The sequence below is a fragment of the Pseudomonas sp. BB438 genome (assembly GCF_057180225.1).
Genome location: NZ_CM170001.1, coordinates 6,118,625 through 6,175,319, shown reverse-complemented (window position 1 = coordinate 6,175,319; position 56,695 = coordinate 6,118,625). Strand labels below are relative to the sequence as shown.

The following is a 56,695-nucleotide window of genomic DNA, read 5'->3' as shown; positions in this document are numbered from 1 at the left end:
TCCCGGAGTGGCTGGAGTGCCCGGGAACCTTCGGCTACCATGCCCGCTTTGTTGCCCGAGGTCGCCCATGGAGTTCGTGCTCTACCTGGTGCTTGGCGCCTGTGCTGGCGTGCTCGCCGGCCTGTTCGGCGTCGGCGGCGGGTTGATCATTGTCCCGGCCCTGGTGTTCAGTTTCGGTGCCCATGGTTTCTCGCCGGACGTGCTGACCCAGATGGCGGTCGGCACCTCGTTGGCGACCATCGTCTTCACTTCGATCAATTCGATCCTCGAGCACCATCGTCGCGGCGCGGTGCGCTGGCCGGTATTCGCCTGGATGACCGTCGGCATCCTGGTTGGCAGCGCGCTGGGCGCGATCACCGCCTCCAAGATCCAGGGCCCGGTGTTGCAGAAAATCATCGGCACCTTCGCCATCCTGGTGTCGATCCAGATGCTGCTGGGCCTGCAGCCCAGGGGCGCGCGCAACCTGCCGGGGCGCTTCGGCCTGGGCGTGGCGGGCGGGGTGGTGGGCTGGGCTTCCGCCATTTTCGGCATCGGCGGCGGCTCGCTGACCGTGCCTTTCCTGACCTGGCGTGGCGTCTCCATGCAACAGGCGGTTGCGACTTCCTCGGCGTGCGGCCTGCCGATCGCCATTGCCGGCGCGATATCCTTCATGGTCGTCGGCTGGCACAACGACAAGCTGCCGGAGATGAGCCTGGGCTTCGTCTACCTGCCGGCGCTGGTGGGCATTGCCGTCACCAGCATGTTCTTTGCCCGCATCGGGGCGCGGCTCGCGCATCGCCTGCCACCCCTGGTGCTCAAGCGTTTGTTCGCCCTGCTGCTGTTCTGCGTGGGCTTGAGTTTCCTGATCTGAGTTCCTGCTAGGAGAAGCGGATGCTGCCTTATCCACAGATCGACCCGGTTGCCGTATCGCTCGGGCCGCTGAAAATCCACTGGTACGGCCTGATGTACCTGATCGGCATCGGCGGCGCCTGGCTGCTGGCGTCGCGCAAGCTGAAGGATTTCGATCCGACCTGGACCAAGGAGAAACTCTCCGACCTGGTCTTCTGGGTGGCGTGTGGCGTGGTCCTGGGCGGACGCCTGGGCTACGTGCTGTTCTACAACCTGGACGAGTACATCGCCAACCCGACGCTGATCTTCGAAGTCTGGAAGGGCGGCATGTCGTTCCATGGCGGTCTGATCGGCGTGATGCTGGCCACCTGGTGGTTCGGCAAGCGCAACAACAAGAGCTTCTTCCAGCTGATGGACCTGATCGCGCCACTGGTGCCGATCGGACTGGGCGCCGGGCGTATCGGCAACTTCATCAACGGCGAGCTGTGGGGCAAGGTGACCGACGTGCCCTGGGCGATGATCTTCCCCACCGGTGGCCCGGAACCGCGTCACCCGTCGCAGCTGTATCAGTTCGCGCTGGAAGGCGTGGCGCTGTTCGTCGTGCTCTGGCTGTTCACCCGCAAGCCGCGTCCGACCGCCTCGGTGTCCGGCCTGTTCGTGCTGTGTTATGGCATCTTCCGCTTCATCGTCGAGTTCGTCCGCGTGCCGGATGCCCAGTTGGGCTACCTGGCCTGGGGCTGGCTGACCATGGGCCAGGTGCTGTGTGTGCCGATGGTCCTGGGCGGCATTGCGCTGATGGTCTGGGCCTACCGCCGTGCCCCGGCGCAGCCGGCCGCAAGCTGAGTTTCGCCTGAATGAAAAAGCCCGCCGATTGGCGGGCTTTTTCATTGGGGTTACTGGCCTATGCACCTTGTAGGAGCGGGCCATGCCCGCGATCGCGCGCAAGGCACAGGAGCCGTCGCGCCGGCCCTTCAGTGGTCAGATGGGTTCCACCAGCAGCAGGACTCCGTCCTGACCGGTCACACGCACCTGCGTGCCGACGGGCAGGTCCGGCCCGCCGACCAGCCACACGCTGTCGCCGACACGGATCTTGCCGCGCCCGCCGACGATGGCGTCATGCAGGGCGAACTGCCGGCCGACCAGTTCGCTGCCGCGACGGTTGAGGCTGGACGGCTGTGCTTCGCGCTTGTTCAGGCGCTGGTGGTTCCACCAGTACAGCGCGGTGAGGATCGCCAGGACGCCGAAGGCCAGGCACTGCCAGGTCCAGTCCAGTCCTGGCAGCAGGAACGCCAGCACGCCGGTCAGCGCGGCGGCGATGCCGATCCACAGCAGGTAGCCGCCGGCGCCGAAAATTTCCAGGATCAGCAGGACGATGCCCAGCGCCAGCCAGTCCCAGAAGCCCAGGTGCTCCAGGAAGCCCATCATCAGCGATGGCCCTTGGTGTCGCCGAATGTCGCTTTGACGATCTCGCCGATGCCGCCGACCGCGCCGATCACCTGGCTGGCCTCCAGCGGCATCATCACGATCTTGCTGTTGTTCGAGCTGGCCAGTTGGCCGAGGGCGTCGACGTACTTCTGCGCGACGAAGTAGTTGATCGCCTGCACGTTGCCGCTGGCGATGGCCTCGGAGACTACCTGGGTCGCCTTGGCTTCGGCTTCGGCCTGGCGCTCGCGGGCTTCGGATTCGAGGAACGCCGATTGGCGCAGGCCTTCGGCCTCGAGGATCTGTGCCTGCTTCTTGCCTTCGGCGGTAAGGATTTCCGCAGCGCGGCGGCCCTCGGCCTCGAGGATCTGCGCGCGCTTGAGGCGCTCTGCCTTCATCTGGCTGGCCATGGCTTCCACCAGGTCGGCCGGCGGGCTGATGTCCTTGATCTCGATGCGGGTGACCTTCAGGCCCCAGGGGGCGGTGGCTTCGTCGACGGTACGCAGCAGGCGCTCGTTGATCGCGTCGCGCTGGCTGAGCATGTGGTCCAGCTCCATGGAGCCGAGCACAGTGCGGATGTTGGTCATCACCAGGTTGCGCACGGCGTTTTCCAGCCCGCTCACTTCATAGGCGGCGCGCGCCGCGTCGACCACCTGGAAGAAGCACACGGCGTCGATCTGCACGATGGCATTGTCGGCGCTGATCGCCTCCTGCGGCGGCACGTCGAGCACGCGTTCCATCATGTTGATCTTCTGGCCGACGCGGTCCACCACCGGGATGATGATGCTCAGGCCCGGCTTGAGCGTGACGGTGTAGCGACCGAAGCGCTCGATGGTCCATTCGTAGCCCTGGGGCACGACCTTGAACCCCATGAGGACGATGACGATGGCGAGGATGACGAACAGCAGGGCAACACTGCCGATTTCCATGCGAGGGACTCCTTGTCTGCTTGGATAAAAGATCTGGCGTAGATCGTGAGGAATCGAGTGTAACCGGCACGCCAGGCAGGCATGCAGGAAAGTGCAGCAGGCGCCAGGGGAGTTTTCCTCAGACGCCTGACGGGCGGCTTACTTCTGTTCGCTCTGCGGGGTGACCCGCATGACTTCCTCGATGGTCGTCAGGCCGCCGGCGACCTTCTGTGCGCCGGACAGGCGCAGGCTGCGCATGCCTTCCTTGAAGGCCTGGCGGCGCAGCGGGATGAGGTCGGTGTCGGCGGTGATCAGCTCCTTCAGCGATTCGCTCAGCAGCATGATCTCGTAGACCCCGGCGCGCCCGCGGTAGCCGGTGTCGCGGCACTCCAGGCAACCGACGGCCTGGTGCGCACCGGTGGGCAGCGGGGCATTCCACGGACGGGTGACTTCCTGCCAGTCTTCCTCGTGCAGTTCCATCGGTGCCTTGCAGTGCGGGCACAGGGTCCGCACCAGGCGCTGGGCCATGACGCCGAGCACGGTGGCACGAATCAGGTAGTAGGGCACGCCCAGTTCGAGCAGGCGGGTGATCGCGGTGGGCGAGTCGTTGGTGTGCAGGGTGGATAGCACCAGGTGCCCGGTCAGCGCCGCCTGGATCGCCATCTCGGCGGTCTCCAGGTCGCGGATCTCGCCGACCATGATGATGTCCGGGTCCTGACGCAGCAGGGCGCGCACGCCGCTGGCGAAGGTCAGGTCGATGTTGTGCTGCACCTGCATCTGGTTGAATGAGGGTTCGATCATCTCGATCGGGTCCTCGATGGTGCAGAGGTTCACCTCGTCGGTCGCCAGTTGCTTGAGCGTGGTATAGAGCGTGGTGGTCTTGCCCGAGCCGGTGGGGCCGGTGACCAGGATGATGCCGTTGGGCTGGCTGGTCATGCTTTCCCAGCGGCGCAGGTCGTCGGGGGAGAAGCCCAACTGGTCGAAGCTCTTGAGCAGCACCTCGGGGTCGAAGATCCGCATCACCATCTTCTCGCCGAACGCCGTGGGCAGCGTCGACAGGCGCAACTCCACCTCGGCACCGTCCGGGGTCTTGGTCTTCACCCGGCCGTCCTGTGGCTTGCGTTTCTCGGCGACGTTCATCCGGCCCAGGGTCTTCAGGCGGCTGACCACGGCCATGCTGACCTGTGGCGGGAACTGGTAGACGTTGTGCAGCACGCCGTCGATGCGGAAGCGCACGGTGCCCTGTTCGCGGCGCGGCTCGATGTGGATATCGCTGGCACGCTGCTGAAAGGCGTACTGGAACAGCCAGTCGACGATGGTAACGATGTGGGCGTCATTGGCATCGGGCTCCTGGTCGGTGGCGCCCAGGTTGAGCAATTGCTCGAAGTTGCCAATACCGCTGATCTTCTGGTCCTGTGAGCTGGCGCCAGTCACTGACTTGGCCAGGCGGTAGAACTCCACGGTGAAGCGCTGGATATCCGCGGGGTTGGCCACCACGCGCTTGATCGGGCGTTTGAGGACGTGGGTGAGGTTGCTCTCCCAGCCATGCACGAAGGGTTGCGCGCTGGCGATGGTGACTTCGTCCGGCGCCACGGCGACCGCGAGGATCTGGTGGCGCTGGGCGAAGGCATAGGACATCAGCGGCGTGACCGAGGCGACATCGATCTTCAGCGGGTCGATGCGCAGGTAGGGCTGCCCGGAGTAATCGGCCAGCCATTTCACCAGCGTGTCCAGGTCCAGCTTGCGCCCCGGCCGCTGGCGATCCTCGACCTGCTGCGCGGCGAGGAACTCCAGCGGGTGCTGCTGGTTCTTCACGGCGCTGCGGCGAATCGCCAGGCACTGCTCGGCGTCATCCTGGGCGACGCGGCCCTGGGTGACCAGCTCGCGCAGGATGTCGCCCAGGTCGAGTGGACGATCCTGGGCGGATGGGGCAAAGACGGACATGCGGACTCCCTACTTCCAGTGGCGGGTCACAGGCCCGCAGCAATGCCGGGCCAGCTTATTTCAAAAGCGCCTTCCACGGCTTGAGGGTCAGCACAGTATGGGCCTGGGCCGCGAGGGCATCCAGGCGCCCCTCGGCGCCGGGAGTGACGAGCAGCTCCTGCAGCTTGGCCAGTTCGCCGTACAGGCGATCGGTCTCCGGCAGCTCCAGCACGCTGCGCGCCAGGCGCAGCCAGACCAGCATGCGCTGCAGGCGTGGCAGTTGGTCGGCGAGTACCTCGGGCAGTTGCTGGGCGCGTTGCAGCGGCATGGCCTGGGCTTCCTCGGCCAGGCTGCGCTGCAGCCACTTGCCGACGGCGGAGCCGCCCAGGCGATTGGCGCGTTCGTTGCGCTCCAGGGTCCAGGCCTTGCCCAGCAGCCAGCGTGAGGTGCTCAGGGAGAACTGACCCCAGCGAACGTTGGCCAGTTCCTCGCGGAAGGTGGACGGCATCTGCTGGCGAACGCTCTCGTCATCGCGGCCCTGTTCGATACGCGGCAGCCAGTCGGCGAGCAGTGCGTCGAGGGCGGCGCGCAGCTCGCGGGTGGTGGCACGCGGGACGGCCTGGCCGAGGCTGCCGAGCAGCGCGCGCAGGTCGACCAACTGCTGCAGCCAGCTTTCCAGCAGGCTCCAGTGGCCGTTGAAGCGGTATTGCTCGGCCAGGCGCTGGCTGCTGCCCAGCAGTGCCCAGGACAGGGCGGCGAAGGCACCGTCCAGCGGGGTTTCATGCAGCAGTTTCTGGGTGTCGGGCTGGATGCTGTAGCTGGCCGGGTCGAACAGACGATAGCCGCGCTCGGCCTTGCTGATGTCGCAGGGCATCAGCGCCAGGTCCGCGGCCAGTTCGATGGCCAGGTCCAGCAGCGCGTCGGGCTCGCCCTGGCGCAGTTCCAGTTCCAGCTCGCAGATTTCCTCTTCCTGCTTGCCGGCGACGACCTTGCCCAGGTCCAGGGCGGCCTCGATCACCACCTTGGCCTTGCCGCGGCCCCAGGCGATCTCGGCGCGCTGGCGGGTGAAGTCGGTGCTGAAGATCGGCTTCAGGCTCTTCTTGTCCAGATCGGCGAGGGCGGCCGGCCAGCACTGGTCGTCGAGCTTCTTCAGGTCGAGCTTGTTCTTCTCAAGGTACCAGTCCCACTCATTGCGCTCGGACAGGCCCGCCACGCTCTGGCCGCGGGTCTTCAGGGTCTGGATGAATTGCTCGCCGTCCTTGCGCATGCGCAGCGCCACACGGGCGCGGGCCAGGTCGCGGGCCGGGGTGTCGTAGTACTGGTTGAACAGCTCGCGGGGCTCCCAGCCGGATTTGTTGCGCTTCTTCAGCGCGGGATGCTCGCGCAGGGCTTCGAGGGTCTCGCGGCTGGCGCGCAGTTTGATTTCGGTTTCTTTCTGCATGGCGGGGGTCCGGTTCAGAGCGGCCGCGCCGGGATTTCCGACCTGTTGCAGGAGGGACGGAACGACGGGCGCGAAAAAGACTTCAAAGTCATGCAGTTTACAGGACTTCGGCGTTCCTGCCGGGCGCCGCGAGGTTTTACCGCATCGCCGCATGGTCCATAGTGGAGTCCATCTTCTGGAGAACGCCATGCCGTTGCCGCCGCTGAAACAACGCTTCGCCGAGCTGATCGCGATCCCGTCGGTCAGTTGCACCCAGCCCGCGCTGGACCAGTCCAACCGCCCGGTGGTCGAGTTGCTGGGCAACTGGCTGGTGGACCTGGGCTTTGCCTGCGAGATGCAACCGGTGTCGCCGGGCAAGTTCAACCTGGTCGCCACCCTGGGCGCTGGCCCCGGCGGCCTGGTGCTGGCCGGGCACACCGACACCGTGCCCTTCGACGAGGCCTTGTGGAAAAGCGACCCGCTGGGGCTGACCGAGCGCGACGGGCGCTGGTTCGGCCTGGGCTCCTGCGACATGAAGGGGTTCTTCGCGCTCGCCATCGAAGCCCTTTTGCCCCTGCTGGAGCAGCCCTTCAAGCAGCCGCTGATCATCCTCGCCACCTGCGACGAGGAAAGCTCCATGGCCGGCGCCCGCGCCCTGGCTGAGGCAGGGCGACCGCTGGGCCGTGCAGCAGTGATCGGCGAGCCGACCAACCTCAAGCCGATCCGCCTGCACAAGGGCGTGATGATGGAGCGCATCGACATCCTTGGGCAGAGCGGCCATTCCTCCGATCCGAGCCTGGGGCGCAGCGCGCTGGAGGCGATGCAGGCGGTGATGGGGGAATTGCAGGGACTGCGCAGCCAGTGGCAGACGGCGTTCAGCAATCCGCAGTTCAGCGTGCCGCAGCCGACGCTCAACCTTGGCTGCATCCATGGCGGTGACAACCCCAACCGCATCTGCGGCCAGTGTGCCCTGGAATTCGACCTGCGCCCGTTGCCGGGCATGGCGCCGGAGGCTCTGCGCCAGGCCATCCGCGAGCGGCTCAAGCCTGTCGCCGAACGTCACGGGGTGAAGATCGACTACGCACCGCTGTTCCCGGCCGTGCCGCCCTTCGAGGAGCCGGCGCAGAGCGAGCTGGTGCGACTGGCCGAAAGTCTGACCGGGCATGCGGCGGAAGCGGTAGCCTTTGGCACCGAAGCACCGTATCTTCAGCAGCTCGGCTGCCAGACGCTGGTGCTGGGCCCCGGCGACATTGCCTGCGCCCACCAGCCGGACGAACACCTCGAGCTCGACCGCATCGAGCCCACCGTGGAACTGCTGCGCGGACTGATCCGTCATTACTGTCTATGAAAGGCAGTTGATGACGAGCAGCCCGTACGCCGGCCCGCAACACTGTTGATGAAGAGTTGCCTGTAGAGCGCCCCTGTAGCGGGCCTGACCTACCCAAGAGGAGAAACCTGTCGATGTTCCTGCGACGACGATAACCGCGCCGCCCCTGGCCGTGCTCCGGCCGCATCCGACAGATTTCCGCCCACTCGAACGACAGGCTTTTCAAGCAATGCACGACTACGTCAACTGGCTGCGCCACGCTTCGCCCTACATCAACTCCCACCGGGACTGCACCTTCGTGGTGATGCTTCCCGGCGAGGGCGTCGAAGACCCCAATTTCGGCAATATCGTTCACGACCTGGTGCTGCTGCACAGCCTGGGCGTGCGCCTGGTGCTGGTGCACGGTTCGCGCCCGCAGATCGAGGCGCGCCTGGCGTCCCATGGGCTGGCGCCGCGCTTCCACCGCGGCCTGCGCGTCACCGACGCACCGACTCTGGACTGCGTGATCGATGCTGTCGGCAGCCTGCGCATTTCCATCGAAGCACGCCTGTCCATGGACATGGCCGCCTCGCCCATGCAGGGCTCGCGCCTGCGCGTGACCGCCGGCAACTTCGTCACCGCGCGGCCGATCGGCGTGGTCGACGGCATCGACTACCACCATACCGGCGAAGTGCGGCGGATCGACCGCAAGGGCATCAATCGTCAGCTCGACGAGCGCAGCATCGTGCTGCTCTCGCCGCTGGGCTATTCGCCCACCGGGGAGATCTTCAACCTCGCCTGCGAGGACGTTGCCATGCGCGCGGCCATCGACCTGGGCGCGGACAAGCTGATCCTCTACGGCGCCGAGCGCGGCCTGATGGATGATGCCGGCAAGCTGGTGCGCGAGCTGCGGCCGCAGCAGGTTCCGGCGCATCTGGAACGCCTCGGGTCGAGTTACCAGGGCGAGCTGCTGGATGCTGCCGCCCAGGCCTGCCGGGCGGGCGTGCGGCGCAGCCACATCGTCAGCTACACCGAGGACGGCTCGCTGCTCAGCGAGCTGTTCACCCGCACCGGCAACGGCACCCTGGTGGCCCAGGAGCAATTCGAGCAACTGCGCGAAGCGGGGATCGAGGATGTCGGTGGACTGCTGGAACTGATCCGTCCGCTGGAAGAGCAGGGCATCCTGGTGCGCCGCTCCCGTGAAGTGCTGGAGCGCGAGATCGAGCAGTTCAGCATCGTCGAGCGCGAGGGGCTGATCATCGCCTGCGCGGCGCTGTATCCCATCGCCGATTCCGATTCCGGCGAGCTGGCGTGCCTGGCGGTGAACCCGGAGTACCGCCACGGCGGACGCGGCGACGACCTGCTGGAGCGCATTGAACAGCGCGCGCGCAACCTGGGTCTGAAGACCCTTTATGTCCTCACTACGCGGACTGCCCACTGGTTCCGCGAGCGCGGCTTCCAGCCCAGCAGCGTGGAGCGCCTGCCGGCGGCGCGGGCGTCGCTGTACAACTACCAGCGAAACTCCCAGGTCTTCGAGAAGACCCTCTGAATGACACCGCGGCGACCGAGGTCGCCGCGGTGCTGTCTCAGACGCTGATCAGGCCGAGGATGCTCGCCTGGTAAGCGGCGACGAAGGTGTCGAAATCGCCCTCGGGCTGCTTCTCCAGCTCCGCCTGTTCGGCCAGGGATTGGCTGGCCATGCCTTCGAAACGTGCCTGCTCTTCAGCGGACAGCGGCTCGCTCTGCAGCATTTCGGCATGCTGGCGGCTGTGGCGCAGGGCGAAGGCTTCGAAGCTCTCGCCGCGTTCGCGCATTTCCGCCAGGACTTTTGCCGACGGCGTCAGGTCGGCATCGGCGACCTTGGCGCGCTGCTCGGCCAGGCTCTGGGCGTGCAGGTTACTGCCGTTGGCACGGTCGAGCAGGTCGATGATCGGCGCGATGGCGTCGAGCAGGGCGTCGGCCCAGCCCTTCATTTCGATCTGCTGGCCGCCGCGTTCCAGTTTCAGGCCGGGACGGCGACCTTCCTTGACCACTTTCAGGAAGTTGCTGGTGGCCGAGCCGCACTCGCAACCGCCCAGCGGCGGGCTGTCGGACAGCGCGCAGTAGAGCAGGAAGGCGTCGAGGAAGCGTGCTTCGGTGACGTCGATGCCCAGCGGCAGGAACGGGTTGATGTCCAGGCAGCGCGCCTCGACGTACTGCACGCCGCGGGCCATCAGCGCCTGGATCGGGCGCTCGCCGGTGTAGGTGACGCGTTTCGGGCGGATGCTCGAGTAGTACTCGTTCTCGATCTGCAGGATGTTGGTGTTGAGCTGCACCCACTCGCCGTCGACCTTGGTGCCGATCTTCTCGTACGGCGCATACGGCGTACTGACGGCGCGGCGCAGGCTGTCGATGTAGCTGTCCAGATCGTTGTAGCAGGGCGTCAGGCCGGCCTGGGCGTTGTTCTGGTAGCCCAGGTCGCTCATCCGCAGGCTGGTGGCGTAGGGCAGGTAGAGGGTGTGCTCGTCGAAGGCGTCCAGACCGTGCGGGCGACCGCGCAGGAAGCCGGCGTCCAGCGCCGGCGAGGCGCCGAACAGGTACATCAGCAGCCAGCTGTAGCGGCGGAAGTTGCGGATCATCGCGATGTAGCGGTGCGACTGGAAGTCCCGCGCGCTCTTCTCGCTGCCTTCTTCCTGGCGCAGCAGCTCCCAGATGCCTTCGGGCAGGGAGAAGTTGTAGTGGATGCCGGCGATGCACTGCATGGTCTTGCCGTAGCGCAGGGCCAGGCCCTTGCGGTAGACGTACTTCAGGCGGCCGATGTGCGAACTCCCGTAGCGGGCGATCGGGATGGTCTCTTCATCCGGCAGCTCGCAGGGCATGGACGGGCTCCACAGGTATTCGCCGTCGAGCTTGCCGCTGGCGAAACGGTGGATTTCGCCCAGTTCGTGCAGGGTCTCTTCGACACTGGTGGAGGTCGGGGTGATGAACTCCAGCAGCGACTCGGAGTAGTCCGTGGTGATCTGCGGGTTGGTCAGCGCCGAGCCCAGCGCGCGCGGGTGCGGGGTCAGGGCGAGCTTGCCGCGTTCATCGACGCGCAGGCATTCGCGCTCGATACCGTGCAGGCACTGGGTGAGCAGGGACAGGTTGGCGGCATCGCCAAGCAGGGCCAGGCGGCGGGAGAGTTGGTCGCTCAAGTTGGAGGTCCTTCACACGGCAATCGCCCCACTATGGGGGTGGACTGGACGGTCTACAAGGGGAGAACAACCGGCGTGGTCGCCTGGCTTTGTCGAGGCGCTGTGCCGGCGCCCGCAAATCCGGGGCTCCGGCGTACAGCATAGGTCAGTTGTCGCGGCGCCAATTACAGCTGGGCGAAGGTGCCTTGTCCCTTGGCGACCAGCTTGTCGCCCTGGTGGATGTCGGCCTCGACCACCAGCGAGCGGCGCCCGGCGTGCAGGACTTTTGCCACACAGCGCACCTCGCCCTCGGCGACGGCGCGGATGTAGTTGATCTTGCATTCCAGGGTGACACTCTGCCGGTCGAAACCATGGGCGCTGGAGCAGGCCAGGCCCATGGTCATGTCCATCAGCGTGAAGAGCGCGCCACCGTGCATGACGTTGCCGCGATTGCGCAGGTGCTCGGCCATTGGCAGCAGCACCTCGGCTTCGCCATCAGCGACACGGATCGGCTGTACGCCGATGGTTTCGCTGAAGCGGCTGATCATCAGCTCGCGGGCGGGCATTTCACTCATGGACCTTCCTTACTTCTTCTTCAGTTGCTTGGCGTTGGCGAACAGCGAGGCCATGGCGTTGTTCGCCGGAGCCTGCTCCTGCTGGCGCGGAGCGGCGCTGCGCTCACCACGCGGCGCACCGTTGCCGGGACGACCGCCGCCGCGCGGGCCGTCGACTTTCTCGCCGGGGGTGTCGCTCATGCGCATGGACAGGCCGACGCGGTTGCGCGGGATGTCCACTTCCATGACCTTCACCTTGACGATGTCACCGGCCTTGACCACCTCGTACGGGTCCTTGACGAACTTCTCCGACAGCGCGGAGATGTGCACCAGGCCGTCCTGGTGGACGCCGATGTCGACGAAGGCGCCGAAGTTGGTGACGTTGGTCACCACGCCCTCCAGGACCATGCCGGGCTTGAGGTCCTTCAGGCTCTCGACGCCTTCCTGGAACTCGGCGGTCTTGAACTCCGGGCGCGGGTCGCGGCCGGGCTTGTCCAGTTCCTTGAGGATGTCGGTGACGGTGGGCAGGCCGAACTGCTCGTCGGTGAATTTCTTCGGGTCCAGGCGCTTGAGGAAGCCCGAGTCGCCAATCAGCGAGCGCACATCGCGGCCGGTGTCGGCGGCGATGCGCTGCACCAGCGGGTAGGTTTCCGGGTGCACCGCGGAGGCGTCCAGCGGGTTGTCGCCGTTCATCACGCGGAGGAAGCCGGCGGCCTGCTCGAAGGTCTTGTCGCCCAGGCGGCTGACCTTGCGCAGGTCGTCACGGGTGCGGAAGGCGCCGTTGGCGTCACGGTGCGCGACGATGTTCTGCGCCAGGGTGCTATTGAGGCCGGAGATGCGCGCCAGCAGTGCGGCGGAGGCGGTGTTCACGTCCACGCCGACGGCGTTCACGCAGTCTTCCACTACCGCGTCCAGGCTGCGCGCGAGCTGCAGCTGGGACACGTCGTGCTGGTACTGGCCGACGCCGATGGATTTCGGCTCGATCTTCACCAACTCGGCCAGCGGGTCCTGCAGGCGACGAGCGATGGAAACGGCGCCGCGCAGCGACACGTCCAGCTCCGGGAATTCCCTGGCGGCCAGCTCCGAGGCCGAATACACCGAGGCCCCGGCCTCGCTGACCATGATCTTGGTGCACTTGAGCGCCGGGTATTTCTTGATCAGCTCGGCGGCCAGCTTGTCGGTCTCGCGGCTGGCGGTGCCGTTGCCGATGGCGATCAGCTCCACCTGGTGCTTGGCGCACAGTGCAGCGAGCACGGCGATGGTCTGGTCCCACTGGTTCTTCGGCACGTGCGGGTAGACGGTGGCGGTGTCCAGCAGCTTGCCGGTGGCATCGACCACGGCGACTTTCACGCCGGTGCGCAGGCCCGGGTCCAGGCCCAGGGTAGCGCGCGGGCCGGCGGGGGCGGCCAGCAGCAGGTCGTGCAGGTTGCGCGCGAAGACGTTGATCGCCTCGGCATCGGCGCCGTCGCGCAGCTCGCCCAGCAGGTCGGTTTCCAGGTGGGTGTAAAGCTTGACCTTCCAGGTCCAGCGCACCACTTCGGACAGCCACTTGTCGGCGGCACGGCCCTGGTTGGAGATGCCGAAGCGCTCGCCGATCATGACTTCGCACGGGTGCGAGGTGCCCGGCAGCTCTTCGCCGACCTTCAGAGCAACGCTCAGCACGCCTTCGTTGCGGCCACGGAAGATCGCCAGCGCGCGGTGCGACGGGGTGCTCTTCAGCGGCTCGTCGTGTTCGAAGTAGTCGCTGAACTTGGCGCCGTCGGTTTCCTTGCCCGGCACCAGGCGCGCGGTGAGGGTGGCGTTGTCCTTGAGGAAGCCGCGCAGGCGATCCAGCAGGGTGGCGTCCTCGGCGAAGCGCTCCATCAGGATGTACTTGGCGCCTTCGAGTACGGCGCGGGTGTCGGCGAAACCTTTCTCGGCATCGACGAAGCGCGCGGCCTCGGTTTCCGGCGTCAGGCTCGGGTCGTTGAACAATGCGTCGGCCAGCTCGCCGAGGCCGGCTTCCAGGGCGATCTGGCCCTTGGTGCGGCGCTTCTGCTTGTACGGCAGGTAGAGGTCTTCGAGGCGGGTCTTGGCGTCGGCGAGCTTGATCTCGCGGGCCAGTTCCGGGGTCAGCTTGCCCTGCTCCTCGATGCTGGCGAGGATCGCGCCACGGCGGTCTTCCAGTTCACGCAGGTAGCGCAGGCGCTCTTCGAGCATGCGCAGCTGGGTGTCGTCCAGGCTGCCGGTGACTTCTTTTCGGTAACGGGCGATGAAGGGGACGGTGGAGCCTTCATCGAGCAGGGCGACGGCAGCGGCGACTTGCTGCGGTTGAACGCGGCCGGAGGGCAGTGCGGAAAGCTCTTCGGCGATACGGGTGTTGATGCTGTCCATGAATCCACCTGACAAAACAATCGAATTACGGGGCGCATGATCTGCTGCGCGTCGGCATCACTGCGTTGAGGGCAGCTCTAGCTCGCGAGATCATGAAGCAGGCTCATAACAGAGCGTCCGGACCGAAGACCCCAGCCTTCGGACAGGCTCTGTGACAACGCCCCGCCGCAAAAGCGCCGCATTATACCCGCGACAATTTCACCCGGTGGGCGACTGGTCGGGGAAAAATCTGCTAACAATGGACAGGCCGTGATGCGCGGCTGCTGGGCGATAATGCCCGCCGAATCAGATTCTGGGAGTTTCCATGAGCAACGCTGCCACCCTGCCGGAAGGCGAAAAGATCCTCGTGGTCGATGACGACGCACGTCTGCGCCGTCTGCTGGAACGCTTCCTCGACGAGCAGGGTTACCGTGTCCGCGCCGTCGAAAATACCGAGCAGATGGATCGCCTGCTGGCCCGCGAGCTGTTCCAGCTGGTGGTGCTGGACCTGATGATGCCCGGCGAGGATGGCCTGTCCGCGTGCAAGCGCCTGCGCGAGTCGAACAACCAGATCCCGATCATCATGCTCACCGCCAAGGGCGACGAGTCCAGCCGCATTTCCGGCCTGGAACAGGGCGCCGATGATTACCTGGCCAAACCCTTCAATCCGCGCGAGCTGCTGGCACGCATCAAGGCCGTGCTGCGCCGCCAGGCGCCGCTGGTGCCGGGCGCGCCGGCAGGCGAGGACGAGATCGTCACCTTCGGCGACTACGAGCTGCACCTGGCCACCCGCGAGCTGAAGAAGGGCGACGAAGTGCACATGCTCACCACCGGTGAGTTCGCCGTGCTAAAGGCTTTGGTGCAGCACGCCCGCGAGCCGCTGACCCGCGACAAGCTGATGAACCTGGCCCGCGGTCGCGAGTGGGATGCCCTGGAACGCTCCATCGACGTGCAGATTTCCCGCCTGCGCCGGCTGATCGAGCCCGATCCGTCGAAACCGCGTTACATCCAGACCGTCTGGGGCGTGGGCTATGTGTTCGTGCCGGATGGCGCGGCGCGCAAGTGATTCAGCTTTTCGGGGCGATGGATGCGGCGTAACGCCGGTTCCCTCTCCCCCGCCCTCTTCCTGAAGGGAGAGGGAGCTATCCGTGCCGGCTGACGCATCAATTTCAGCCGGTGCCGATCCAGTCCCCTCTCCCTTCAGGGAGAGGGTTAGGGAGAGGGGCTCTGCCGGCTCGCTTGGTGTTCATGAGGCGGACACCTCTCCTGCTACGGTCAGTGCTTCCTGGTAACGCTCTCTTGAAAACACCCCTCTGGTTCCCGCAAAGCTTCTTCGCCCGCACCCTCTGGCTGGTGCTCATCGTCGTGCTGTTCTCCAAGGCGCTGACCCTGGTGTACCTGCTGATGAACGAAGACATGCTGGTGGACCGCCAGTACAGCCACGGTGCCGCGCTGACCGTACGCGCCTACTGGGCGGCGGACGAAAAATCGCGCGAGGCCATCGCCCAGTCCGCCGGGCTGAAGTGGGCGCCCCACGAGCAGGGGCAGCCGGAGGAAGTGCACTGGCCGTACACGGAAATCTTCCAGCGGCAGATGCGTATGGAGCTGGGCATCGATACCGAGACGCGCCTGCGCATCCACCATCCATCGATGCTCTGGGTGCGTGCGCCGACCCTGGGTGACGGCTGGATCGGCGTACCGCTTTACCCGCACCCGCTGCGCGGCCAGCAGATCTGGAGCGTGCTGGGCTGGTTCCTCGGCATCGGCCTGCTGTCCACCGCGGCAGCCTGGATCTTCGTGCGGCAACTCAGCCAGCCGCTCAAGCGCCTGGTCTTCGCCTCCCGCGAGTTCGGCAAGGGGCGCAGTGTGCGCCTGCCGCTGGGGCAGGAGACCCCCAGCGAGATGGCCGAGGTGTACCGCGCCTTCAACCAGATGGCCGACGACGTCGAGCAGGCCGGGCGCGAGCGTGAGCTGATGCTGGCCGGTGTCTCCCACGACCTGCGCACGCCGTTGACCCGCCTGCGCCTGTCCCTCGAGCTGATGCCCGACAGCGACCGCGAAATGGTCGAGGACATGGTCCGTGACATCGAGGACATGGACGCCATCCTCGACCAGTTCCTCGCCTTCATCCGCGATGGTCGCGACGAGCCGGTGGAGGAAGGCGATCTCGCCGACCTGATCCGTGAAGTGGCTGACGCCTTCAATCAGACTGGCAACCGCGTGCGTCTGTGCCTGGAAACGCTACCGCTGTTCCGCTTCCGTCGGGTGTCGATCAAGCGCCTGCTCGGCAACCTGATCGAGAACGGCCTGAACCACGGCGGCGGCAAGGTCGAAGTGGCGGCCCATGTCGCCGGCGGCGGCGGGGCGCCCTATGTGGTGCTCAGCGTGCTGGACCGTGGTGCGGGCGTCGATCCGCAGGAGCTGGAGAACATCTTCAACCCCTTCTTCCGCGGTGACAAAGCGCGGGGCGGCAAGGGGACCGGCCTGGGCCTGGCCATCGTCAAGCGCATCGCCGAGCAGCACGGCGGCAGCATCGAGCTGCGCAATCGTGAGGGGGGAGGCGTGGAAGCACGCGTCTGCCTGCCGTTGGGGCTGCTGCTTCCGCGCGACGCTCATTAAGAGCCTGCTTGCGGCCTGCTGCGCGTCGGCATAATCGCGGTGAGGCCAGCCCCGGGAAGGGCTCATTGACTGCAGTCAACTCCGCTTTCTCAGCTGTCCCCCGCCTTGTTCTGCTCTAGCTCGCGAGATCGTGAACAAACGCTAATCCCAGCGCAGGGATTTACCTGCCAGCGCTGCCCGCCGCCCATAAGGCCAGGCGCGGTTGTGCGCGCCGTGACCGCTGGGCAGGCCGTGGTAGAGCGGCACGCCCAGTGGCGCGGCGTACTCGGCGAAGATTTCTTCCAGGCTGTGGGCCACGCCCTTGCGCGGGCAGTCTGTGAAGGTGCCGAGGCAGATGGCGCCCAGGCGCGCGCCGTTCAGACTGTTCAGCAGTTGCCAGAGGCTGCGCTCCAGGCGGTAGTAAGGTTCGCCGACATCCTCGAGGATCAGGATCGCGCCGTCCGGCACATACAGCGCACCTGAGGTGCCGGCCATGCAGGCCAGTGCGGTGAGGTTGCCGCCGATCAACTCGCCTTCTACAGCCGTCTTCAGCCCGGCCAGATGCTGCACTGTGAGCTTGCCGGGGCCGCCGGCCAGCACGTGGCTGATCGAGGCCAGCGACGCCAGGCGCTCACGCTGCTCGCTGGGGGCGCTCAGCGGTTGCAGGCCCAGCCCGGTGGCGACCATGCCGTGGATCGCCGGCAGGCCGTGGCGGTGGAAGGCGCTGAGCAGGATGGAGATATCCGAGAAGCCGATCAGCGGGCGCGGCGAGGCGGCCTTGAGGCGCTGCCAGTCCAGCTGCGCAATGAGTTGCCCACAGCCGTAGCCGCCACGCAGGCACCAGACGGCGCTGACGTCGTCCAGCTCGAAGGCGGCGTGGAAGTCCTCCAGGCGTTGCTCCGGCGTGCCGGCCAGGTAGCGGTAGCGCGCGCCGGCGTGCTCGCCCAGGTGGTAATCGATGCCCTGGACTTCCAGTTGGCGCAGGGTGGCCTCCAGCACCTCGTCGGCAATCGCCGAGGCCGGAGCGACCAGCGCAATGCGGCCTTCCATGGGCGACCAGGTGAGTTCGGCGTGGGGGCGTGAGGCGGGCATGAGTGCATCCGATAGCGGTGGGAGGAGCCTGTAGGAGCGAGCTTGCTCGCGAAGGGTTCAGCCTGGCAACGCAGACAGGAGGCTCGCTCCCGTAGGGCGAATAAAGCGGGACGCTTTATCCGCCGTTTGGAGTGGGGCGATTCGTGAGCAAGCTCGCTCCTATGGATAGCAAGAGCTTGGTTCACCCCTTGCCTTTGGTCCGCGCCAGGTGCGGCCCGCCATTCTTCTCCAGGTACTCGATGATCACACCGGCGATGTCCTTGCCGGTGGTGGTCTCGATGCCCTCCAGGCCCGGCGAGGAGTTCACCTCCATGACCAGCGGCCCATGGTTGGAGCGCAGGATATCCACGCCGGCGACGTGCAGGCCCATCACCTTGGCGGCGCGGATAGCAGTCATGCGTTCCTCCGGGGTGATCTTGATCAGGCTGGCGCTGCCGCCGCGGTGCAGGTTGGAGCGGAACTCGCCGGCCGCGGCCTGGCGCTTCATCGAGGCGATGACCTTGTCGCCGACCACGAAGCAGCGGATGTCAGCGCCGCCAGCTTCCTTGATGTACTCCTGCACCATGATGTTGTGCTTGAGCCCCATGAAGGCCTCCAGCACGGACTCGGCGGCCTTCTCCGTCTCGCAGAGGACTACGCCGATGCCCTGGGTGCCTTCCAGCAGCTTGATCACCAGTGGCGCGCCGCCGACCATTTCGATCAGGTCCGGCACGTCGTCGGGGGAGTGGGCGAAGCCGGTCACCGGCAGGCCGATACCCTTGCGCGAGAGCAGTTGCAGCGAACGCAGCTTGTCGCGGGAGCGGGCGATGGCTACCGATTCGTTGAGCGGGAACACCCCCATCATCTCGAACTGGCGCAGCACGGCGCAGCCATAGAAGGTCACCGAGGCGCCGATGCGCGGGATCACCGCGTCGAAATCTTCCAGCGGCTTGCCGCGGTAATGGATCTGCGGCTTGTGGCTGGCGATGTTCATGTAGGCGCGGAGGGTGTCGATCACCACCATTTCGTGGCCGCGTTGCTGCCCGGCCTCCACCAGCCGACGGGTGGAATACAGGCGCGGATTGCGCGACAGCACAGCAATTTTCATTGATCACCTGGAAGGGTGGCGGGAACCATGATGAGGGGTTTGTCTTGCACGTAGGTGAGGCCCGGGTTGACCACCAGCTGACCCTGCACCAGGGCCTTGGAGCCAAGCAGCACGCGGTAGCGCATGGTCTTGCGGCAGGCCAGGGTAAATTCCACCGACCAGGCGCGGTCGCCCAGGGCCAGCAGGGTGCGGATCACATAGCGGGTCTGGGCCTGGCCGTTGGAGCTCTTGATGGTTTTCATCGTCACCACCGGCGCCTCGCAGCGATGACGGCGCTGCACCTGGGTACCCAGGTGGGCGACGAAGCGTACCCAGTCCTGACCGCCGCGCTGGAACGGCACGATGTCGCTGGCATGCAGGCTGGACGTGCTGGCGCCGGTGTCGATCTTCGCGCGCAGGCCGACCATGCCCAGCTCAGGCAAGGCGATCCATTCGCGCAAACCAATGACCGACAGGTGGTCGAATGTCTTCAAATCAAGTGCCCCCGGCGTTTGCCGGCATTCTAGTCAGGCCGGTTGTGCCCCGCCAGCGGGGCGCGGGGTACACTCTCAGACCCGCATGACGAGGTTGTGAAGTGAGCGAAAAAGACGACGACAGGATCCGCCTGGACAAGTGGCTGTGGGCGGCGCGCTTCTACAAGACCCGTTCCCTGGCCAAGGAAGCCATCGACGGCGGCAAGGTGCATTGCCGGGGTGAGCGCTGCAAGCCGGGCAAGGAGCCGAAGGTGGGTGAGGAATACGTGATCCGCACCGGCTTCGACGAACGCACCGTGGTGGTGAAGGCGTTGTCCATGGTGCGCCGCGGCGCGCCCGAGGCGCAGCTGCTGTATGAGGAAACGACTGACAGTGTGGAACGCCGCGAGCAGGCCTCGGCAATGCGCAAGGCCGGCGCGCTGGGCGTGCAGACCGACGGCCGGCCGACCAAGAAGCAGCGCCGCCAGCTGTTCAGCTTCCGCGACCAGGAGTGATCGAACGGCGAGGGCGACGGGCGCCTCGCCGTGATCGGGCGGAGGTCAGGCCGCGATGACGCTCAGGCGGTTGACCAGCGGGACTTTCGCAGCCACGCGGAACAGCGGGTCGGTCCAGCGCACCAGGGCAGCGCTGCCGACGGCGGCGAAGGGGGTGAAGCAGCTCCAGGCCAGGGCCACCAGCGCCATCTGCACGCCGCCGATGTAGTCGTCCTGGCCCCAGTGCGCGCCGGCGACCAGGCGCGGCAGCATGAACAGCAGCGCCAGGCCCCAGATCACCACCCATTGCAGGGCGGTGCGAGCGAACAGGGTCAGGAACAGCGCCCAGATCAGCAGCACCGAGGCGTGGTCGCCAGGGAAGCTGCGGGCCGACTCGTCCTTCACCTCGAAGGCCGTGTTCTGCCACTGCGGGAAGTAGTTTTCCAGGCGCACGGCATCCGGCGCTACGGCAGAGATGCTCGCATGCTGCCAACCCAGCTTGTGGGCGATCTTGGCGTAGAGGATGCGCACCACCACGAGGACGATGGCCGCGCATAGAAAGCCGAAGGTCGCCGCGCGGGCCTGGGTCGCCTTGAAGATCCAGTCGCCGCGGATCAGCAGGAGCAGCAGGATGACGCCGACCAACAGGTCGAACGGCCGGGTGCTCGCCACTGCCCAGGACAGGCGCCAGGCTTCATTGCTCGCCAGCGGCTGGTTGAGCAGGCTGAAGAGGCTGAAATCGAACAGGTTCATCGCGCTGCGTGTCGGCTCCCAGAGCCATAGCAGAAGCAGGGCTAGCGCCATCAGGTGGCAGGCGATGAAGGGCTTCCAGGACCAGGTGGCTTGGAACGGCGTGGTTTTGTCCATAAAATCGTTACCCCCTTACGGAACCACTCGAGTATGGGTGGGTGCTGCAAAGCGCGCTTTATAGGCCTTTGCCATCAACTTGTCATTTATTTGTGCCTATCGCAGCGTTGTGCAAAGCATGTCCCAGATCGATCAAAGTCAGCGTTTCCTGTTCGACAACACTGATGTCCGCGGTGAGCTGGTGGAGCTCGACCGCAGCTACGCCGAAGTGCTGGCCAAGCACCCCTATCCGCAGCCGGTCGCCCAGTTGCTCGGAGAAATGCTAGCCGCCGCCGCACTCCTGTGCGGTACCTTGAAGTTCGACGGCCTGCTGGTGTTGCAGGCGCGTTCCAGTGGCGCGGTGCCATTGCTGATGGTGGAGTGCTCCAGCGATCGCGAAGTGCGCGGCCTGGCCCGTTACGACGCGGCGGCCATCGGCGATGCGGCAGGTCTGCCCGAGCTGATGCCTGACGGTGTGCTGACCCTCACCGTCGATCCGAAGAACGGCAAGCGCTACCAGGGCATCGTGCCACTGGAAGGCGCGAGCCTGGCCGACTGCCTGTCGACCTACTTCGCCACGTCCGAGCAGCTGCCGACCCGCTTCTGGCTCAACGCCGACAGCCGCCGTGCCCGTGGCCTGCTGCTGCAGCAACTGCCGGCCGACCGTCAGCGCGACGCTGAGTCGCGGGAAGCCAGCTGGCAGCATGTCACCACCCTGGCCGACACGCTCACCGCCGAGGAACTGCTGGGGCTGGACAACGCCACCGTGCTGCACCGCCTGTACCACGAAGACGATGTACGCCTGTTCGAGCCGCAGCCGCTGGTGTTCCACTGCAGTTGCTCGCGGGAACGCTCGGCCAATGCACTGGTCAGTCTTGGGCAGGAAGACGCCGAGCGCCTGCTGGCCGAGGAAAATGGCGAGATCGTCATCGACTGCCAGTTCTGCAACGAGCGCTACCGTTTCGACGGTTCCGATGTCGCCCAGTTGTTCTCGGGCGGTGGCAGTCATACACCGTCAGAAACCCGCCATTGACCGTTTCTATCTGTCCGATAGCCGAACCAATGGCGCTCTCGCCAGATCAGAGGCTGCACGAGAACAGTTCTTTTCTGGCATAATCCCGCGACTTTTTTCCGCGGTAGTGGGAATCAGAAGTCACTACGCAATGTTTGGAGGACTCGGCTTCGGCCGACGGGGACCCACATGACGCAAGCCAATAAAGCCGTTTACACCGATATCAGCGTTGCCCAACTGGTTGAAGAAGCCATTCGCCGCGGCGAAGGCGAACTCGCCGACAACGGCTCGCTGGTGGTGAAAACCGGCCACCGCACCGGCCGCTCGCCTGCCGACCGTTTCATCGTCGAAGAGCCGGGCAGCAAGGATTCCATCGCTTGGGGCGCCATCAACCGTCCGTTCCCGGCCGACAAGTTCGATGCCCTGTGGGACCGTGTCCAGGCCTTCAATAACGCCCAGGACCATTTCGTTTCCCACGTCCATGTAGGTTCGGCCCACGACCACTACCTGGCCGTGAAGATGACCACTGCCACTGCCTGGCAGAACCTGTTCGGCCGCGCGCTGTTCATCGAGCCCGAGCAGTACAACCCGGCCGGCCGCGAAGAGTGGCAGGTCCTCAACGTCGCCAACTTCGAGTGCGTGCCCGAGCGTGACGGCACCAACTCCGATGGCTGCGTGATCCTCAACTTCGCCCAGAAGAAGGTGCTGATCGCCGGCATGCGCTACGCCGGTGAAATGAAGAAGGCCATGTTCGGCGTGCAGAACTACCTGCTGCCGGAAAAAGACGTCCTGCCGATGCATTGCGCCGCCAACATCGGCGAAGCGGGCGACGTCACCCTGTTCTTCGGTTTGTCGGGCACCGGCAAGACCACCCTGTCCGCCGACGAAAGCCGTTACCTGATCGGCGATGACGAGCACGGCTGGGGCGAAGGCGTTGTCTTCAACATCGAAGGCGGCTGCTACGCCAAGTGCATCGATCTGTCCGAGAAGAACGAGCCGGTCATCTGGAAAGCCATCAAGTTCGGCGCCGTGCTGGAAAACGTCGTCCTCGACGAAAACCGTACCCCCAACTATGCCGATGACAGCCTGACCCAGAACTCCCGCGCGGCCTACCCGCTGGAGAACGTCGAGAAGCGTTCCGAGCACAACCTCGGCGGCGAGCCGAACGCTGTTATCTTCCTGACCTGCGACCTGACCGGCGTTCTGCCGCCGGTATCGATCCTGAACAACGAGCAGGCGGCCTATCACTTCCTGTCCGGCTACACCGCACTGGTTGGTTCCACCGAAATGGGTTCGGGCGGCGGCATCAAGTCGACCTTCTCCACCTGCTTCGGCGCACCGTTCTTCCCGCGTCCGGCCGGCGTCTACGCCGAGTTGCTGATCAAGCGCATCAAGGCCTTCGGCTCGAAAGTCTACCTGGTCAACACCGGCTGGACCGGTGGTGGCTACGGCGTCGGCAAGCGCTTCAACATCCCGACCACCCGTGGCGTGATCGCCGCCATCCAGAGCGGTGCTCTGATCGGCGCCGAGACCGAGCACCTGGACATCATCAACCTGGATGTGCCCAAGGCCGTTCCGGGCGTCGAGACTGTCCTGCTCAACCCGCGCAACACCTGGGAAGACAAGGCTGCCTACGACGAAGCGGCCAAGGGCCTGGCGACCAAGTTCATCGACAACTTCAAGAAGTTCGACGTGAGCGACGCCATCAAGAACGCCGGCCCGCAGCTGTAAGCGAGCCCGTTCTGGAAAGAGCCGCCTTCGGGCGGCTTTTTCATTTGCGCTGTCCGTTCACTGTAGGAGCGCGCCGTGCGCGTGATCGCGGCATGGCCCGCTCCTACAAGGGTGGCGTACCTGTTGTGCCCCGAACGGCCCGAATCGCCGCTCGGGCAAGCGCGCTCCTACACAAGCGCTTCGTAGGCTGGGTAGACGCCCATGAAAGGAGTTATCCTCATGCACGACACCCTTGAACGCGTCTTCGGCTTCCGCCAGTTTCGTCCCGGTCAGGAAGCGGCGGTCAGCGCAGTGCTGGCCGGGCGCTCGGCGGCCGCGATCTTTCCTACCGGCTCGGGCAAGTCGCTGTGCTACCAGTTGCCAGCGTTGCTGCTGCCGCACCTGACTCTGGTGGTCTCGCCGCTGCTGGCGCTGATGCAGGACCAGCTCGCCTTTCTTTCCCGCCACGGCATCCCCGCCGCCAGCATCGATTCGGCGCAGAGCCGTGAGCAGACCGCTCAGACCATGGCCCGCGCGCGCAGTGGCGAGCTGAAGGTGCTGATGATCTCGGTGGAGCGCCTGAAGAACGAGCGCTTCCGCCACTTCATCAGCGAGGTGCCTATTTCCCTGCTGGTGGTGGACGAGGCGCACTGCATTTCCGAATGGGGCCACAATTTCCGCCCCGACTACCTGAAGCTGCCGGACTACCAGAAGCAGTTCCGCATTCCCCAGGTGCTGCTGCTCACCGCTACGGCGACACCGGCGGTGATCGCCGACATGCGCGCCAAGTTCGCCATCGCCGAATCCGACGTGGTCACCACCGGCTTCTACCGCGCCAACCTCGACCTGCAGGTGGAGCCGGTGGCCAGCGCTGCCCGCCGCGCGCGGCTGGTGCAATGGCTGGGCGAGCGCGCCGGGCAGCCGGCCATCGTCTACGTCACCCAGCAGAAGACCGCCGAGGAGGTCGCCGCGCATCTGGCCGAGCGCGGCATTCCCGCCTGCGCTTACCACGCGGGGATGGAGCACCCGGAGCGCGAGGGCATTCAGCGCCGCTTCATGGACGGCACGCTCAATTGCGTCGTTGCCACCATCGCCTTCGGCATGGGCATCGACAAGAGCAACATCCGTCAGGTGGTGCACTACGACTTGCCCAAGTCGCTGGAGAACTACAGCCAGGAAATCGGCCGCGCCGGGCGCGACGGCCAGCGCTCGGAATGCCTGGTGCTGGCCAACCGCGACAGCCTCAACGTGCTGGAGAACTTCGTCTACGGCGACACCCCCGAGCGCGACGGCATCCGCACTGTCCTGGAGGAAATCCGGCAAGCACCGAATGGCCAGTGGGAAACCCTGCTGGTGCCGCTGTCGGACCAGTCCAACATCCGCCAGCTGCCGCTGAAAACGCTGCTGGTGCAGCTGGAACTGCGCGGCATCATCGCGCCGCGTTTCGCCTACTTCGCCGAATATCGTTACAAACTGAATATCGATTCCGCCGAGCTGCTCAATCATTTCGAAGGCGAGCGGCGGCAGTTCGTCGAGGCCATCCTCACTTCCTCGGCACGGGCACGGACCTGGGCGACCCTGGACTTCGACACCCTCTACAGCCGCCACGGCGCCGAGCGCGCGCGGGTAGTGAAGGCGCTGGACTATTTCCAGGAGCGCGGCTGGATGGAGCTGGAGAGCAAGCAGATGACCGAGGTTTACTCGGTGCGCGACGCGTCCTTCGATGCAGTGGAGTTGAGCGAGGAACTGCACCGCTACTTCAAGCGCCACGAGGGCAGCGAGATCGCCCGCATCGGCGCCATGCTCGAACTGCTGGGCAGCACGGAGTGCCTGAGCTGGCGTCTGGCCCAATATTTCGGCGATCAGCAGGCGCCGCGCCAGTGCGGGCACTGCTCGGTCTGCGCCGGCCACGTCGCCCGGTTGCCGGAACCTCCCGCGCTGCCGCCGCTGGATGGCCAGTCGCTGCACAATCGCTGCGCCGCCTTCCTGGAGAAGTACCGCAGCGCCCGCGGCCTGGAACCCAGCGCCGACTGCGTGACGCGTTTCCTCTGCGGCATCAGCGTGCCGGCCTTCACCCGCTTGCGTGCGCGCACCCTGCCGGGCTATGCGTCGCTGGAGGATTATCCCTACGCCCAGGTCCGTGACTGGGTGCAGGCGCAGCTGTGATCGCGTCGGCGCCACGCACGACTAAAGGTCGGCGTGACCCCGACTGGGCTCCTTGTAGGGTGACGGGACGCATTCCCGCCTAGACTCTCAGGGAGCGGTAACAAGGAGCCCATCGCATGTCCACCGAGCATCTGGATGTTCTGATCATCGGCGCCGGCCTGTCCGGCATCGGCGCCGCCTGCCACTTGCAGAAGCAGTGCCCCGGCAAGTCCTACGCCATCCTCGAAGGCCGCGAGGCCATGGGCGGCACCTGGGACCTGTTCCGCTACCCGGGCATCCGCTCCGACTCGGACATGTACACCCTGGGCTACAACTTCAAGCCCTGGACCGACCCCAAGGCCATCGCAGACGGCCCGTCGATCCTCAACTACATCCGTGAGACCGCCCGCGAGTACCGCGTCGAGGACAAGGTCCGCTACCGCCATCGCGTGCTCAAGGCCGACTGGGACAGCGCCAGCGCGCGCTGGAACCTCCTCGTGCAGCGCGGCGACGAGGCTGAACCGGTGCGCATGAGCGCGCAGTTCCTCTTCATGTGCACCGGCTATTACCGCTACGAGGCCGGCTATACCCCGGACTTCGCCGGGCGCGAGAGCTTCACCGGGGAGGTCATCCACCCGCAGCGGTGGCCGGAAAACTTCGACTACAGCGGCAAGCGCATCGTCGTGATCGGCAGCGGCGCCACCGCCGTCACGCTGATTCCCTCGCTGACCGACAGGGCCGCCCACGTCACCATGCTGCAGCGCTCGCCGTCGTATGTGATCACCCTGCCGGCGAAGGACCCGATTTCCAACTTCCTGCGCCATTTCCTGCCCGAGAAGTGGGTGTATCGCCAGGCACGGGCGCGCAATGTGACCATGCAGATGATCTTCTTCATGGCTTCCAAGGCGTTCCCCGGCGCGGTGCGCAAGCTCATGCTCAAGCTGGCCAACCTGCAGCTGGGCAAGGATTTCGACATGCGCCACTTCAGCCCGCGCTACAAGCCGTGGGACGAGCGCGTCTGCTGCGTGCCCGACGGGGACCTGTTCAAGGCACTGCGCCAGGGCCGCGCCTCGGTGGTCACCGACCACATCGAGCGCTTCACCGAGAAGGGCATCCTGCTCACGTCCGGGCAGCTGCTGGAAGCGGACGTGATCGTCACCGCCACCGGGCTGGACCTGGTGATGTTCGGCGGTGCCGAGCTGGCCATCGACGGCAAGCCCTTCGACGTCACCCAGAGCATGGGCTACCGCGGCATCATGCTGCGCGACCTGCCCAACCTTGCCGCCATCGTCGGCTACACCAACGCCAGCTGGACGCTCAAGGCCGACCTCTCCAGCGAGTACTTCTGCCGCCTGATCAACCACCTCGACGCCATCAGCATGCGCCAGTGCACGCCGCGCCAGACCGATGGGTCGGTGAAGGAAGAACCCTTCCTCAACCTCAACTCCGGCTACATCCAGCGCGCCGCCGACCGCATGCCCAAGCAGGGCGACCGCACCCCGTGGAAGCTCTACCAGAACTACGCGCTGGACCTTGCACTGCTGCGCTTCGGCAAGGTCGAGGACGGCTACCTGAGCTTCACTTCGCCCAAGCAGCGCCAGGCCACGGCGGCACCGGTGGAAGCGCTGGAGAGCTGATCGCCGCGACGGCGCCCGAGGTGGCGGGCGCCGTTCCATCGACGGTCTGGATAGACATTATCGATACGCCGCTCTGCAACGGGGCGGTCTCTGGGATTACCATGCGCGCCATTCCCGCCCATGCCAGCCAGAGGATTTTCCATGCTGATCGAAGACGCCATCCGCAGCCGCCGTTCCATTCGGGGTTTCGACACTTCCTATGTGATGAGCCGCGAGGAGAAGGACGACCTGCTGCAACAGGCGCTGCTTGCTCCCACCTCCTTCAACCTGCAGCACGTGCGCCTGGTGGAAGTCAGCGATCCGCAACTGCGCGCGCAGATCCGCGAAGCCGGCTGGAACCAGGTGCAGATGACCGAGGCCTCGATGCTGGTGATCGTCTGCGCGCAGGTCGACAGCTGGGAGAAGAACGCCGAGCGCGTGTGGGACGGCGCCCCGGTCGAGGTGAAGAACTACATGGTTGGCGCCATCGACGGCTACTACCGTGACAAGCCGCAGACCCAGCGCGACGAGGCCATGCGCAGCAGCGGCCTGGTGGCCCAGACCCTGATGCTCGCCGCCCGTGGCCGCGGCCTGGACAGTGTGCCGATGGTAGGCTTCGACTTCGATGCCGTGGGCAAGCTGATCAACCTGCCGGCCAACCATGTGATCGGCCTGATGATCGCCGTGGGCAAGCAGGCGGTGGAAGCCAAGCCGCGCATCGGCCGCCTGCCGCTGGACGAGACGATCATTCGCGATCGCTTCTGAGCCCGATGAAACGCGCCTCCGGGCGCGTTTTTCTTTCCTGCTCCTCGTCGGATGGGTATCGCTTCGCTCCACGCCATCCTACGTAGTGCTTCCTGTTAGTCAGGCGCCGCCTCCACGATCCGCCCCACCAGCCACTGCAATGCCGCATCCCGCTCGCGCTGGGCGAGATAGACCAGCTCCAGATGGAACTGTCCCACGTCGAATGGCAGCTCCAGCACCTGCAACGGCAGCAGCTGCGCGAAATACGCGGCCAGTCGCGTCGGCAGCACCGTCAGCAAATCTGTCGTCGCCACCAGATGCGCCGCCTGCAGGTAGTTGGGCGTTGTGTAGGCAATCTGCCGTTTCAGTCCCTGGCTGGCGAGCCACTGGTCGACCATGCCCTTGGTCTGCCCTCCGGACACCCACAGGTGCCGCTGGCCGAGGAAGGTCTCGAGATCGATCCCACCATCCACCTGCGGATGCCCGCGCCGGGCCAGAAGGCGCAGCGTTTCACTCGCCCAGGGCCGACGCTGGAAGCGCGTCGGCAACTCTTCGAAGCGGCCCAGCACCAGGTCGAGATTGCCCTTGTCCAGCGCCTCGGCCGGCAGCGTCGGCGTCAGGTGCTGGATGGTCAGGCCCATGCCCGGCGCCGCGCTCCCCAGACTTTCGAGCAGGTGCGGCATGCACAGCGCTTCCACATAGTCGGTCAGCGCCAGGGTGAAACGCTGGCGGCTGCGCGCCGGGTCGAAGATGTCGCCGCCGGCCAGGCTCTGGCCGATGCGCTGCAGGGCGTCGCGGATCGGCGCTTCCAGCTCCAGCGCCCGTGGCGTCGGTTGCATCGCCCGGCCCACGCGCACCAGCAGCGGATCATCGAGCAGCTCGCGCAGGCGGTTCAGCGCGTTGCTCACCGCTGGCTGGCTCAACGACAGGCGCTCCGCCGCGCGCGAGACGTTGCGCTCGCGTAGCAGGGCGTCCAGTACACGCAGCAGGTTGAGGTCGAAGGTGGTCATATTCACTGGCTGAATTCCACTTATCACAACTCAAAATTTCAAAAATAGTACCGCCTTCCCTAAGGTGAGTGGTCTTCAAACGAGCGTTTCAGGCTGACAAGAGGAACAACATGAGCCAGAACATCCGCATCGCCAGCGCTGCCGTCATTGGCGCCGGCACCATGGGCCGGGGCATTGCCATGTGCCTGGCGAACGCCGGCGTGCAGGTCCTGTGGCTGGACAACAACCCGCAGATGCTCACCCAGGCCCTGGGCGCCGTGGCCGACACCTACGCCCACAACGTGCGCCAGGGCCGCATCGACGAGGGCGAAGCCGCCCGTCGTCGTGCGCGCATCTCCCAGGCGGCGAACTACACGGCGATCCGCGAGGTGGACCTGGTGATCGAGGCGGTGTACGAGAACCTGGAGCTCAAGCAGTCGATCTTCCGCGAGCTGGATGCGGCGCTGAAACCCTCGGCGATCCTGGCGTCCAATACCTCCTACCTGGACGTCGACGCCATCGCCGCGGTGACCTCGCGGCCGTCGCGGGTGCTCGGCCTGCATTTCTTCAGCCCGGCGCACATCATGAAGCTGCTGGAGATCGTGCGCGGGGCGAAGACGGCTCCCGCCGTGCTCGACGCGGCGCTGGAGCTGGGCGAGCGCATGGGCAAGGTCAGCGTAGTGGCCGGCAACTGCCATGGCTTCATCGGCAACCGCATGCTGGAGAAGTACGTCCAGGAATCGCGCCGGCTGATCCTCGAAGGTTCGTTGCCGCACCAGGTGGACGCGGCGATCCAGGGCTTCGGTTTCGCCATGGGGCCGTTCCGCATGTTCGACGTGGTCGGTATCGACCTCGAATGGCGCGCCCGCGAGCTGGCCGGCAAGGGCCAGGACGCACCGACCGTGCAGGTGGACAACCGCCTGTGCGAAATGGGCCGCTTCGGCCAGAAGTCCGGCAACGGCTTCTATCACTACGAGCCGGGCAGCCGCCAGGCCGAGCACGACCCGGAAGTCGACGCCCTGGTGCTGCGCGAGTCCGAGCGCCTGGGCTACGCCCGCCGCGACATCGGCGCCGAGGAAATCCTCGAGCGCTGCCTGCTGGCGCTGGTCAACGAAGGCGCGAAGATCCTCGACGAAGGCATCGCTTCCACCAGTGCCGACATCGACACCGTTTACCTCAATGGTTATGGCTTCCCGAAGGACAAGTCCGGCCCAATGGCCTGGGCCGACGCCCAGGGCCTGCAAAGTGTGCTGGCACGCCTGCGTGACCTGGCCGGCGAGCACGGCGCGCACTGGCAGCCGGCCGCGCTGATCGAGCGCCTGGCCGCCGCCAATGGCCGCTTCGCCGACGTGAAACAGGAGCCCTTCGCATGAGTTACCAGGCACCCCTGCGCGACATGCGCTTCGTCCTCCACGAGCTGTTCGACGTCAGCGCCCATTGCGAGCTGCTGGGTAACGGTCTGGATCGCGAGCTGATCGACGGCGTGCTGGAAGAAGGCGCGCGCTACACCGGCGAAGTGGTCGCGCCGCTGAACCGCAACAGCGACGAGCAGGGCGCAACCCTGCTCAATGGCGACGTCACCACGCCGGACGGCTTCCGCGAGGCCTACCGGCAGTACTGCGACAACGGCTGGGCGAGCATGACCGGGCCGACCGAGTTCGGCGGCCAGGGTTTCCCGCAGATGGTCTCGGCCAGTTTCCACGAAATGCTGATGGCCGCTTCGCTGTCCTTCCGCGTCTACTCCGGCCTTACCGAAGGGGCGGTGCTGGCGTTGTACAAGCATGGCGCACCGGAGCTGCAGCGCGACTACCTGGCGAAGATGGTCAGCGGTGTGTGGACCGGCACCATGTGCCTCACCGAGCCGCAGGCCGGCACCGACCTCGCGCTGCTGCGCACCCGCGCCGAACCGCAGGCGGACGGCAGCTACCGTGTCAGCGGCAGCAAGATCTTCATCAGCGGCGGCGAGCAGGACCTCTCCGAGAACATCGTCCATCTGGTGCTCGCGCGCCTGCCCGACGCGCCGGCCGGGGTGAAGGGCATCAGCCTGTTCCTGGTGCCCAAGTTCATCGCCAACGCCGACGGCACGCCAGGCGCGCGCAACGCGCTGAGCTGCGGTGCCATCGAGCACAAGATGGGCATCAAGGGCGCGTCCACCTGCGTGATGAACTTCGACGGCGCCACCGGCTGGCTGATCGGCCAGGCCAACCAGGGCCTGGCCTGCATGTTCACCATGATGAACGACGCGCGCTTCCAGGTCGGCCTGCAGGGCCTGGGCATCGCCGAGCGTTCCTGCCAGGGCGCGCTGGCCTATGCCCGCGAGCGCCTGCAATCGCGTGCGCTGACCGGTGCTGCGGAGCCGACCAAGGCTGCCGACCCGATCATCGTCCACCCGGACGTGCGGCGCATGCTGCTGACCCAGAAGACCCTCACCGAGGGCTGTCGGATGGTGTCGGCGCTCTGCGCCCGCGAGCTGGACCTGGAGCACGGCCATCCCGAGGCCGAGGCTCGCAAGGCGGCGAGCAAGCGCGCGGCGCTGCTGATTCCCATCGTGAAGTCGTTCTTCACCGACGTCGGCCAGGAGGTCTCCAGCCTCGGCGTACAGGTCTACGGCGGCCACGGCTACATTCGTGAGTGGGGCATGGAACAGCTGATGCGCGACAGCCGCATCACCCAGATCTACGAAGGCACCAACGGCATCCAGGCGCTCGACCTGATCCGCCGCAAGCTGCTGGGCGATGGCGGTGCGGAGCTGAACACGCTGATCGGCGAACTGGCGGCGGTCTGCGAAAGCGTCGGCGCGCGCACTGAACTGGCTGATCTCGCGGAGACCGTCCGGCAACGCCTGCTGGAATGGCGCAGCCTCACCAGCGAAGTGATCGCCGCCTGCCAGCGCGACCCGCAGGAAATCGGCGCCACCTCGGTGGACTTCCTGCAGTACTGCTCCTACGTGCTGCTGGGCGGTCTCTGGCTCCAAGCCGCTGGCGTGGCCCAGGCGAAGCTGGCGGCCGGCGAGGGCGACGCGGACTTCTACCGCGCCAAGCTCGCCAGCGCCGAGTTCTACGTCAAGCGCATCCTGCCGCGTGCCAGCATGCACCGCGAGGCCCTGCTGGGCGGCGCGGACTGCCTGATGGCGCTGGACGCGGAGCACTTTGCGTTCTGACGTGCCGGTAAGCAAAAACGCCGCGCCGGGTGACCGGGGCGGCGTTTTTCGTTGCGCAGCTCGGGACTCAAGCCCGCTCCCATACCTCGAACGCATAGGCCGGCGTTTCGCCTTCCGCGCCATGCTCGATGCTCGACGCCAGGTGCCACTGGCTTTCGTTCACTTCCGGGAAGTGTGCGTCGCCCGCCGGGCTAAGGCCCACACGGGTCAGGTAAAGGCGGTCGGCGCGGCCCAGGGCTTCGCTGTAGAGCTGCGCCCCACCGATCAGCATCAGCTCGTCGGCTTCCTCTTCCTGGGCCCACTGCTCGGCGCGCTCCAGGGCGGCGTCGAGGCTGGTGAAGACTTCCGCACCGTCGAGCGTGAGGCCCGCCTGGCGGGTGACCACGATGTTCAGCCGGCCCGGCAACGGGCGGCCCAGCGAATCCCAGGTCTTGCGGCCCATGATCACCGGTTTGCCCAGGGTCATGGCCTTGAAGTGCTTGAGGTCCTGCGGCAGGTGCCAGGGCAGGCGGTTGTCGACGCCGATCACGCGGTTCTCGGCAAGGGCGGCGATCATCGCCAGGGGCAGTTGGGCCATCTCGACTCCAGTGGTGAACATCAGCGGGGACTCCCGTTGCCAGAGGATACCAGCCGCTCGCCGTCGGCGGGGCCGGCGGGTGGCGGAACGCGCATGAAGAAGGTGCCGTCTTCGTTGACCTGGGTGATGCCGGTAGCCAGCACCTTGCGATAGTCCTTGAGGTTGAAGGCCAGGGTCTGGTCCGGGCGCTCGGCCTTGAGCAGCACCTGGGAATAGGTGATGAGGATTTCGAAGATCTTCAGGTCGCCCGATTGCAGCCAGATGTAGGACTGCCCGGCCTGGCGCGGGGGATCGAAGGCCAGCGCGGCGGCGCCTTCGGTCGGCGCGAACTTCAGGTGCAGGCCCTTGGCGTCCAGCCAGGTGGACTCGACGTGGCCGTCGATGCCCACCAGCGGGAAGACCTGGTGGTAGTTCAGGTGCATCACGTTGTCCTGCAGCACCGCGCCGGGGCGTTCCAGGGTCACCAGTGAGTCCAGGCGCAGGCCGACCAGACTCATGGCGCCGTAGCTGGGCACGCCGAGCACCTTCACGCTGTCGGGCTGGTAGTCGAGGTTGTCGCCGTCGAGTTTCACCGTGCCGGAGAGTCGCAGCGGCAGCCAAGGCCCGACACCCAGCGGCTGCACTTCGCCGGAGACCTGCAGGCGGTCGCCTTCGATGCCCAGCGTGAAGTCGCGCAGCATGGTCTCCGGGTAGGCGAGGATGTGCTGGTTGAACAGGTTGGCGAGCTGCTCGGGGCTGAGGATCACCTCGCCCTCGGAGACATTGATGCGCATATCCTGCGGGCGGTCGAAGTCGATCGGTTCGCCGGCCTTGAGCGGCACCAGCCAGCCCTTGAGCTGCGGGCTGTGGAAGCCGATGTCGCCCTGGAAGTACATGTCCACGTTGTTCAGCAGGATGCCCACGCCGTCCTGGCCGGAGTCACGCAGCCCGCCCGGCCGGCTGGCCTTGAAATCCGGCGCCGGCGGCGTCTGCTGGAACCAGCCCTGGCGCAGCACGCCCAGTTCGCGCTGCTGCTTGTCGATGGCGCTCTCGGCCGCGGCCTGGCCGGCCAGCGCGAGGCAGAGCAGGGAAGCGAGGAGGGTTTTCATAGGGCTTTCTCCTCCGGAGCGGGTGCTTTAACCGGCGAGACGGCGATGTGCACCATGCCGTCTTCGCGCAGGCGGATTTCGCCGTACTGCAGCTGGCGGCGGTAGTCGTAGAGGTTGAACAGCAGCGGCGCGTCGGGGCTCAGGCTGGTGAACAGCGCGTAGGCTTTCACCAGGATGGTCCGCGCCATCTTGATGTCGCCGCCCTCAATGAACATGTAGCTCTGCGGTGCCTTGAGCGGCGGCCACTTCAGCTCGGCCAGGTCGCTGCCCAGCAACAGGTCCATGCCGCCGTCGGCGAGCTTCAGGCTGCTCACGCTGAAGTCCAGGCGCGGCGGCGGGAACAGGCCGTCGAGGTCGACCAGGATGCGGTTGCCGATCAGCTGCATGTGCGCGGTGTGCAATTGCAGCACCTCGGACATCTCGATGGAGGCGGCAGTTAGCGACGGCGTGACGTCCACGTTGTCGACGAAGATTCGCTGCGGTACCAGCGCCACCTTCAGCGGCCCGGCCTGCTCGATCCCGGTGACCATCCGCAGCGGCCGCCAGCGGCCCTTGCGCAGCAGCTCGCCGTGGACTTCCTGGCCGTTGGCGCGGGTACTGAGTTTCAGATTGCGCACTGGCGCATTGGCGTTGCGCAGCTCCTCGTTGAGCAGGCTGGCGAGGGTCGCGTCAGCGACGAAGATGTCCCCGGCCTGGATGCGCGCGACCATGGACTTCGGGTCATCCAGCATCAGCGGCGTGCTGGCTCCGGCGACCGGGCTCATCTGGATCAGCATCTTGCGGATGAAGAAACCGATGTCGTCGTGCAGGCGGAAGTCGGTGTGGCTGATCCACAGTTGCGAGGTGTTGCTGTCGGACTGCCGGGCGCTGACGTTGGCATCCAGTACGCGCGGTGGCACCGCCTGCATCAGCGGGGTGTCCGGGCCCCAGTCGGAGGGGCGCACCGGCGGTGTTTCCACGGCAACCGCGGTGGCGGCGGCCAGCAGCAGGGGCAAGGCACTGAGCATCGAGCGCAGCATGGCGAGGCCTCATTCTTGTTGTTTTTTCCGAGTGTGAGGCTGGGCGGGCACGCCGAGAGCCCCCCCTTGGTTTGGTTGACGCCACCGGGTGTTACCGGCGGTGCCGGGACGCGGCGGCGAGCAGCGGTTATCCTTGGTGCCGAGTACCGACTGTCGGAGACCCCGTGAGCGAAACCCCCGCTTCCGCCCTCGAATCCCTGTGGCTGTGCGAGGCCGTGCGCCTGCGCGAGGAACAGGTCGGCCCCCTGGAAGACAGCGAAGCCAACCGGCGCGCCATCGTCAGCGGCGGCGATCTCGCCCGGCGCCTGCAACGCCGCGCGCTACTGCTCGCCGAGCGTGACGGCCAGCGCGCCGCCCTGCGCACCTGGGTGCAGGGCTCGCGCCTGGCGCTCTACCTGCTGCTGGCGCTGGCAGTGTTCAGCGGCGGCGGCCTGGCCTTCGCCGCCCTCGGCGATGGCGTGCGCCCGGTCAACGTGTTCTGGGCCCTCGCCAGCCTGCTCGGCCTGCACCTGATCACCCTGACGGGCTGGGGCCTGACCTTCTTCGCTGGCGGCGAGGCCGCCGGTGCGCTTGGCCGCCTGTGGTTGTGGCTGAGCGGCAAGTTCGCCCGTGACGCCCACGCTGCGCAATTGGCGCCCGCGCTGCTGGTGCTGCTGGACCGCCAGAAACTCACACGCTGGGCACTCGGCCTGCTGGTCCATGGCCTCTGGCTCGTTGCCCTGACCAGCGCGCTGGGCGTGATGCTGGCGCTGCTGGCGACGCGGCGCTACGGCTTCGTCTGGGAGACCACCATCCTCGGCGGCGACACCTTCATCGCCCTGACCCACGGCCTTGGCGCGTTGCCGTCGCTGCTCGGCTTCCCCCAGCCGGACTCGGAGCTGGTGCGCGCCAGCGGCGATGCCCTGGTGGCCAGCGAGAATGCGCGCCACGCCTGGGCCGGCTGGCTGGTGGGCATCCTGCTGGTGTATGGCGTGCTGCTGCGCGGCGCGCTCTGGCTGCTCTGCCTGTGGCGCTGGACGCGCGGGCGTGCGCAGTTGGCGCTGGATGTCTCGCTGCCCGGCTACGCCCTGCTGCGCGAGCGCCTGATGCCGGCCAGCGAGCGCCTGGGCGTCAGCGATGCCGCGCCCGATGAACTGATCGAGCCGCAGGCGCAGGCCCCGGCGACCACTGCCGACGGTGCCGTGCTGGTGTCCATCGAACTGCTCGACCGGCCCAACTGGCCGCCGAAACTGGCGCAAGGTATCGCCAATGCCGGCGACCTCGACGACGGCGCCCAGCGCCGCCGCCTGCTGGAACAACTCACCCGCTACCCGCCGGCGCGCCTGGTGATCGCCTGCGACCCGCGTCGCTCGCCGGATCGTGGCACCCTGGCGCTGATCGCCGAGCTCTCGCGCTGTGCCGCCGCTACCCGCGTCTGGCTGCTGCAGGCGCCGGCCGGCGAAGCGCTGGACGCCGAGCGCCTGGGCGACTGGCACGCGGGTATCGAGCGCCTGCAATTGCCGCACACCTCGGCATCGCCCCTGGGCTGGTTGGAGACCGGGCATGACTGATGCGCTGAAATTCGCCGTGGTTGGCCACACCAACGTCGGCAAGACCTCCTTGCTGCGCACCCTGACCCGCGATGTGGGTTTCGGTGAAGTGTCCCATCGCCCCAGCACTACGCGGCATGTGGAAGGCGCGCGGCTGTCGGTGGACGGCGAGCCGCTGCTGGAGTTGTATGACACGCCCGGCCTGGAGGATGCCATTGCCCTGCGCGACTTTCTCGATGGGCTGGAGCGCCCGGGTGAGCGCCTGGACGGCCCGGAGAAGCTGCGGCGCTTCCTCGACGGCAGCGAAGCCCGTGGCCGCTTCGAGCAGGAAGCCAAGGTGCTGCGCCAGTTGCTGGCTTCCGACGCCGGCCTCTACGTGATCGACGCGCGCGAACCGGTGCTGGCCAAGTACCGTGACGAACTGGCCGTGCTCGCCGCCTGCGCGCGGCCGTTGTTGCCGGTACTCAACTTCGTCGCCAGCCCGCAGCACCGCGAAGAGCAGTGGCGCGAGGCGCTGTCCCGTCTCGGCCTGCACGCGCTGGTGCGTTTCGACAGCGTGGCGCCGCCGCTGGATGGCGAGCGCCGTCTCTACGAAAGCCTGGCGCTGCTGCTGGAGCGTGCGCGCCCGCAGCTGGACCGCCTGGTCGCCGATCACGAAGCTCAGGCCATCGCCCGCCGCGAAGCCGGGGCACGACTGATTGCCGAACTGCTGGTGGACGTCGCCGCCTGCCGCCAGTTGGTGCCCGCTGGCGACAGTGCCGTTCGAGCGGCCACCGAGACGCTGCGCAACCAGGTGCGCAAGCGCGAAGACACCTGCGTAAAGGCGCTGCTCAGCCTCTATGCGTTCCGCAAGGACGACGCCCGTGCTGCCGACCTGCCGCTGTTGGATGGCCGCTGGGGCGATGACCTGTTCAACCCGGAGACCCTGCGGCAACTGGGCATTCGCCTGGGCGGCGGTGTCGCGGCCGGCGCAGCGGCGGGGGCGGGGATCGACCTGCTGGTCGGTGGCCTGACCCTGGGCGCGGCCACCGCGCTGGGCGCCATCGCCGGTGGAGCCTGGCAGACCGTCGGCCACTACGGCCAGCGCCTGTTGGGCAAGCTCAAGGGCAGCCGCGAGCTGTCGGTGGACGACAGCGTGCTGCGCTTGCTGGCGCTGCGCCAACGGCAGCTGCTGGCGGCGCTGCAGACCCGCGGGCACGCGGCCGTCGAGGTGATCCAGGTGCAGTCGCCCGAAGACAAGCAGTGGCGCGAAGGCAAGTTGCCCGAGGCGCTACGCAAGGCGCGGGCGCACCCGGAGTGGTCGAGCCTCAATGGCAAGCGGCGCGGCGAAAAGACCGAGCGGCAGGAAGCGGTGGCGCAGTTGGCGATCCAGTTGCTCGAACCGTAGGCACCGGCGACGGGGGCGCTCAGACGAGCGAAACCATCTCCACCCGTGGTCGCCCGTCGATGATCTCCATAATCGCCAGCGCAATCGGCAACTTGAACCGCCGCGGCCCGGCGCTGCCCGGATTCAGGTAGAGCACCCCGTCGCGCACCTCGTGCAGCGGCTTGTGCGAATGCCCGGTCAGCACGACGTCGATACCTTCGGCGACGGGATCGATGGCCAACTGCTTGAGGTCGTGGATCAGGTAGAGCCGCAGCCCGCCCAGTTCCAGCAGCAGTGTTTCCGGCAGCGCAGCGGCCCAGTCGTCGGTGTCGTTGTTGCCGCGCACAACGTCCAGCGGCGCCAGTTCGCGTAGCAGATCGAGCAGTGAGGCGGGGCCGATGTCGCCCAGGTGCAGGATGCGCTGGCAGCCTTGCAGCGCCGCCAGCGCCTCGGGGCGCAGCAGGCCATGGGTGTCGGCGATGACGCCGATGCGCAGGGAAGTGTTCATGCCAGGGAGCATAAACGACGACGCCACCCGGAGGTGGCGTCGTGACGGATCAGCCGTTGTGCGAGGCCTTGGCGACGTCGGACTCGGGCAGGAACCAGTTCAGCAGCAGGGCGCAGATGCCGCCGGTGGCCACGCCGGACTCCAGCACGTTGCGGATCGCGTGGGGCATGTGTGCGAGGAACTCCGGCACCTGGGAAATGCCCAGGCCCAGCGCCAGGCTGACGGCGATGATCAGCAGCGCGCGGCGGTCCAGGTGGGTGCCGGCGAGAATATTGATGCCCGAGGCGGCGACCGCGCCGAACATCACCATCACTGCCCCACCGAGCACCGGCTCGGGCACGGCCTGGATCACCCCGGCGACGCTGGGGAACAGGCCCAGCACGATGAGCATCGCGGCGATCCACAGGCCGACGTGGCGGCTGGCGACGCCGGTCAGCTGGATCACGCCGTTGTTCTGCGCGAACACAGAGCTCGGGAAGGTGTTGAACAGGCCGGCCAGCAGCGAGTTCGCGCCGTTCACCAGTACGCCGCCCTTGATCCGTTGCATCCACAGCGGGCCTTCGACCGGCTGCTGGGAAATCTTGCTGGTGGCGGTGACGTCACCGATGGCTTCCAGCGAGGTCACCAGGTAGATCACCAGCATCGGGATGAACAGGCTCCAGGAGAAGCCCAGGCCGAAGTGCAGCGGCACCGGCACCTGGAAGGCCGGCGCTTCGTGCATGCCGGTGAAGTCCAGGCGGCCCAGGTAGCCGGCCAGTGCGTAGCCCACGGCCAGGGCGATGACGATGGCGCCGCTGCGCATCCACACCACCGGGATGCGGTTGAGGATGACGATGATCGCCAGCACCAGGCCCGACAGCATCAGGTTCTCGCCGTTGGCGAAGGTGCCGTTGGCCATGGCCGAGAAGCCGCCGCCCATGCTGATCAGGCCGACCTTGATCAGGGTGAGGCCGATCATCAGCACCACGATGCCGGTGACCAGCGGGGTGATCAGGCGCTTCACGAACGGCAGGATGCGCGACACGCCCATCTCCACGAAGGAACCGGCCATGACCACGCCGAAGATGGCCGCCATCACCGCTTCCACCGGGGTGCCGTTCTTCACCATCAGCGCACCGCCAGCGATCAGCGGGCCGACGAAGTTGAAGCTGGTGCCCTGGACGATCAGCAGGCCTGCGCCGAATGGCCCGAAGCGCTTGCACTGGACGAAGGTGGCGATGCCGGAGATCACCAGCGACATCGACACGATCAGGTTGGTGTCGCGCGGCGACACGCCCAGCGCCTGACAGATCAGCAGGCCGGGGGTGACGATGGGCACGATGATCGCCAGCAGATGCTGCAGCGCAGCCAGCAGGGCGATGGGCAGAGCGGGGCGGTCTTCCAGGCCGTAGACCAGATCGGGCTGGTCCTTGGCGGCGGACGGATTCTCGAGGGAGCTCATGGGCGGCGGTCCGGGAAAAAAGAGCGCGATTTTACTGGCCTGTGGCGGGATCGCACAGTGCCATGAGGCAAGTCGGGATGAATGGGGAAGCCCAAGTTCCTACGACACTTCTGTACGGCGGCACCCCGGAGGCTTTCGGTCTGGGAAAAAACGGCCGAATTTTCAACAGGATGCGCGGATGCGTCTGAATGTGCGCGCCCGCTGGCGCGGCTTCACTGGGAGGCATCCGGGGCCATTCGGGCTTCCGGCTCTATCCAGAGGGATACGAAGATGGGCAAACAACAAGGCTTCACCCTGATCGAGTTGATGATCGTCGTGGCAATCATCGGGATTCTGGCTTCGGTGTCGTTGCCGATGTATTCGGACTACTCCTCGCGCTCGAAGGCGGCAGCGGCGATGGCAGAGATATCCAGCGTCAAGACGGCAGTCAGCCTGTGCATTGCGGAGATTGGGATGACGAGTGGGTGTGACGCCGGTGCTTACGGGATTCCCGCGGATTTCGATGAGACCAACAACATCAAGGGCGGCTATTCGGTGAAGGACGGCCTCATCAAGGTTACGACCAAGGCAACTGACAGCAACGGCATTGAGCTCGATCTGGAAATGCAGCCCAAGGATGGCGCCAAGGCGAATCTGATCTGGGAAGTGTCGGGCACCATCTGTGATGTGGAGCGCGGTATAAAACCGGGGACTGGGGGGTGCGCCTGACTCTGATGCGGTTTGAATAAAAAAGCCCGGCATTCGCCGGGCTTTTTCATGGTTCTACCAGACTCAGCCGTCCAGCAGCGCCTTGTTGCGCACCGCACCCTTGTCGGCGCTGGTGGCCAGCAGGGCGTAGGCCTTCAGCGCGGTGCTCACCTTGCGCGCGCGGGGTTGAGCCGGCTTCCAGCCCTTCTTGTCCTGCTCGGCGCGGCGGGTGGCCAGTTCTTCATCGCTGACCAGCAGGTTGATGCTGCGGTTGGGGATATCGATCAGTACCTTGTCGCCGTCCTGCACCAGGCCGATGGCGCCGCCAGCGGCGGCTTCCGGCGAGGCGTGGCCGATGGACAGGCCCGAGGTGCCGCCGGAGAAGCGGCCGTCGGTGAGCAGGGCGCAGGCCTTGCCCAGTCCCTTGGATTTCAGGTAGCTGGTCGGGTACAGCATTTCCTGCATGCCCGGGCCGCCTTTCGGGCCTTCGTAGCGGATGATCACGATATCGCCCGGCTTCACTTCGTCGGCGAGGATGCCCTTCACGGCGCCGTCCTGGCTTTCGAAGATCTTCGCGCGGCCTTCGAACACGTGGATGGATTCGTCCACGCCAGCGGTCTTCACCACGCAGCCGTCGAGGGCGATGTTGCCGTACAGCACGGCCAGACCACCTTCCTGGGAGTAGGCGTGCTCGACGCTGCGGATGCAGCCTTCGGCGCGGTCAGCGTCAAGGGTGTCCCAGCGGGTGCTCTGGCTGAACGCCACTTGCGTGGGGATGCCGGCGGGGCCTGCCTTGAAGAAGGTGTGGACCTTCTCGTCCTGGGTCTGGGTGATGTCCCACTCGGCGATGGCGTCGGCCATGCTCGGGCTGTGCACGGTCGGCACGTCGGTGTGCAGCAGGCCGCCACGGGCCAGCTCGCCGAGGATGGAAAAGATGCCACCGGCGCGGTGCACGTCTTCCATGTGGTACTTCTGGATGTTCGGTGCAACCTTGCACAGCTGCGGCACCTTGCGCGACAGGCGATCGATGTCGCGCAGGTCGAAGGCGATCTCCGCCTCCTGGGCGGCGGCCAGCAGGTGCAGGATGGTGTTGGTCGAACCGCCCATGGCGATGTCCAGGGTCATGGCGTTCTCGAACGCCTTGAAGCTGGCGACATTGCGCGGCAGCACGGACTCGTCGCCTTCGCCGTAGTAGCGCTGGCACAGCTCGACGGCCAGGCGGCCGGCGCGCAGGAACAGCTGCTCGCGGTCGGCGTGGGTGGCCAGGGTCGAACCGTTACCCGGCAGGGACAGGCCCAGGGCTTCGGTCAGGCAGTTCATCGAGTTGGCGGTGAACATGCCGGAGCAGGAACCGCAGGTCGGGCAGGCGCTGCGCTCGTACTCGGCGACTTTCTCGTCGGAGCAGGAGTCGTCAGCGGCAACGACCATGGCGTCGACCAGGTCCAGGCCGTGGCTGGCCAGCTTGGTCTTGCCGGCTTCCATCGGGCCACCGGAAACGAACACCACCGGGATGTTCAGGCGCAGGGCGGCCATCAGCATGCCGGGGGTGATCTTGTCGCAGTTGGAGATGCAGACGATGGCGTCGGCGCAGTGGGCGTTGACCATGTACTCCACGGAGTCGGCGATGATCTCGCGCGACGGCAGGGAATAGAGCATGCCGTCGTGGCCCATGGCGATGCCGTCGTCCACGGCGATGGTGTTGAATTCCTTGGCGACGCCGCCGTGTTTCTCGATCTCGCGGGCGACCAGCTGGCCCAGGTCCTTCAGGTGCACGTGGCCGGGCACGAACTGGGTGAAGGAGTTGGCGATGGCGATGATCGGCTTCTTGAAGTCTTCGTCCTTCATCCCGGTGGCGCGCCACAGGGCGCGGGCGCCGGCCATATTGCGGCCGTGGGTGGAGGTTTTCGAGCGGTAATCGGGCATGACGGTATCCTGCGCATCAGGTCGCGGTGGGAGTCGATCCGGGTCTTCTGTGCGGCGGCGTACAGCGGGTAGCGCTGGCCGGCGAGACCTTGAGCAAACTCTAAGTCGTATCGTGAGCGCGGTACGCACCGGATGCAAACAGCAGATGGCCTTGCATGGGCGAGGTCGGCGCGGGGCGCGGCGGGGTCACCGCCTGCTCGGCCGGGGCTCACAGGCCCGCCGGGGGATAAATGGCAGGAATGCCCGGATTCTACGCCGGCCCTTGCTGCCAGGGAAAGGCTGGTGGTCGGTACAGGTCATAGACTTTCGCCGCCCAGGCGTGGTCAGAATGGCCTCAGTCGCTTTTCGGTCCCGTTCGTTGAAGGAGCAACTCCATGAAAGTCACTCGCATCGTCCTGCTCGCCGCACTCTTCGCCGGTAGCGCGCAGGCCTCGTCCGATGAGGCCTGGCAGGCGCAGGACAAGCTGCAGCGCGAGACCTGCCTGGCGCTGAGCCACCTGCAGAACAAGAAAGTGCTGGGCTCGCCGGTGCTGTTCGATGACAGCGTGGGCTACACGGCGCTGATGATCGGGGGTACCTATGCTCAGAAGCATATGAAGGGCAAACCGGGTCGGGAGCTTTGCCTGTTCGAGCGCAAGACCGGGAATGCGGCGCTCAGCGAGGCGGATTCGCTGATGCCGATGAAATGAAAAACGGGGCGCTTCCCGTCCGAAGGCGCCCCGATGTCTAACGCTGTCTGGCGTTTCAGCCGTTGGGCAGCAGGCGGACGGTCAGGCTCTTGATGTAGCGGGTTTCCGGGATTGCCAGGTGAACCGGGTGGTCCGGGCCCTGGCCACCGCGTTCGAGCAGCTGGATGTTGCGGTCCAGGTGGCGGGCGCTGCCCAGCAGGATGTTCTGCAGGTCGTCCTCGGGCAGGTGCATGGAGCAGGAGGCGCTGACCAGGATGCCGTCCTTGGACAGCAGGCGCATGGCCTGTTCGTTGAGGCGACGGTAGGCGGCCTCGCCGTTCTTCAGATCCTTCTTGCGCTTGATGAAGGCCGGCGGGTCGGCAACGATCACGTCGAAGCGCTCGTCGGAAGCCTTCAGCTCGCGCAGGGCTTCGAACACATCACCTTCGACACAGGCGACCTTCTCGGCCACGCCGTTCAGGGCGGCGTTGCGCTCCACGCCGTCGAGGGCGAAGCCGGAGGCGTCCACGCACATCACGTCGCTGGCACCGAAGGCCGCGGCCTGGATGCCCCAGCCGCCGATGTAGCTGAACAGGTCGAGCACGCGCTTGCCCTGCACGAAGGGCTGCAGGCGGGCGCGGTTCATGCGGTGGTCATAGAACCAGCCGGTCTTCTGGCCGGCCAGCACCGGGGCTTCGAACTTCACCCCGTTCTCTTCCAGGGCGACCCATTCCGGGACTTCGCCGTAGGCGTTGGCGACGTAGCGCTCCAAGCCTTCGGCGTCACGGGCGCTGGAGTCGTTCTTCCACAGCACGGCGGCGGGCTTGAGTACCTGGAGCAGGGCGGCGAGCACGTCGTCGCGGTGCTTCTCCATGGTCGCCGAGGCGAGCTGGACCACCAGCACGTCGCCGAAACGGTCCACGACCAGGCCTGGCAGCAGGTCGGAATCGCCGTAGACCAGGCGGTAGAAGGGTTTGTCGAACAGGCGGTCGCGCAGGCTAAGAGCCACGTTCAGGCGGTGAACCAGCAGCGACTTGTCGAGAACGTGCTTGGTATCGCGGGAAATCAGGCGGGCGCAGATGAGGTTGTTCGGGCTCATCGCGACAATGCCCAGCGGCTTGCCGTTGGCCATTTCGAGGATGGCCTGCTCGCCGGCGCCGAATCCGTTCAGCGGGGTGGCGGCGACGTCCACCTCGTTGCTGTAGACCCACAGGTGGCCGGCGCGCAGGCGGCGCTCGGCGTTGGCTTTCAGACGCAGGCTGGGCAGGGTCATGGGGAAGGGCTCCGGCAAAAGAGCGGGATTATAGCGCAGCGACGTGCGCCGCCGGAGCAGGGCGCGTGCGCTTTTGGTCGCCTCGGGGAGAGCTCGAGCGCCATAAAGGTTCCGCGGGCGCTGCCGATGAAGGATCCATCGAAAGATGCAGTTCCAGACGCCTCGGCTCTAGGTAAACTGTGCACCCCGTCAACTTTCCCAGCGCGCCCCATGTCCCAAGAACTTTCCGCCGAACAGATCCGTCAGGCCCTGCAGGGCATCAGCGTGCCGCCGCAGCCGCAGATCATGGTTGACCTGCAGATGGAGCAGTTCATGCCCAACCCGGACCTGAAGGCGATCGCCAAGCTGATCAGCCAGGACCCGGGCTTGTCCGGCGCGCTGCTGAAGCTGGTGAATTCGCCGTTCTTCGGCCTGGCCAACCGCATCACCTCGATCCAGCGTGCGGTGAACCTGCTCGGCAGTCGCTCGGTGATCAACCTGATCAACGCCCAGTCGATCAAGGGGGAGATGAGCGACGCCACCATCGTCACCCTCAACCGTTTCTGGGACACCGCGCAGGACGTGGCCATGAGCTGCCTGACCCTGGCCAAGCGCATCGGCTACGAGTCAGTGGACGAGGCCTACGCGCTGGGCCTGTTCCACAACTGCGGTATCCCGCTGATGCTCAAGCGCTTCCCGCACTACATGTCGGTGCTGGAGGAGGCCTACGCCAGCGCGAGCGACGAACGCCGCGTGGTGGACACCGAGAACCGCGTGCTGAATACCAACCATGCAGTGGTCGGCTACTTCACCGCGCGCTCCTGGCGTTTGCCCGAGCACGTCTGCGAGGCCATTGCGAACCATCACAACGCGCTGTCGATCTTCAGTGACGACAACTCCCGCGATACCCAGCTGAAGAACCTGCTGGCGATCCTGAAGATGGCCGAGCACATCTGCGGTTCCTACCGCGTGCTGGGCAACCAGGACGAAGACCACGAGTGGGAGAGCGTGCGTGCGGTGGTGCTGGATTACGTCGGGCTGACCGAGTACGACTTCGAGAACCTGAAGAGCAGCATTCTCGAGCTGGGCGTGGGGCAGGGGACCTACTGACCGCCGCGTTGGCTCTTCGCAGGAGCGAGCGTGCCAGGCACGCAGTGAATGGTTGGAGCGGAAAAAAGCCGGGCAGATGCCCGGCTTTTTCATCCAGCGTCGATGATCAGTCGATCATGTCGCTGAAGCGAGCGTCCTTCTTGTAGGCAATGGTCTGGCTGAAGCCGGGAACCTGGATGCCCTGGTCGCTGATCTCGATGGCCTGCTCGTCGATCATGTCGTTGCCGAAGTTGTAGATGATGTCGAAGCGGCCCTGGGTGGCGGCTTCGTCATACTGCCGGGCAGCCGCGCGGGTGGTTTCGCGGCGGGCCTGGTAGTCGGCGAAGGCGGCGTCGCCATGACGCTTGCGCAGCATCTTCTCGGTGATGGCCGGGGACAACAGCACGCCGGTGGCGTTGTTGCCGCCGAAACCCTTGGAGTTGATGAAGCAAACTTCGAGGTCGTCGCGGCGCACATCGCTGTTGGACAGCGCAATGTGGTCCTTGAAGACGTCGTCGGCGAACGTGTCCACGGTCTTGATGCCAGGGATGACGCCGTAGCGGAAGGTGCCGAGGGCGGAGATCAACTGGTCGGCGCTGGCGGTGGCCAGCGAGTGGCCGACGAAGGCCTTCACGGCGGCGATTGGCCAGCCGTCGATGCCAAAGGCGGTGGCGACGCGGTCGAGGATTTCCGATTCGGTGACGCGGTTGGCCGGGGTGCTGGAGCCGTGCGCGTGGACGAAGCTGTGCTGGCGCACGCTCTTCTCGCCGACGATCTGCGCGGCGGCGGCCACGGCCTTGGCCATGGTCAGGTAGTTGCCCGGACCGGGTGCGGAGATGGATTTCTTGAAGCCGTCGGCGTTGATGAACACGTCCGGTACCGAGCCGTGGATATCGGCGCCCAGCTCCAGGGCCAGGGCGTCGTCCATCAGCACCACGTACTGTGCGGACTCGGCCAGGGAGAAGCCGCAGTTGTCGCCGAACGGACGGCTGGCGCGGCGGAAATCGACGTCGTCACGACCTTCGATGTGACGCAGTCCTTCTTCGGTGGCCAGCGCGCCCATGGCGGCATAGCCCTCGATGATTTCCGAGGTGATGGGTGCTTCGGCGTTGCCGACAATCGCCACGCGGGCCTGGCCGGTGGTGATGACGTCGATGCCTTTCTGCAGGTTGTACAGGAAGGTGGCACAGGCGCCGGTGACGCTGCCGGTCATGCCGACGCTGCCCAGCACGTAGGCGTTGATGAAGTCGGTGGGCATGCTGTTGAAGCCTAGCGGCAACTGCTTGGCCGACACGCGGTGGCCGCGCAGGCGCGATTGCAGCAGACCGCCGAAGCCGTTCTCGTCCAACTGGCTCATGATGCTGCTGGAGAACACGGCGATTTCGTCAGGCTGTACGGCGTTGCAGATGGTCTGCCAGTCGAGACCGGTGGAACGCACCGCGTCGGTCGCCGCGACCACGGACATCTGCAGGCCGCGCGGGTGGAAGCGCGAGTTGTACAACTCGCTCGGCTCGAAGCCGGTGGGCAGTTGGCCGGCGGATTTGACCGGCAGTGCGCGGTAGCTGTCGACCTTGAACTCGCAGCTGTCATGCAGGGTGACGCGGACTTCGCCGCCTTCAAGCTCTTCCACCGACCAGTTGGCCGGAAGCGGCTCGGGCAGTTGCTTGCGCAGGGTGGTGAAGGTCACCGGGCTGCCGGCGGCGCTGATGGTCAGGCTCTTGTGGCAGTGCGCGGCGTCGACGTCGAGGTACTGCAGCTCGATGCGGCGAATCAGGGTGGACTGGCGAATCTGCTGCTCGAAGCGCTGCTCGATGGCCGCCAGATCGAGGCTGTTGCCGTCGGCGTCCTGGTACCGGCCTTCAACGACCTTGACCAGTTTCATCATCACCGCGAGGCCGGCGAGGGTTTCCTGGCGGGCGGTGGGCTCCATGGATTCGAGGACGGTACGGCGGAACCCATGGTGGAAGGAACTGCGGCCAGCCGCGTTATATCCACCAAAACCAACGATGACCGGTAGTCGAGACATCTCTCGGAAACTCCTTCAGCAAGTGCGTCTTGCGCGCCGGACGAGGTCTGCCCATGCAGGGGCGGCCCGGTGGCACAAAGCCAGGCGGTGGCTTCTAGTGATTCGGAATGCTTTAGCTGACGAGGATGATGACCGCCGAGTCACGCTCGCGCCAGGATTTGTCGGAAGAAGGCGACGAGTTTCCGGGCAGATCGTGCAGGGGCTCTGAACGAAAACGGGAGCCCTGAAGGGCTCCCGTTTCGATATTGCCTCTGCTGAGAACAGGGCTCAGCGGTACTCGATGCCAGCTTTTTTGGTGCTGACACGGGTGCCGGACTTGCCCTGGGTGATGGCGACGATGTTTTCCAAGGAGCCGATCACCGCGTCCTTGCCGGTGTTGCGGGCGAACTCCATGGCAGCCTGGACTTTCGGGCCCATGGAGCCGGCGGCGAAGCCAAGGCGTTCCAGTTCGTCCGGATGGGCCTGGGCGATGGCCTTCTGGGTCGGTTTGCCCCAGTCGATGTAGGCCGCGTCCACGTCCGTGGCGATGATCAGGATGTCGGCCGACAGTTCCTGGGCCAGCAGGGAGGAGCAGAGATCCTTGTCGATCACCGCTTCGACGCCGGAGAGTTTCTTGCCCGATTCGTCGTACATGGTCGGGATACCGCCGCCGCCCGCGCAGATGACGATGGTGCCTTTCTCCAGCAGCCACTTGACCGGGCGGATCTCGAAGATGCGCTTCGGACGCGGGCTGGCCACGACGCGGCGGAACTTGTCACCGTCCGGGGCGATGCTCCAGCCTTTCTCCTTGGCGAGGGCTTCTGCCTCTTCCTTGGAGTAGACCGGGCCGATGGGCTTGGTGGGGTTCTTGAAGGCTGGGTCCTTGGAATCGACCTCGACCTGGGTCAGCAGGGTGGCGAACGGTACTTCGAACGGCAGCAGGTTACCCATCTCCTGTTCGATCATGTAGCCGATCATGCCTTCGGTCTCGGCGCCGAGAACGTCCAGCGGATAGGGGCTGACCTTCTCGTAGGCCGCGCCCTGCAGGGCCAGCAGGCCGACCTGCGGGCCGTTGCCGTGGGCGATCACCAGCTCGTTGCCCGGGGCAACCTTGGCAATCTGTTCGGCAGCGATCCGTACGTTGGTGCGCTGGTTGTCGGCAGTCATGGGCTCGCCACGACGCAGCAGGGCATTGCCGCCCAATGCGACGACGATACGCATATTCATTTCCTCCGAAAGAGTGGAAACGCGCCCGGGACCAGCGCTTGAGCGCGGCCCCGGGGCGGCCCGGCATTACATGTCGGCGAGGGTCGAAACGAGGATTGCCTTGATGGTGTGCATGCGGTTTTCCGCTTGCTCGAAGGCAATGTTGTACGGGGATTCGAAGACGTCTTCGGTCACTTCGATGCCGTTCTTCAGGTTCGGGTACTTGGCGGCGATTTCCTTGCCGACCTTGGTCTCGCTGTTGTGGAAGGCGGGCAGGCAGTGCATGAACTTCACGCGCGGGTTGCCGGCGGCCTTCATCATTTCCATGTTGACCTGGTAGGGCAGCAGCTCGTTGATGCGTTCGCCCCAGGCTTCCACCGGCTCACCCATGGAAACCCAGACGTCGGTGTGGATAAAGTCCACGCCCTTGACGGCTTCTTTCGGGTCTTCGGTGATGGTGAGGCGGGCACCGCTTTCTTCGGCGAATTTCTTGCAGGCAGCGACATGTTCGTCGGTCGGCCACAGCTCCTTCGGTGCGGCGATACGTACGTCCATGCCCAGCTTGGCACCGATCAGCAACAGGGAGTTACCCATGTTGTTGCGGGCGTCGCCCAGGTAGGCGTAGCTGATCTCGTGCAGGGGCTTGTCGCTGTGTTCGCGCATGGTCAGCACGTCGGCCAGCATCTGGGTCGGGTGGTACTCGTCGGTGAGGCCGTTGAATACCGGGACGCCGGCGTACTTGGCCAGCTCTTCGACGATCTCCTGCTTGAAACCACGGTACTCGATGGCGTCGTACATGCGGCCCAGTACGCGGGCGGTGTCCTTCATCGATTCCTTATGGCCGATCTGCGAGGAGTTCGGATCGATGTAGGTGACGTTGGCGCCCTGGTCGTAGGCGGCGACTTCGAAGGCGCAGCGGGTGCGGGTCGAGGTCTTTTCGAAGATCAGCGCAATGTTGTTGCCTTTCAGGTGTTGCTGCTCGGTACCGGTGTACTTGGCGCGTTTCAGGTCGCGGGACAGGTCGAGCAGATAGCGCAACTCGCGGGTGCTGTGGTGCATCAGGCTGAGCAGGTTGCGGTTGTGCATATTGAAAGCCATGTTCGTTCTCCTTGTGGGATGGAAAGCTAGGCCTCGTCAGTACAGCTCGTGGCTGGCGGGGCAGGCGGCCCCGGCTAGGGCCGCCTTTTTCAGATCAATGCGCTCTGTTGGAGGTAGTCGCGTTCGTGGCGTGACCGCGGATCAATAATCGATCGGGTCGCGGATGATCGGGCAGGTCATGCAGTGACCGCCGCCACGGCCCCGGCCCAGTTCGCCGGCGCTGATGGTGATGACTTCCACACCGGCCTTGCGCAGCAGGGTGTTGGTGTAGGTGTTGCGGTCATAACCAACGACCACGCCCGGTTCCAGGCAGACCACGTTGTTGCCGTCGTCCCACTGCTCGCGTTCGGCGGCGAAGCTGTTGCCGCCGGTCTCGACGACGCGCAGTTTCTTCAGGTTCAGGGCTTCGCCGACGACGGTGATGAAGTCCTTCTCCTCGCGATGGATGTTGATGCCGTAGGGGCTCTTCTCGTCCGGACGCAGGGTGAAGGGAACGATCTCTTTCACCACTTCCGGGAAGACAGTCACCAAGTCGCGGTCGCAGAAGCTGAACACGGTGTCCAGGTGCATTGCAGCGCGGGATTTCGGCAGGCCCGCGACGATGACTTTCTCCACCGCACCTTTGGCGAACAGGTTCTGGGCAACCTGGCCGATGGCCTGGCGGGAAGTACGCTCACCCATGCCGATCAGTACGACGCCATTGCCGATGGGCATTACGTCGCCACCTTCGAGGGTGGAGGAGCCGTGGTCCTTGTCCGGGTCGCCGTACCAGATTTCGAATTCGGCGTTGGTGAATTCCGGGTGGAACTTGTAGATCGCAGTGGTCAGCAGGGTTTCCTGACGTCGCGCCGGCCAGTACATCGGGTTCAGGGTCACGCCACCGTAGATCCAGCAAGTGGTGTCACGGGTGAACTGGGTGTTGGGCAGCGGCGGCAGCAGGAAGCTGGAGTGGCCCAGGTAGTCGCGGAACATTTTCAGCGGCTTGGAACCTTCGCTTTCCGGGATATCGTCAGCGGTCACGCCACCAATCAGGAACTCGGCCAGCTTGCGCGGCTCCAGGCTTTCGAGCCAGCCACGCAGTTCTTCGGTCAGGCCCACGCCTACGCTGTCGGCGGTGAGCTTGCGGTCGAGTATCCACTTGAGGGCTTCGGGGTTCTGGACGGTCTCGGTCAGCAGGTTGTGCATTTCCAGGACGTCGATGCCGCGCTCGCGCATCTTGGTGACGAAGTCGAAGTGGTCACGCTTCGCCTGGTTCACCCAGATAACGTCGTCGAACAGCAACTCGTCGCAGTTGCTCGGGGTCAGGCGTTGGTGGGCGAGTCCGGGCGAGCAGACCATCACTTTGCGTAGTTTGCCAGCTTCAGAGTGGACGCCAAGTTTGGTTTTTTCCGTGCTCATGAGATGTCTCCAGGAGTTACAGAGTGAGGAAGCCGTCGTAGAGGCCGTACGCCGCTATCAGGGCGCCGATGACAACGCCAGCGAAGATCAGCTTCTCGATGTTGGTGAAGATGGGTTGGCCCACTTCACGTTTCGCCTTTGCGAAGAGGATTACCCCCGGCGCGTACAGCAGCGCCGACAACAGCAGGTACTTCAGGCCGCCGGCGTAGATCAGCCAGATGGCATAGATAACCGAGATACCGGCGATGATCAGGTCCTTGCTGCGCTCGCCCGCATCGTTCTCGTAGGTCTCGCCCTTGACCGCCAGCAGCAGGCCGTAGGCGGCGGACCAGAAGTACGGGATCAGGATCATCGAGGTCGCCAGCAGCAGCATCTTGGTGTACGGGTCCATGCCATCCGGATCACCCGAGGTGAAGAAGACGACGACCAGGAAGACCTGTACGCAGATGTTGGTCAGCCAGAGCGCGTTGGCCGGCACCTGGTTGGCGTTCTCCTTGCGGAGGAACTCCGGCATGGTGTGGTCCTTGGCGGCGGCGAACATGATCTCGGCGCACAGCAGGACCCAGGACAGCAGGGCACCCAGCAGGGAGATCAGCAGGCCGACGCTGATAAGCACTGCACCCCAGTGACCGACCACGTGCTCCAGCACCAGCGCCATCGACGGGTTCTGCAGCTTGGCCAGTTCGGGTTGGGTCATCACGCCCATGGACAGAACGTTCACCAGCACCAGCAGCAGCAGGACGGTGATGAAGCCGATCACGGTGGCCTTACCGACGTCCGAGCGTTTTTCCGCACGGGACGAGAAGATGCTCGCGCCCTCGATACCGATAAACACCCACACGGTGACCAGCATCATGTTGCGCACCTGGTTCATCACGCTGCCCAGATCAGGGTTGCTCTTGCCCCAGATGTCAGCGGTGAAGATGTCCAGCTTGAAGGCGAACAGGCAGATCAGGATGAACAGGAACAGCGGGACGATCTTCGCCACCGTGGTGATGGTGTTGATGAACGCTGCTTCCTTGATCCCGCGCAGTACCAGGAAATGCAGGGCCCAGAGCAGGACCGACGCGCAGACGATTGCCGCGACGGTGTCGCCCTTGCCGAAGATCGGGAAGAAGTAACCCAGGGTGCTGAACAGCAGGAGGAAGTAACCGACGTTGCCGAGCCAGGCGCTGATCCAGTAACCCCAGGCCGAGGAGAAGCCCATGTAGTCACCGAAGCCAGCCTTCGCGTAGGCGTACACACCGCCGTCGAGTTGGGGCTTGCGGTTGGCCAGGGTCTGGAAGACAAATGCCAGGGTCAGCATACCGACTGCGGTGATGCCCCAACCGATGAGAATGGCGCCGACATCCGCACTGGCCGCCATGTTTTGTGGCAGGGAGAAAATGCCCCCGCCGATCATGGATCCTACGACCAGCGCTGTCAGCGCGCCGAGTCGTAGTTTTTGGCTGCTTTCTTGCGACATTTAAGAATCTCCCTATAGGAAGTTGGAGAGTGAGGCTATTAGGCGCCTGTCCCCGGGGGACGCCCCTGATTCAGGTCAATAGCTTGCTATCCAATGTATTGGGCAGTACTTCCTGCTCTGCCCGCCCCGCATAAACCATAGGAGAGGTTTTGCATTAGCGCCCGATTTAGAGGGGATTTCGTGAAGATTTGAGCGCGGTTTCATGACCGCAGAATGGCAGTCGAATGGGCAGAGCCAAGCGGGGCGCGCGGTTGCGCCTGATTCTCAGGTAGGAGCAGGCGCGGTATCGCTATGTAGGAAAGTCCTGAACGATGACGTAGTAGGAGGGAATTGGCCGGGGCAGGATCACTGCACCCGGCGATGCGCCCTGCGAGTCGAAGGCGCGAGATGGCAAGTTAGCCGAAGGACACCGCCGGGTTTGTGGCCCGGCGGGCGCGGCGTGGCGCGCACGCCGCGAGATGGGATGCACAAGGCAATCGCACCTGTGTCGCAGAGCAAGGTGTGTGCCAGGGCGGAAGACTACGTCAGGGCGCTCTGCCGCGCAGTTCACCCTTCGTAGCAGTCGAGATCATCGGCGGATTTTTGCTCAAACGTCGCGGTCGTCGGCGGAATTTCCGCCACTGCCGGCAAACAGCAGCCCATGCTTGCGCAACTTGTCGTGCAGCGTCTTGCGAGGAAGGCCCAGCGCTTCGGCAAGGCTGCGCAGCGAGTTGTGCGATCGGCTCATCTCGGCAGCGATCAATGAGCGCTCGAAGGATTCCACCTGCTCATTCAGCCCGGCCCCGGGGGCTGCTGTCGTGGCGTGGCCGTGACGGTCGTCCAGGCCCAGGTCCAGGCCCAGCGCGTAGCGCTCCGCGGCGTTCTGCAACTCGCGCACGTTGCCTGGCCAGCCATGGGCCAGCAGTTGCGCACGCTGCGCGGAATCCAGTGGGCGGGCCGTCAGGCCGTGGCGTTCGGCGCCGCGTTCGGCGAAGTGCTGGAACAGCAGCAGGATGTCGTCGCCGCGCTCGCGCAGCGGAGGGATGCGCAGGCTGGCAACGTTGAGGCGGTAATAGAGGTCGGCGCGGAAGCGGCCTTCATCCGAGGCCAGGCGCAGGTCTTCCTTGGTGGCGGCGATGATGCGGATATCCAGCGGGATGAGCTGGTTGGAGCCCAGGCGCTCGACGGTGCGCTCCTGCAGCAGGCGCAGCAGCTTTACTTGCACGTCCAGGCTCATGCTCTCGATCTCGTCGAGGAACAGGGTGCCACCGTTGGCGAATTCGAACTTGCCGATACGGCGCTTCTGCGCGCCGGTGAAGGCGCCTTGTTCGTGGCCGAACAGTTCGCTCTCGACCACCGATTCGGCCAGCGCACCGGCGTTGATGGCCACAAAGGGACCGTTGCGACGGCTCGACAGGTCATGCAGGGCGCGGGCGACCACTTCCTTGCCCGAGCCGGTTTCCCCCAGGACCAGCACGTCGGCCTGGATCGCCGCGAGCGAGGCGACCTGCTGCTGCAGGCGTTGCATCGGTGCGGACTGGCCGACCAGCCGGCCACGCACCTCCTTCTGCTCGGTCAGGGCCAGGCGCAGGCTGCGGTTCTCCAGCACCAGCCGGCGCACGTCCAGCGCGCGGCGCACGCTGTCCAGCAGCGCATCGCTGGGAAAGGGCTTTTCGAGAAAGTCATAGGCGCCCGAGCGCATGGCCTTGACCGCGAGTGGCACGTCGCCATGGCCGGTGACCAGGATGACCGGCAGCTCGGAGTCCTGCGCGTGCAGTTGATCCAGCAACTGCAGACCGTCGATGCCGGGCATGCGGATGTCGCTGACGATCACGCCTGGCCAGTCACGCGCCTGTTGCGGATCGATCTGCCGAGCATCGCCCAGCGCGACGACTTTGAATCCGGCCAGGTCGAGTGTCTGGCAGAGCGCCTGGCGCAGGTGCGCATCGTCATCGATCAGCAGGACCTGCGTAGTGGCGTCGAAAGGCTCGGCCGAGCTCATGCGCGGGTTTCCTCTTGCGGTGTCAGGGTTACGCCGGGAATCCCCGGCAGCAGGTGCAATTGTACGAGAGCACCGCCCTCGGGGTGATTGCCCAATTCGAGGTGGCCGCCCAGCGTGCGTAGAAGGGTGTCGCAGATCGCGAGGCCCAGGCCCAGGCCTTTCGCGCTGGTCTTGGTGGTGAAGAAGGGTTCACGGGCATGGGTCAGGGCTTCTTCGGAGAAGCCGGGGCCGTTGTCGCGCAGGGACAGGATAATGCGCTCTGGCGTTTGCTCGGCGGTCAGCCAGATGCGCCTGGGCAGGCCTTTCTCGGTCAGGGCGTCGAGGGCGTTGGAGATCAGATTGGACAGGATCTGCCGCAGCCGCGTCTCACCAGCCTGCACCCAGATAGCCGCATCCGGAAGGTCGCGCAGCAGTTCCACGTTCATTGCCTGGCGCCGTTGTGCCACCAGGGCCAGGACATCGTTGATCGCCGGTTGCAGCGCAACGTTTTCCGGTGCTCGCCTGGCGCCGCGCGCGTAGGCCTTGAGGTGGCCGATGATTGAAGCCATGCGGCCGGTCAGTTCACCGATTTGTTCGAGGTTGCCGCGGGCGTCGCTGTAGCGCTCGTGGTCGAGCAGCACACGGGCGTTGTCGGCATAGCTGCGGATCGCTGCCAGGGGTTGATTGAGCTCGTGGCTGATGCTCGCGGACATGGTGCCCAGGGCAGTGAGCTTGCCGGCCTGCACCACTTCATCCTGGGCGTGCATCAGCTCGCGCTGTGCCTGCTCGCGGTTGCTGACTTCCTCTTGCAGGCGGGTGTTTGCGCCTTCCAGTTCCTGGGTGCGCTCCTGCACGCGCAGCTCCAGCTCATGCTTGGCCTGGGCTTCGAGGGCGATGCGTTCCAGGTAATGGCGGCGGCTGATGGTCAGCAGGGACAGCAGCAGAAGGAGCGCCACGAGGGTCGCTGCGCCGATCAATACGACACTGCGTACGGGGGCATCGACCTGGGTACGGGGGGTATAGATGCTGACTGTCCAGCCGGTCTCTGGAAGGAGACGGCTCTGGCTGATCCATCGGCGCTGGTCGATCTTCAGTGGTGCGGGGTGCAGCACCGGGTAGGGAATATTCTCGGCGATCTCGCGTTGCTTGGCGGGTGAGAGTTCCTTGGCGGTATGGAATCGCCACGCGTTACTGGAGGACAGGATGACGACGCCGTTGGAATCCATCACCAGCAGCTGCTCCGGCGTATTGCCCCAGAGCTGCTCCATGTGTTCGAGGTCGACCTTTACCACCAGCACGCCCAGCAGCTTGCCGCCGTCGCGGACATCACTGGCGAAGTAATAGCCCCGGCGCTTGGACGTGGTACCCAGACCGAAGAAGCGCCCTTGCCGGCCTTGCGTCGCTTCCTTGTAATAGGGGCGGAAGGCGAAGTTGCGACCGACGAAACTGTCTGGCTGGTCCCAGTTGGAGGCGGCGTGGGTCATGCCATCCGCCTGGATCAGGTAGATGACGTCCGCCCCGGTGCGTCCGCGGATGCGTTGCAGTTCAAGGTTGGCGGCGTTCTGTGCGGCGAGGTTCTCGGGCGCCTGCAGCGCGGCGCGTAGGGTTGGCAGCTCGCCGAGGATTGGCGGCAAGTCCTCGTAGCGGCGAAGGGTGCCGAGCAGGTTGGCGACGTAGAGGTCGAGGGTCTGCTGATTCTGCTCGGCGAGTTGCTCGCTGTAGTAGCGTTGGGCGACGTAGTGCAACGGCCAGAGCAGCGGAGCGAGCAGCAGCGCCAGCAGAGCCAGCGATTGCCAGCGGGTCAGATGTGGGTTCAAGGCGGCGTACATCGCATGCGGTTGTTTCCGCCGCCGATGCTACACCGATCAGCTCACGATGGGCTGCAGTTGCAGTAGTTTCATCAGCCGGGCGACGCTCTCCTCCAGACTCAGGCGATCGGTGTCGATCCGCTCGAAGGGGGCCAGCGGCGCTTCGTAGGGCGAGCCGATACCGGTGAAGTCAGGTAGCTTGCCGGCCCGTGCCTTCTTGTAGAGCCCTTTGGGGTCGCGCTCTTCACATACACTCAGGTCGGTGCTCAGGTGGATCTCGCGGAAGCGCTCCTCGCCGATGATCTGGCGCGCCTGCTCGCGGTCCCGGCGGAAGGGCGAGATGAACGAGGTGATGACGATCAGCCCGGCATCGTTCATCAGGTTGGCCACTTCGGCTACGCGGCGGATGTTCTCGGTGCGGTCCTCGTGGCTGAAGCCCAGGTCCTTGCACAGGCCGTGGCGGACGTTGTCGCCGTCGAGCACCACGGCGGAGTAGCCCAGTTCGTGCAGGGTGTACTCCAGGGCGAAGGCCAGGGTCGACTTGCCCGAGCCGCTGAGCCCGGTGAGCCATAGGGTCGCTGGCTGCTGGCGCATGCGGGTGGCACGTTCGTCGCTGCTCAGGCGGCCAGTGTGCCAGCGGATATTTTCATTGGTGCTCATGTTCTGTATGGGTTCCTTTCTGGCTCGCTCAACTGACCAGTCCGCGGCCGCAATAGTGGTCGTCCAGCACCAGTTGCTTGAGCAGCTTACGCTCCTCGTCGTCGGGGCTGACGCTGAAGGTCGACCAGATGTCCTTGG

General features: G+C 65.6%; 47 protein-coding genes (1 of these 47 only partly in view). 19 read left to right on the top strand and 28 right to left on the bottom strand.

What is annotated here, in order from left to right:
- Positions 1-67: 67 nt before the first annotated feature.
- Positions 68-850 carry a sulfite exporter TauE/SafE family protein gene (locus AC1ZV1_RS28375; RefSeq protein ID WP_484294672.1) on the top strand — a complete coding sequence of 261 codons (783 nt, stop codon included), beginning with the start codon at positions 68-70 and terminating at the stop codon, positions 848-850.
- 20 nt (positions 851-870) lie between these two features.
- Positions 871-1,671 (top strand): prolipoprotein diacylglyceryl transferase, encoded by an 801-nt coding sequence (gene lgt / locus AC1ZV1_RS28370; RefSeq protein WP_484294671.1) that lies wholly within the window; start codon positions 871-873, stop codon positions 1,669-1,671.
- A 135-nt stretch (positions 1,672-1,806) separates the two neighbouring features.
- Here the strand turns inward: lgt and AC1ZV1_RS28365 are convergent, their stop codons facing one another.
- The 4 genes from AC1ZV1_RS28365 to AC1ZV1_RS28350 all read right to left on the bottom strand — a co-directional run bounded on the left by AC1ZV1_RS28365 (position 1,807) and on the right by AC1ZV1_RS28350 (position 6,522).
- Positions 1,807-2,253, bottom strand: coding sequence for an NfeD family protein (locus tag AC1ZV1_RS28365; protein WP_484294670.1), 447 nt, complete (start codon positions 2,251-2,253; stop codon positions 1,807-1,809).
- The gene (locus AC1ZV1_RS28360) at positions 2,253-3,179 is read right to left on the bottom strand and encodes an SPFH domain-containing protein (RefSeq protein ID WP_484294669.1); all 927 of its coding nucleotides are present in this window, start codon (positions 3,177-3,179) and stop codon (positions 2,253-2,255) included. Before AC1ZV1_RS28360 ends, AC1ZV1_RS28365 begins: the two co-directional genes overlap by 1 nt.
- Positions 3,180-3,317: 138 nt before the next feature.
- A complete protein-coding gene (tfpB, locus tag AC1ZV1_RS28355) occupies positions 3,318-5,102 on the bottom strand; it encodes a type IV pilus assembly ATPase TfpB (protein WP_484294668.1) in 1,785 nt (594 codons plus the stop codon).
- 55 nt (positions 5,103-5,157) lie between these two features.
- Complete coding sequence (locus AC1ZV1_RS28350) at positions 5,158-6,522, bottom strand: CYTH domain-containing protein (RefSeq protein WP_484294667.1); 1,365 nt, start codon at positions 6,520-6,522, stop codon at positions 5,158-5,160.
- A 187-nt stretch (positions 6,523-6,709) separates the two neighbouring features.
- On the opposite strand from AC1ZV1_RS28350, the gene argE reads away from it, so the two are divergent.
- Together argE and argA are read left to right on the top strand one after the other, a co-directional pair.
- A complete protein-coding gene (gene argE, locus AC1ZV1_RS28345) occupies positions 6,710-7,849 on the top strand; it encodes an acetylornithine deacetylase (RefSeq protein WP_484294666.1) in 1,140 nt (379 codons plus the stop codon).
- Positions 7,850-8,057: 208 nt separating this feature from the next.
- Entirely contained in the window at positions 8,058-9,356 is a 1,299-nt protein-coding gene (argA, locus tag AC1ZV1_RS28340) for an amino-acid N-acetyltransferase (RefSeq protein ID WP_484294665.1), read from the top strand.
- Between the two features lie 37 nt (positions 9,357-9,393).
- Here the strand turns inward: argA and gshA are convergent, their stop codons facing one another.
- The 3 genes from gshA to AC1ZV1_RS28325 form a co-directional block, all read right to left on the bottom strand.
- Positions 9,394-10,980, bottom strand: coding sequence for a glutamate--cysteine ligase (gshA, locus tag AC1ZV1_RS28335; protein ID WP_484294664.1), 1,587 nt, complete (start codon positions 10,978-10,980; stop codon positions 9,394-9,396).
- Positions 10,981-11,144: 164 nt separating this feature from the next.
- Entirely contained in the window at positions 11,145-11,507 is a 363-nt protein-coding gene (locus AC1ZV1_RS28330; RefSeq protein ID WP_405307451.1) for a PaaI family thioesterase, read from the bottom strand.
- A 36-nt stretch (positions 11,508-11,543) separates the two neighbouring features.
- Positions 11,544-13,886 (bottom strand): Tex family protein, encoded by a 2,343-nt coding sequence (locus AC1ZV1_RS28325; protein ID WP_484294663.1) that lies wholly within the window; start codon positions 13,884-13,886, stop codon positions 11,544-11,546.
- 304 nt (positions 13,887-14,190) lie between these two features.
- Between AC1ZV1_RS28325 and ompR the strand changes: the two genes are divergently transcribed.
- Together ompR and AC1ZV1_RS28315 are read left to right on the top strand one after the other, a co-directional pair.
- A complete protein-coding gene (ompR, locus tag AC1ZV1_RS28320; protein ID WP_484294662.1) occupies positions 14,191-14,931 on the top strand; it encodes an osmolarity response regulator transcription factor OmpR in 741 nt (246 codons plus the stop codon).
- A 233-nt stretch (positions 14,932-15,164) separates the two neighbouring features.
- Positions 15,165-16,484, top strand: coding sequence for an ATP-binding protein (locus AC1ZV1_RS28315; protein WP_416748976.1), 1,320 nt, complete (start codon positions 15,165-15,167; stop codon positions 16,482-16,484).
- A 141-nt stretch (positions 16,485-16,625) separates the two neighbouring features.
- Here AC1ZV1_RS28315 and AC1ZV1_RS28310 read toward each other — a convergent pair whose 3' ends face one another.
- From AC1ZV1_RS28310 to rimB, 3 genes are all read right to left on the bottom strand, one after another.
- Positions 16,626-17,555: a S66 peptidase family protein gene (locus tag AC1ZV1_RS28310; protein WP_484294661.1), complete on the bottom strand. Its 930-nt coding sequence runs from the start codon at positions 17,553-17,555 to the stop codon at positions 16,626-16,628.
- Positions 17,556-17,736: 181 nt separating this feature from the next.
- The gene (gene rimK / locus AC1ZV1_RS28305) at positions 17,737-18,642 is read right to left on the bottom strand and encodes a 30S ribosomal protein S6--L-glutamate ligase (protein ID WP_045215639.1); all 906 of its coding nucleotides are present in this window, start codon (positions 18,640-18,642) and stop codon (positions 17,737-17,739) included.
- Positions 18,639-19,115, bottom strand: a complete 477-nt coding sequence (gene rimB / locus AC1ZV1_RS28300; RefSeq protein ID WP_484294660.1) for a retropepsin-like aspartic endopeptidase RimB — start codon at positions 19,113-19,115, stop codon at positions 18,639-18,641. The genes rimK and rimB overlap by 4 nt, the downstream gene beginning before the upstream one ends.
- Before the next feature lie 101 nt (positions 19,116-19,216).
- Here rimB and AC1ZV1_RS28295 point away from each other — a divergent pair, with 101 nt between their 5' ends.
- Positions 19,217-19,609: an RNA-binding S4 domain-containing protein gene (locus tag AC1ZV1_RS28295; protein WP_484294659.1), complete on the top strand. Its 393-nt coding sequence runs from the start codon at positions 19,217-19,219 to the stop codon at positions 19,607-19,609.
- Positions 19,610-19,654: 45 nt separating this feature from the next.
- Here the strand turns inward: AC1ZV1_RS28295 and AC1ZV1_RS28290 are convergent, their stop codons facing one another.
- Positions 19,655-20,455 (bottom strand): phosphatase PAP2 family protein, encoded by an 801-nt coding sequence (locus tag AC1ZV1_RS28290; protein WP_484294658.1) that lies wholly within the window; start codon positions 20,453-20,455, stop codon positions 19,655-19,657.
- Positions 20,456-20,573: 118 nt separating this feature from the next.
- On the opposite strand from AC1ZV1_RS28290, the gene hslO reads away from it, so the two are divergent.
- The 5 genes from hslO to AC1ZV1_RS28265 all read left to right on the top strand — a co-directional run bounded on the left by hslO (position 20,574) and on the right by AC1ZV1_RS28265 (position 27,682).
- Positions 20,574-21,467, top strand: a complete 894-nt coding sequence (gene hslO, locus AC1ZV1_RS28285) for an Hsp33 family molecular chaperone HslO (RefSeq protein WP_484294657.1) — start codon at positions 20,574-20,576, stop codon at positions 21,465-21,467.
- A 168-nt stretch (positions 21,468-21,635) separates the two neighbouring features.
- Positions 21,636-23,177, top strand: coding sequence for a phosphoenolpyruvate carboxykinase (locus AC1ZV1_RS28280; protein ID WP_484294656.1), 1,542 nt, complete (start codon positions 21,636-21,638; stop codon positions 23,175-23,177).
- A 219-nt stretch (positions 23,178-23,396) separates the two neighbouring features.
- Entirely contained in the window at positions 23,397-25,322 is a 1,926-nt protein-coding gene (locus AC1ZV1_RS28275; protein ID WP_484294655.1) for a RecQ family ATP-dependent DNA helicase, read from the top strand.
- 116 nt (positions 25,323-25,438) lie between these two features.
- On the top strand, positions 25,439-26,938 hold the full coding sequence (locus AC1ZV1_RS28270; RefSeq protein WP_484294654.1) for a flavin-containing monooxygenase: 1,500 nt from the start codon (positions 25,439-25,441) through the stop codon (positions 26,936-26,938).
- A 141-nt stretch (positions 26,939-27,079) separates the two neighbouring features.
- Positions 27,080-27,682 carry a nitroreductase family protein gene (locus tag AC1ZV1_RS28265; protein ID WP_484294653.1) on the top strand — a complete coding sequence of 201 codons (603 nt, stop codon included), beginning with the start codon at positions 27,080-27,082 and terminating at the stop codon, positions 27,680-27,682.
- Positions 27,683-27,777: 95 nt separating this feature from the next.
- Here AC1ZV1_RS28265 and AC1ZV1_RS28260 read toward each other — a convergent pair whose 3' ends face one another.
- The gene (locus AC1ZV1_RS28260) at positions 27,778-28,677 is read right to left on the bottom strand and encodes a LysR family transcriptional regulator (protein ID WP_484294652.1); all 900 of its coding nucleotides are present in this window, start codon (positions 28,675-28,677) and stop codon (positions 27,778-27,780) included.
- A 104-nt stretch (positions 28,678-28,781) separates the two neighbouring features.
- On the opposite strand from AC1ZV1_RS28260, the gene AC1ZV1_RS28255 reads away from it, so the two are divergent.
- Positions 28,782-30,023 (top strand): 3-hydroxyacyl-CoA dehydrogenase, encoded by a 1,242-nt coding sequence (locus AC1ZV1_RS28255; protein WP_484294651.1) that lies wholly within the window; start codon positions 28,782-28,784, stop codon positions 30,021-30,023.
- Positions 30,020-31,810: an acyl-CoA dehydrogenase C-terminal domain-containing protein gene (locus AC1ZV1_RS28250; protein WP_484294650.1), complete on the top strand. Its 1,791-nt coding sequence runs from the start codon at positions 30,020-30,022 to the stop codon at positions 31,808-31,810. Before AC1ZV1_RS28255 ends, AC1ZV1_RS28250 begins: the two co-directional genes overlap by 4 nt.
- Before the next feature lie 67 nt (positions 31,811-31,877).
- Here the strand turns inward: AC1ZV1_RS28250 and AC1ZV1_RS28245 are convergent, their stop codons facing one another.
- Genes AC1ZV1_RS28245 through AC1ZV1_RS28235 form a run of 3 tightly spaced genes read right to left on the bottom strand, consistent with a single transcriptional unit; the run spans position 31,878 to position 34,494 of the window.
- Positions 31,878-32,387: a dihydrofolate reductase gene (locus tag AC1ZV1_RS28245; protein WP_484297659.1), complete on the bottom strand. Its 510-nt coding sequence runs from the start codon at positions 32,385-32,387 to the stop codon at positions 31,878-31,880.
- Positions 32,388-32,407: 20 nt separating this feature from the next.
- Entirely contained in the window at positions 32,408-33,475 is a 1,068-nt protein-coding gene (locus AC1ZV1_RS28240; RefSeq protein ID WP_484294649.1) for a hypothetical protein, read from the bottom strand.
- Positions 33,472-34,494: a hypothetical protein gene (locus tag AC1ZV1_RS28235; protein ID WP_484294648.1), complete on the bottom strand. Its 1,023-nt coding sequence runs from the start codon at positions 34,492-34,494 to the stop codon at positions 33,472-33,474. Before AC1ZV1_RS28235 ends, AC1ZV1_RS28240 begins: the two co-directional genes overlap by 4 nt.
- Before the next feature lie 164 nt (positions 34,495-34,658).
- Here AC1ZV1_RS28235 and AC1ZV1_RS28230 point away from each other — a divergent pair, with 164 nt between their 5' ends.
- A complete protein-coding gene (locus AC1ZV1_RS28230) occupies positions 34,659-36,044 on the top strand; it encodes a DUF2868 domain-containing protein (RefSeq protein WP_484294647.1) in 1,386 nt (461 codons plus the stop codon).
- Positions 36,037-37,410, top strand: a complete 1,374-nt coding sequence (locus AC1ZV1_RS28225; RefSeq protein ID WP_484294646.1) for a GTPase/DUF3482 domain-containing protein — start codon at positions 36,037-36,039, stop codon at positions 37,408-37,410. Before AC1ZV1_RS28230 ends, AC1ZV1_RS28225 begins: the two co-directional genes overlap by 8 nt.
- A 19-nt stretch (positions 37,411-37,429) precedes the next feature.
- Here AC1ZV1_RS28225 and AC1ZV1_RS28220 read toward each other — a convergent pair whose 3' ends face one another.
- Positions 37,430-37,897 (bottom strand): metallophosphoesterase family protein, encoded by a 468-nt coding sequence (locus tag AC1ZV1_RS28220; protein WP_484294645.1) that lies wholly within the window; start codon positions 37,895-37,897, stop codon positions 37,430-37,432.
- A gap of 49 nt (positions 37,898-37,946) precedes the next feature.
- Positions 37,947-39,338, bottom strand: a complete 1,392-nt coding sequence (locus tag AC1ZV1_RS28215; protein ID WP_484294644.1) for a nucleobase:cation symporter-2 family protein — start codon at positions 39,336-39,338, stop codon at positions 37,947-37,949.
- A gap of 270 nt (positions 39,339-39,608) precedes the next feature.
- Between AC1ZV1_RS28215 and AC1ZV1_RS28210 the strand changes: the two genes are divergently transcribed.
- Complete coding sequence (locus tag AC1ZV1_RS28210) at positions 39,609-40,046, top strand: pilin (protein WP_484294643.1); 438 nt, start codon at positions 39,609-39,611, stop codon at positions 40,044-40,046.
- Between the two features lie 63 nt (positions 40,047-40,109).
- Here the strand turns inward: AC1ZV1_RS28210 and ilvD are convergent, their stop codons facing one another.
- A complete protein-coding gene (gene ilvD / locus AC1ZV1_RS28205) occupies positions 40,110-41,948 on the bottom strand; it encodes a dihydroxy-acid dehydratase (RefSeq protein WP_484294642.1) in 1,839 nt (612 codons plus the stop codon).
- Between the two features lie 374 nt (positions 41,949-42,322).
- On the opposite strand from ilvD, the gene AC1ZV1_RS28200 reads away from it, so the two are divergent.
- Positions 42,323-42,637 carry a hypothetical protein gene (locus AC1ZV1_RS28200; protein ID WP_484294641.1) on the top strand — a complete coding sequence of 105 codons (315 nt, stop codon included), beginning with the start codon at positions 42,323-42,325 and terminating at the stop codon, positions 42,635-42,637.
- A gap of 55 nt (positions 42,638-42,692) precedes the next feature.
- Here the strand turns inward: AC1ZV1_RS28200 and AC1ZV1_RS28195 are convergent, their stop codons facing one another.
- A complete protein-coding gene (locus AC1ZV1_RS28195; protein ID WP_484294640.1) occupies positions 42,693-43,889 on the bottom strand; it encodes a class I SAM-dependent rRNA methyltransferase in 1,197 nt (398 codons plus the stop codon).
- 264 nt (positions 43,890-44,153) lie between these two features.
- On the opposite strand from AC1ZV1_RS28195, the gene AC1ZV1_RS28190 reads away from it, so the two are divergent.
- The gene (locus tag AC1ZV1_RS28190) at positions 44,154-44,978 is read left to right on the top strand and encodes an HDOD domain-containing protein (RefSeq protein ID WP_484297658.1); all 825 of its coding nucleotides are present in this window, start codon (positions 44,154-44,156) and stop codon (positions 44,976-44,978) included.
- Between the two features lie 106 nt (positions 44,979-45,084).
- Here the strand turns inward: AC1ZV1_RS28190 and AC1ZV1_RS28185 are convergent, their stop codons facing one another.
- The 9 genes from AC1ZV1_RS28185 to AC1ZV1_RS28145 all read right to left on the bottom strand — a co-directional run.
- Positions 45,085-46,983, bottom strand: coding sequence for a beta-ketoacyl synthase (locus AC1ZV1_RS28185; RefSeq protein WP_484294639.1), 1,899 nt, complete (start codon positions 46,981-46,983; stop codon positions 45,085-45,087).
- Between the two features lie 267 nt (positions 46,984-47,250).
- Entirely contained in the window at positions 47,251-48,183 is a 933-nt protein-coding gene (arcC, locus tag AC1ZV1_RS28180) for a carbamate kinase (protein WP_484294638.1), read from the bottom strand.
- A gap of 72 nt (positions 48,184-48,255) precedes the next feature.
- Positions 48,256-49,266 carry an ornithine carbamoyltransferase gene (locus AC1ZV1_RS28175; RefSeq protein WP_484294637.1) on the bottom strand — a complete coding sequence of 337 codons (1,011 nt, stop codon included), beginning with the start codon at positions 49,264-49,266 and terminating at the stop codon, positions 48,256-48,258.
- A gap of 141 nt (positions 49,267-49,407) precedes the next feature.
- The gene (gene arcA, locus AC1ZV1_RS28170; protein WP_484294636.1) at positions 49,408-50,664 is read right to left on the bottom strand and encodes an arginine deiminase; all 1,257 of its coding nucleotides are present in this window, start codon (positions 50,662-50,664) and stop codon (positions 49,408-49,410) included.
- Between the two features lie 16 nt (positions 50,665-50,680).
- Positions 50,681-52,129 (bottom strand): arginine-ornithine antiporter, encoded by a 1,449-nt coding sequence (gene arcD, locus AC1ZV1_RS28165; protein WP_484294635.1) that lies wholly within the window; start codon positions 52,127-52,129, stop codon positions 50,681-50,683.
- 586 nt (positions 52,130-52,715) lie between these two features.
- Positions 52,716-54,110, bottom strand: a complete 1,395-nt coding sequence (dctD, locus tag AC1ZV1_RS28160; protein WP_484294634.1) for a two-component system response regulator DctD — start codon at positions 54,108-54,110, stop codon at positions 52,716-52,718.
- Positions 54,107-55,918, bottom strand: a complete 1,812-nt coding sequence (locus AC1ZV1_RS28155; RefSeq protein ID WP_484294633.1) for a sensor histidine kinase — start codon at positions 55,916-55,918, stop codon at positions 54,107-54,109. Before AC1ZV1_RS28155 ends, dctD begins: the two co-directional genes overlap by 4 nt.
- Positions 55,919-55,954: 36 nt before the next feature.
- A complete protein-coding gene (cysC, locus tag AC1ZV1_RS28150; RefSeq protein WP_484294632.1) occupies positions 55,955-56,557 on the bottom strand; it encodes an adenylyl-sulfate kinase in 603 nt (200 codons plus the stop codon).
- 28 nt (positions 56,558-56,585) lie between these two features.
- Positions 56,586-56,695: the end of a rhamnan synthesis F family protein gene (locus AC1ZV1_RS28145; RefSeq protein ID WP_484294631.1), read on the bottom strand. Its footprint extends 3,865 nt past the window's final position; 110 of the gene's 3,975 nt are visible here — the last part of the coding sequence; its start codon lies beyond the right edge, outside the window — the gene reads right to left on this strand; its stop codon occupies positions 56,586-56,588.

Bases quoted from the DNA above. Each gene is read 5' to 3' on its own strand.
- AC1ZV1_RS28375 (WP_484294672.1), top strand. From the start codon at position 68: ATGGAGTTCGTGCTCTACCTGGTGCTTGGCGCCTGTGCTGGCGTGCTC.
- lgt (WP_484294671.1), top strand. From the start codon at position 871: ATGCTGCCTTATCCACAGATCGACCCGGTTGCCGTATCGCTCGGGCCG.
- AC1ZV1_RS28365 (WP_484294670.1), bottom strand. From the start codon at position 2,253: ATGATGGGCTTCCTGGAGCACCTGGGCTTCTGGGACTGGCTGGCGCTG.
- AC1ZV1_RS28360 (WP_484294669.1), bottom strand. From the start codon at position 3,179: ATGGAAATCGGCAGTGTTGCCCTGCTGTTCGTCATCCTCGCCATCGTC.
- tfpB (WP_484294668.1), bottom strand. From the start codon at position 5,102: ATGTCCGTCTTTGCCCCATCCGCCCAGGATCGTCCACTCGACCTGGGC.
- AC1ZV1_RS28350 (WP_484294667.1), bottom strand. From the start codon at position 6,522: ATGCAGAAAGAAACCGAAATCAAACTGCGCGCCAGCCGCGAGACCCTC.
- argE (WP_484294666.1), top strand. From the start codon at position 6,710: ATGCCGTTGCCGCCGCTGAAACAACGCTTCGCCGAGCTGATCGCGATC.
- argA (WP_484294665.1), top strand. From the start codon at position 8,058: ATGCACGACTACGTCAACTGGCTGCGCCACGCTTCGCCCTACATCAAC.
- AC1ZV1_RS28330 (WP_405307451.1), bottom strand. From the start codon at position 11,507: ATGATCAGCCGCTTCAGCGAAACCATCGGCGTACAGCCGATCCGTGTC.
- AC1ZV1_RS28325 (WP_484294663.1), bottom strand. From the start codon at position 13,886: ATGGACAGCATCAACACCCGTATCGCCGAAGAGCTTTCCGCACTGCCC.
- ompR (WP_484294662.1), top strand. From the start codon at position 14,191: ATGAGCAACGCTGCCACCCTGCCGGAAGGCGAAAAGATCCTCGTGGTC.
- AC1ZV1_RS28310 (WP_484294661.1), bottom strand. From the start codon at position 17,555: ATGCCCGCCTCACGCCCCCACGCCGAACTCACCTGGTCGCCCATGGAA.
- rimK (WP_045215639.1), bottom strand. From the start codon at position 18,642: ATGAAAATTGCTGTGCTGTCGCGCAATCCGCGCCTGTATTCCACCCGT.
- AC1ZV1_RS28290 (WP_484294658.1), bottom strand. From the start codon at position 20,455: ATGGACAAAACCACGCCGTTCCAAGCCACCTGGTCCTGGAAGCCCTTC.
- hslO (WP_484294657.1), top strand. From the start codon at position 20,574: ATGTCCCAGATCGATCAAAGTCAGCGTTTCCTGTTCGACAACACTGAT.
- AC1ZV1_RS28280 (WP_484294656.1), top strand. From the start codon at position 21,636: ATGACGCAAGCCAATAAAGCCGTTTACACCGATATCAGCGTTGCCCAA.
- AC1ZV1_RS28275 (WP_484294655.1), top strand. From the start codon at position 23,397: ATGCACGACACCCTTGAACGCGTCTTCGGCTTCCGCCAGTTTCGTCCC.
- AC1ZV1_RS28270 (WP_484294654.1), top strand. From the start codon at position 25,439: ATGTCCACCGAGCATCTGGATGTTCTGATCATCGGCGCCGGCCTGTCC.
- AC1ZV1_RS28265 (WP_484294653.1), top strand. From the start codon at position 27,080: ATGCTGATCGAAGACGCCATCCGCAGCCGCCGTTCCATTCGGGGTTTC.
- AC1ZV1_RS28255 (WP_484294651.1), top strand. From the start codon at position 28,782: ATGAGCCAGAACATCCGCATCGCCAGCGCTGCCGTCATTGGCGCCGGC.
- AC1ZV1_RS28250 (WP_484294650.1), top strand. From the start codon at position 30,020: ATGAGTTACCAGGCACCCCTGCGCGACATGCGCTTCGTCCTCCACGAG.
- AC1ZV1_RS28245 (WP_484297659.1), bottom strand. From the start codon at position 32,387: ATGGCCCAACTGCCCCTGGCGATGATCGCCGCCCTTGCCGAGAACCGC.
- AC1ZV1_RS28240 (WP_484294649.1), bottom strand. From the start codon at position 33,475: ATGAAAACCCTCCTCGCTTCCCTGCTCTGCCTCGCGCTGGCCGGCCAG.
- AC1ZV1_RS28235 (WP_484294648.1), bottom strand. From the start codon at position 34,494: ATGCTGCGCTCGATGCTCAGTGCCTTGCCCCTGCTGCTGGCCGCCGCC.
- AC1ZV1_RS28225 (WP_484294646.1), top strand. From the start codon at position 36,037: ATGACTGATGCGCTGAAATTCGCCGTGGTTGGCCACACCAACGTCGGC.
- AC1ZV1_RS28220 (WP_484294645.1), bottom strand. From the start codon at position 37,897: ATGAACACTTCCCTGCGCATCGGCGTCATCGCCGACACCCATGGCCTG.
- AC1ZV1_RS28215 (WP_484294644.1), bottom strand. From the start codon at position 39,338: ATGAGCTCCCTCGAGAATCCGTCCGCCGCCAAGGACCAGCCCGATCTG.
- AC1ZV1_RS28210 (WP_484294643.1), top strand. From the start codon at position 39,609: ATGGGCAAACAACAAGGCTTCACCCTGATCGAGTTGATGATCGTCGTG.
- ilvD (WP_484294642.1), bottom strand. From the start codon at position 41,948: ATGCCCGATTACCGCTCGAAAACCTCCACCCACGGCCGCAATATGGCC.
- AC1ZV1_RS28200 (WP_484294641.1), top strand. From the start codon at position 42,323: ATGAAAGTCACTCGCATCGTCCTGCTCGCCGCACTCTTCGCCGGTAGC.
- AC1ZV1_RS28195 (WP_484294640.1), bottom strand. From the start codon at position 43,889: ATGACCCTGCCCAGCCTGCGTCTGAAAGCCAACGCCGAGCGCCGCCTG.
- AC1ZV1_RS28185 (WP_484294639.1), bottom strand. From the start codon at position 46,983: ATGTCTCGACTACCGGTCATCGTTGGTTTTGGTGGATATAACGCGGCT.
- arcC (WP_484294638.1), bottom strand. From the start codon at position 48,183: ATGCGTATCGTCGTCGCATTGGGCGGCAATGCCCTGCTGCGTCGTGGC.
- AC1ZV1_RS28175 (WP_484294637.1), bottom strand. From the start codon at position 49,266: ATGGCTTTCAATATGCACAACCGCAACCTGCTCAGCCTGATGCACCAC.
- arcA (WP_484294636.1), bottom strand. From the start codon at position 50,664: ATGAGCACGGAAAAAACCAAACTTGGCGTCCACTCTGAAGCTGGCAAA.
- arcD (WP_484294635.1), bottom strand. From the start codon at position 52,129: ATGTCGCAAGAAAGCAGCCAAAAACTACGACTCGGCGCGCTGACAGCG.
- dctD (WP_484294634.1), bottom strand. From the start codon at position 54,110: ATGAGCTCGGCCGAGCCTTTCGACGCCACTACGCAGGTCCTGCTGATC.
- AC1ZV1_RS28155 (WP_484294633.1), bottom strand. From the start codon at position 55,918: ATGTACGCCGCCTTGAACCCACATCTGACCCGCTGGCAATCGCTGGCT.
- cysC (WP_484294632.1), bottom strand. From the start codon at position 56,557: ATGAGCACCAATGAAAATATCCGCTGGCACACTGGCCGCCTGAGCAGC.